Genomic DNA, 57,671 nt, shown 5'->3' with positions numbered 1-57,671 from the left:
GTGCAGAGTACTTGGTTTCCACTAATAGATCTTAATCCGCAGACTTTTGTGCCAAATATTTTTAAGGCTGAAGAAGGAGATTTCAAAAAACAAACCCATACTGTTTATGGAGATTCTAAAATTGAGTTCTCTGTGTTTCAAGAGCAATAGTGTATTAATATAAATTAAAACGATTAATATATATATCCGTTCTTATCACGATAGTTATCTCGTCATCCTGTCCCGAAGCGTCGGGATATTTCAGGGTCTCAATTTGTTGTATTGATTTACCTTATTATGAGATTCTGAAACAATTCCGATAGCTATCGGAACAGAATGACGTCCTTTATCGGTTTATGATACTTTACGGACAATCAAAAATGACTATATGAAAAATATATTAAAAGGATTTTTGGCCCTTGTGTTCCTAAGCAGTTTGGTTTCTTGCGAAGAGGACAAGAAAAGTGAAGACCTTTCTTCAGAAGAAATTGAGAGAAGTTCTAAGGAATTAAACGATTATTTTGAAGCTGAATTCGAAAAGGACCTGGCTGATTCCCCCATGATGCAAACCCGATTGGGGAGAAAGACCAATTATGGAAAATGGGACGATTTCTCTTCCCAAAAATATACAGATGATCTTGAAAAATCGAAAAAGCGATTAGCGTATATGGAAAAGGTAGATGAGCTAGCCTTGGATGATCAGACCGAATTAAGTTACCGGTTATTTAAGCAAAATCTCAAAGAGGAAATCGCCGATTATGAGTACCGTTTCTATAATTATCCCATCAATCAGATGCATGGATATCATACAGAATTACCTGCATTTTTGATTAATATGCATCGCATAGATTCTATACCGGATGCCGAAGCATATATTGAAAGATTGAATGGGTTGCCAAAGGCAATGGAGCAAATTGTAGAAGGATTAAAAGTGAGGGAACAAAATGGCATTTTGCCCCCAAAATTCGTTTTCGAAAAAGTGATCGATGATTCAAGGAATGTTCTAAAAGGAAGGCCATTTACAAATTCCAAGGAGGCGAGTGCGCTTTTAGAAGATTTTAAATTGAAAGTAAAAGGATTGAAATTGCCAGAAGCAGACCATTTAAAACTTATTAATAAAGCCGAGAATGCCTTGAATACTTCCGTTAGAACTGCTTATGAGAATTTAATTGCCACATTGGAAGATCAACAGCAGCGTGCCACGACAGATCATGGAGCTTGGAAATTTCCCAAAGGGGAAGCTTTTTACAAAAATAGGCTAAAAAGGATAACTACGACAGATCTCAATGCAAATGAGATTCATGAAATAGGATTAAGCGAGGTTGCCAGAATTCATGGCGAAATGGAGGAGATCATGAAAACGACTGGATTTAAAGGATCTTTACAAGATTTCTTTGAGTTTATGAGAACAGAGAAGCAATTTTATTATCCAAATACTGCAGAAGGAAAAAAACGCTATTTATCTGAAGCTACCAAGCTAATCAATAAAATGAAAGGAAAGCTGGACGATCTTTTTATCACAAAGCCCAAAGCAGATATTGTTGTAAAAGCGGTGGAAGCATTTAGGGAAAAGAGTGCAGGAAAAGCCTTTTATCAAGCTCCGGCGATCGATGGGTCCAGACCGGGAACCTATTATGCAAACTTATACGACATGGAGGCGATGCCAACCTATCAGATGGAAGCTTTGGCCTTTCATGAAGGCATTCCCGGGCACCATATGCAGATTGCGATTGCCCAAGAATTGGATAGCATTCCCATGTTTAGAAAATTCTCTTTTTATACTGCATATGTAGAAGGTTGGGGATTGTACAGTGAATTAGTACCAAAGGAAATAGGCTTTTATAAAGATCCCTATTCAGATTTTGGAAGATTGGCGATGGAACTTTGGAGATCGTGCCGATTAGTTGTAGATACCGGAATCCATTCTAAAAAATGGACCAGGGAAGAAGGGATTGCGTATTATAAGGAGAATACCCCAAATGCAGAAAGTGATTGCGTGAAAATGGTAGAGCGACATATCGTGATGCCGGGACAGGCTACTGCTTATAAGATCGGGATGAATAAGATCGTGGAATTACGGGAAGAGGCCAAGATTCAATTAGGTGAAGATTTCGATATTAGGGAATTTCATGATGTAGTTCTTACCAATGGCGCAGTACCGTTAAATGTATTGGAAGAAATGGTGCAGGAATGGGTACAATCCAAGAAAACAACATAGTCCGCTCTAAGTAGTGGCACTCTTTTAAAATATTGGCCATAAATTCACGAATTACATTATGTAAGCGCTTTTTCTCTCATATAAATTATCTCGTCACCTGAGACCTATGATAAAAAATTATCCAGCGTAGGGAATTGACGTGTTTTTTATATAAGCTGATGGGATGCTGAAACAAGTTCAGCATGACGACAATTCCGCATCGTCACCCTGAACTGGTTTCAGGGTCTTGGATTCGCAAATAAATAAAAATACGTCAATGGTAGGAGGGATCTCTTTATATTTCAATGAATAATGCTTCATTGAGATTCTTCACTATGTTCAGAATGACAATTCGATCTTCATGATTATCGGGACAGAACGACTTCTCGACTGCGCTGGAAGGGACATTGCAACACTAACTTGTCATCCCGACGAAGGAAGGATCCCTTTACATTTCAATGAATAATGCTCCATTGAGATTCTTCATTATGTCCAGAATGACAATTCGATCTTCGTGATTATCGGGACAGAATGAGGTCTTTTAACTGTTCATGATATTTTATGGTCAATCCAGAATTATTTAAAGATGATTCGTGAATTCGTGGCTTTTTAAATAAGTATTCTGTAAAGATTTACATTGTGGTTCTTTTCAGATCATTTATCCAATTCCAATAACCAAAGTGCTGCATCTGGAAACACTTTTGCCCAAAGCGCTTCGTTATGTTCGCCATTGGGAATGGAAGCTATATTTAATTGCGCTTCAGAATTCAACTTACAGCTAAGCAATTCTTTCATTTTAAACATCAGCGGTACCATCGTTTCGCTTTCTTTTTCCCCCGCTCTAAAATAGAGTTCAGTTTTGGAAAAACTATTTGATTTTATACTTTCAGTTAAATCGAAAATGTCTTCAGAATACCAAAAACTAGGCGAGAAGATAATCGCTTTTCCAAAAACATCTGGATGCTTCAAAGTGGCATAATAAGAGAAAAGCCCGCCTAAAGAGCTACCGCCAATAAAAGTATTTTCAGCAATAGTAGAAGTATTGTAAAGGGAATCCACCTTTGGTTTTAGCGTTTTTAGAATAAATTCCAAATAATCATTTGCTTTTCCTCCTTTATGTTCTGGATGAGGAAAAGGGGTTAATTCGTCCACGCGTTTTTCATTTCCATGTTCAATCCCAATTACAATGAGATCCAGCTTGAGACTGTCCAAAGCCTCATCTACTTTCCATTCTCCCGCGTAGGATATATGGGCATTGAATAAATTTTGAGCATCTTGCAAATATAGCACGGGAAATTTCTTGTTTGAAGTGTTGTAAGATTCCGGTAAATAGATCCAGATTTTTTTAATAGTGTCCAACTTGGGAGCATCGATAGTAAAGGTGCTTACATTTTTCGATGCTGTTGTTTGCGCCATCGTTGGAAGTGCAAAAAGGATCGTTGCAACAACAAACAATATTTTCAAAAAATGTTTATTCATTTTTGGCGGCATGATTTAATTGAAAGGTAAAAGTTTTTGCCAAGTTGGTCAGTCTATCTATATCGGTAGGATTTGTAATGGCTTCTTTTGCATCTGCCAGTAGGACTGCAGCTTCCTCTTTTATATTATCATAATAATCTTCATTATAGGTTTTTTGTTGAAGTAAATAATGCAACATCACCAATAATTTCTGGCACAGGGTAACATCATGCTTGCAATAGGTCCTAATGGCTACCATAACTTGATAGAGAAGATCTTTAAAATCTACGGTGTTGATCTTTACATAAGGCACCTCTTCTTTACGGATTACATTGATATCCTTTTTTTGCATTCGCAAGGCTAACAATTCCGTAAGATAATCTATTGCATTTATGGCAGTTCCCGGGTCGTTGATCCCAGGGGACATCGCCTTTAAAATTATTTCGGTAATTTGCTTGAAACCTAGAACATAATTGTCTTCTACCAATTCTTCCCGTGCAAAGCTAATATTTTGCAATACTTGGTCTACCTGCTTTTTGCCAAGCTCTTTCTGGGATTTGAACAAGGGGATTCCGCTTAAAATAAAGCTGCCCTTATATGGGAGTATATGGAGTTTAGTGTCGTTTTCTTTACTAAAACCAATCATACTGGTATAGGAAATATTTTGTAGATAGCCATTTTTCTCTGAGTGGTATTCATGCCAGTCCTCACTATCTGGAAAAGGGGATAAATGTGGGGTTTCTTTTTCTATAACTTCTGTTAATCTAATTTTGGATTGGGTATAGATTTTCTTTAGAATATTGCTTATTTGGATGGACTGGGAGATATTATGAATAAAATAGATAAAGGCATAAATGCATATCACAGTGCCTAAAATACCTATTAATACCGAAAAGCCGGGGATTTGATATTTATCCCCCGTAGGTTGTATGGAAAATAATATAAAAATATTGTAAAGAATAGTAGAAAGATAGATGCCTAGAATGATCTGGTGCTTCCTGTCTGAAATTAACCCTGGTAACAGCCTTGGAGAATAATTGTTCGAGGCCTGACTCAATAAAAGCATCACCATGGAAAAGCTAAATACTATAACAGAAATTAGACCGGAGATCAATGCTGAAAGTATGGTCATGGCTGTGTTGCCATTATCCACCACAAGGATGGGAGCTTTTTCCAATAGATATTTGGAAACCCCCAAACTCTCAAGGTATATTAAAAGAAAAGCAAAGAAGATTCCCAATAAAGCTAAAACTGTAGGATAAAACGCAATTTTACTTTCTATGGTATTAAAAAAGGAAAGGCTACGATAAAATAGTTTTTTCATAAAATGATTTCAGACCTTAAAAATACCATTTTCAGAATGGGTCACTAATATACTTCACATTTATTTGATTTTTGACTAAATCCCAAAAGACAAAAAGTCAGTTAAACCAATGGGTTTCAGGTCATTTTGACTTGAAGAACGGATTGGAATTTTTTTTGCTGAGTATATGTAAAATGATGTTCAACTAAAAATTTGATGTTATGAATTTAATTAAGAGAAATGAAGATGAATGGTTACCATCTGTTTTTGACGATATTTTCAAGAACGATTGGTCCGGTGGTACCTCAAATGTAGGAAACATTGGTACTCGTATTCCTGCGGCGAATATTCAGGAAACCGATGAGAATTTTTTTGTTGCGGTTGCAGCACCTGGAAAATCCAAAAAACAATTCAATATCGAATTGGATAACAATGTACTAACCATCTCTTCTGAAGAAAAATTAGAACATGAATCTACCGATACTAACGGAAGATTTACAAGAAAAGAATTTAATTACACTAATTTTAGGAGAGCCTTTAGTTTGCCTGAATCGGTAGAAAGCGAGAAAATCTCTGCTGCTTATAAGGATGGAGTCCTGGAAATTAAACTTCCTAAGAAGGAAGAAGCCAAACAACGGGCAAAACGAATGATTGAAATTAAGTAATACTACATTGCAAGGTTCTAAGTAAAAAGCGCCTATTGGCGCTTTTTACTTATTCAACAAAATCCAGCGGTTCCCCGCACTCTGGATCGTGAAAATTTGGTTGGCTCCAATGCCAGTAACATTTACCTTGTTGCGTACATCATACAAATTATCTGCATTGGAAAACACAAAATTCTTGTTTCCAATTCCATCCCATCCAATAAGTCTAATAATTCGCCCTTTATTAAGATTTGCTGGAGGAATTATTATTTGGCTCAAATCATTGTTAATACGTAAAGTTCCAACATCTTCTGTTATTACAAAATCTCCGGTTGCACTTCCTGTAGTTACATAATTTTGTGCATTGGGGTACGTCCAGTTCATATTTCCTGAGGAGTCTAAGGTCAATGTCTGGGAATTACTTCCTCTGGTGGCGGGAAAGATATATTCTTCTGTGGGTGTATTACCAATTCCCACCCTTCCTGCGAAATAACCGGCATATACTTTATCGGGATTGCTTCCGTAAGCCACACTATAAACTCCATATATTTTACCGGTACCAGTAATTTGCCCTATTTCGCTATAAACTCCATAATTGCTGCTATTGGTTCCGAAGGTCTTACCAACTCTATTATATATTCCATAAATATCATTGGTTCCAGAATTCTGATAGGTTTCATTAAAAATCCCATAATGGATTCCCGTACCAATACCACCCACATTATTTTTGAAGCCATATTTAGTTCCATTCGTAGCACTACGGTTGTCGCTAATAATCCCATAAGTTGTGAGATTATCTACAGCAGGGTTATTATTATCAACTTCCAAACCTTTCTTGATCGCTGCTTCCGAAGTAGAGTTTAAAGCTATTTGTAATTTTGAAGTAATATCTTGGGTACCAATTCCAATATTTCCATTTCTATATATGGCATCAGTGATATTATTTGGACTTACGGTGGTGGTTGGTTTATAGAAATTTTCTGAAGCATTTCCAGACAGAGCTTCCCATTTTTGCGAATCGTTGTTCCAAAAGTAAAATCCACTTTTTTGAGTTGTCACGTTGGAATTTAAAAAGACCAGCATACCATGCTGGTCTTTAGCGGGAGGTTCCATTGGAAATTTTTGGATTCTTGGAATCAAGAGTCCGTCAATCATCAACGGATTGTCGGGGGAAATTGCTACAATATCTAATTGGGCCTTGGGAGAAGACGTATTTATACCAACTTGGCAAACAGCCAAAAATGGTATAGAAAGAAAAGCAATTAAATAACATTTCATTTACAACACAATTAACCACCACAATAAGTAGGGTTAATGTGAAAATAATACTGAAAGGTATTAAATTAGATAGTTGATTTTTAGTTAATTACAAAAATTATTAACACAATAAGATTAAATATTAACCCAAAAACTTATTTTAACTTAATGCCTTGGTTTTATCTTGAAGCATTTTAATTTCATCTCGCAGTCTTGCCGCACTCATAAAATCAAGTTCTTTTGCCGCCGTTTCCATTTCCTTCCGTTTGGTGCGAATTCGTTTTGCCAATTGGGGTTTGCTAAAATATTCTGTTTCTTTTTCGGCTGCTTTTAAAGTTGGTGCAGTTTCTATCACATAAGGATCCAGTTTTTTACCTACCAAAGAACTTTCAATAGCTTTTATTAATGCCTTGGGCTCTATATTGTACTTTGTATTGTATGCGATCTGTTTTTCGCGCCTGTAGTTGGTTTGATCGATGGTTGTTTGCATGCTGTTCGTAATTTTATCTGCATACATGATGGCCTTGCCTTCTAAATGCCTGGCAGCACGACCAATAGTTTGTGTTAACGATCTGTTGCTTCTTAAAAAACCTTCCTTATCTGCATCCAAAATAGCCACTAATGATACTTCTGGAAGATCTAAGCCTTCCCGCAATAAATTCACTCCAATAAGCACATCAAAAATCCCTTTTCGTAGATCCTGCATAATTTCCACACGTTCCAACGTATCCACATCAGAATGGATATATCTACATCTCACATTTATGCGGGTAAGATATTTGGTCAATTCCTCGGCCATTCTTTTGGTAAGTGTGGTAACCAATACCCGCTGATCTTTTTCTGTCCTAAGATGAATTTCCTCGATTAAATCGTCTATCTGATTCAAACTTGGACGAACATCTATAATAGGATCCAACAATCCTGTAGGCCTAATTACTTGTTCTATATAAATTCCTTCGGTCTTTTGTAGTTCATAATCTGCAGGCGTGGCACTTACATAAATCACCTGATTTTGAAGGGCTTCAAATTCCTCGAATTTCAAAGGTCGGTTATCCATGGCAGCAGGTAATCTAAATCCGTAGTCCACTAAATTTTCTTTTCTGGAGCGGTCACCGCCATACATAGCATGTACTTGTGGAATGGTAACGTGGCTTTCATCCACCACCATCAAATAATCGTCTGGAAAATAATCCAATAAGCAGAATGGCCTAGTGCCGGATAGCCTTCCATCCAGATAGCGGGAATAATTCTCGATCCCTGAACAATACCCCAGTTCCCGAATCATTTCCAGGTCAAAATTGGTGCGTTCATCCAAACGTTTTGCCTCTAAATGTTTTCCAATATCTTGGAAATAATCAACCTGCTTCACAAGATCATCCTGGATCTCCCTGATGGCGCCTTGAAGCACATCTGGAGAGGTGACGAACATATTTGCAGGATAGATATTTAATTTATCGTATTTCTCTAAGACTTCATTGGTTTTAGGATCAAACTCTTCTATTTCTTCAATATCATCTCCAAAAAAGTGAATCCTGAAGGCATTATCGGCATAACTGGGAAAGACATCTACAGTATCTCCTTTTATCCTGAAATTACCATGGCTAAAATCTGCTTCAGTTCTGGAATATAAACTCTGAACCAACCTGTGCAGCAATTTGGTCCTGGAAATATGCATATCCTTTTCAATAGAAACTACATTCTTTTTAAATTCCACAGGATTTCCAATTCCATACAAACAGGAAACAGATGCCACTACAATAATATCACGCCTTCCGCTTAGCAGGGAAGAGGTAGTGCTTAAACGAAGCTTTTCGAGTTCTTCGTTGATGGAAAGATCTTTTTCTATATAGGTTCCAGAACTTGGAATAAAAGCTTCGGGTTGATAATAATCATAATAACTCACAAAATATTCCACAGCGTTATCTGGGAAGAATAGTTTGAATTCAGAATAAAGCTGCGCAGCAAGTGTCTTGTTATGTGCCAAAACCAGCGTTGGTCGCTGAATTTCCTCAATAACATTGGCAACTGTAAAGGTTTTACCGGAACCGGTGACCCCCAATAAAGTTTGGTATTGTTCGTTTCCATCGATTCCTGAAACCAGCTTTTTTATCGCTTGTGGTTGGTCACCGGTAGGTTTGTAATCGGATTTGATTTTGAATTTCATGAATCTTTTTCTTAGCCTGACGAAAATAAGCAAATATCCTGCCTATTCAAATAGGTGTCATGCTCTTATCTAATAAGACTAAAATGGCCCTTAAATTCTTGTCCATTTCTAAGCGAAGCCTGGAACCAATAATCGTCGGACGGCAAAGCCTTTCCATTAAAAGTACCATCCCAGCCATTATCCGAACTTTTTAACTGCTTCAATAATTTTCCATATCGGTCAAAAATGGAGATATAATCATTGCCTTCCAATAGCTTATCAAGCCCTTTAATTTTCCAAAGGTCGTTGATTCCATCATTGTTGGGAGTAAAATAATTATCGTACCCCAGTACCGCAATACTGGTAGAAATAATGGCACATTGCTGCTCATCGCGAATATAAAGCGTTGCAAACCCCGATTCTACATTCTGAAAAACGTTACTTGTTTGGTAAGGGCCATCAATATTGTTCAAGGCATATTCATAAGCTTCAGAAGCCCCTAGATTTAAGGTTATGGTATTACTGTTTGCATTAACTTCAGCTTGAGCGATATTGAGGTTTTCAATTTGGGGAGGAGTATTCAGAATAAGGCTTACTTCAGAAATATTATAGCATTGCTCATTATTTAGCTCTTCCACACGTGCAAAAATTTGCTCGCCTGTTGTGTTTATATTTTCTGAAAGTGGATTAGTTTTACTTTGCGCATCTGCCAGAGCTCCGTAATAACTCATGACGTATCCATTGGCGGGCAATCCATTTAAAATTTCATTATCTATTGTTGGTAGGAAGACCGCTTCATTTCCGCTGAAATCAATATCGCATAAATTAAGGGTGCACGTAGGATTGATAATGGGGCCGTCATTAATGATAAGATCAAAATCCACTATTTTATAACACCCCGTTACATCATTTTCTACCCGGGCATAGATCGTTTTTCTGGGCGTAATACTGGTATATAAACCCAAGATTGGATTTGAATTATCTATGGCACTTGCAAGGTTTTCAAAATAACTGATACTGGTTTGGTTTTGAGTTGTGATTTCCTGTTGCGTGGTAAAAACATCGAAATCTGTGATCCCGTTGGCATTGCACTTCTCTATATCTGTGGCAGGATTTACATCTGGGCCATCGGGAAATGGGAATGACCCCACAGTAGAACTTCCTGTCCAATTTAAATTGAAGGGACTCGAACCTATTGGTCTGTCTATTACAATAAAATAGGTTTCCCCTGGCAATACATCCAAGGGCTTAACGTAACTATTTCCCAATTCACCCGGTCCTTCACTAATATCCATTTCTCCTTCCCGCATTCCTGTATGATTATCTGAGAGTCCAGCCGCGTTTGGGTTGGTAGTAGAACAACGAATGGCAAAACCGAGATTTCCACAACTGGCATTGGGTCCATAGATGAAGAAATCATAATCCACGTTAATATCAGATCTGGTTGGAATAAGATCGAATCCCAAAGTTCCACTTTTGGTGATTTCAATTTCCAGCCAAATACTGTTGTTTTCTTGGCTGCTGCAAGAATTTGATCCGCTTAATTCTTGAATTCCAACCCCGTTTGCATTGGTAGATAAAGCTCCATCCCCACAAACCTTGATTGCTCCATTGCAATCATTTAAGCCCGATTGTGCCCAAAAATCGGGAGAGGAGGCAAGAATAATGATATAAAATACTACTATTTTTTTCACAGAATTAAATCGAGCTATAAGCTTATTAAAATTTTGTATATCCGTTTTTGCACATAAAATTGAATTCGTTACTAGATCGTCGTTCTGAACTTTTTTCAGTATCTAAGATGAATCAAATTTCTTCACAGCTTAGATCCACAAACCACTTCAAGGTGATGTCCAAACAGTACAGTATGAATATTTACGGCTATTAATTTTTACATTATAGGTCTCTTTTCTTCAAAAGGGCAAAGGATAAATATACAAAGATAAGCGTCCAAACTATTACAATTAATAACTGATACCAATGCACCCCATAATCTTTGTCCAATTCTTCCCCAATTTGTGTGGCTGCTGTTTTAATGAAATTTAACCGGGAAAAGGGTTCAACCACAATATTGCTCATGGCGGTTAAAGGAAAGAACTGCATAATATTCTCAGGAACGTCACTATCCCTAAACAATCTAAAATTTAATACTCCGTATAGAATTCCTTCGAAGATCCACCAAATAAACAGAAAGCCTAAAGCAAAGGCAGAACGCTTTATTAAAATCCCTATGAACATACAGAATGAGAAAAACCCCAAGAGTTTGATAAAATACCCCACTATGTATTCCATATCTGAAAATACAATGGATACTTCGGTGTAATCTGAAAATGAATATCCTAACAGAAGGGTGACAATTACCAAGAAAAGTGTTGATATTACAGCAAATAAAAGCACTGTGATGAATTTTGATAAAACAAATTCCTTTTTGCTTAAACCATCAATAAGGTTTTGTTTCAGCGTTCTATGGCTATATTCGTTCGACATCATAGAAACTATAACTATGGCCAGAAACAGCTTTAAAACAGCGGCTATATAACTGTTGAAATGCCAAATAAAAGGAAAGTTAAAAATTCCTTGATCTGCTAACCTAAAATGTACAGGCCCCAAATCAAATTCTATAGAAGCGATCAAGGCAATAAAAGTAATTAAGATAAAATAGGTGCTAATAAGGATCTTGGCCGATCTGCTATATTTTAATTTGTGTAATTCTATTTGTAATAATCGTAACATCTACTGGGCGGTTTGGTTGGTTAATTGTAAAAATTGCTCTTCCAGGCTTTCTTTTCTTTTTACCAAATAGGAGAGTGTCATTCCTCTTTGATGGAGGAACGAGTTTAAATCATCGGCGTTCATGGGTTCTTCCAAAATAGCAGTTAAAAGCCCTTCGTTTACGGTAATTTTTCCAATAGAGGGATGATCTTCCAACAATTGCTGAAGTTTGACCAGATCATTTGCTTTTAGCTCGAAAAAGCCATGACTAGCATTCATTTCATCCACTCTGCCGCTATACAGTTTAATGCCTTTTCTAATAATCACCACATGGGTGCAAACTTTTTCTACTTCATCCAATAAATGAGAGGCCAAAAGAATAGTGGTGCCCATGGATGCGATTTTTCGAATAATCTCTCTAATTTGATGGATGCCTTGTGGATCCAAGCCGTTGGTGGGCTCATCTAAAATCAGGATTTCCGGATCGTTCAAGAGGGCAGAGGCGATCGCCAAGCGTTGTTTCATCCCTAAAGAGAAGGTCCTAAATTTACTATCTTTTCTATCCAGCAGTCCTACAATCTCAAGTTTCTCTTCAATTTTGTTTTTTGAGATCTCCTTGATCTTACAAACCAATGCAAGGTTTTGGGCCGCGGTCATATAAGGATAGAAATTAGGATGCTCGATAATAGCCCCTACTTTCTTTAAGGCTTCATGGGTAGAATTGGAACCGTCGAACCAATGGAAATCCCCACTGGTTTTATTTACCACATTTAGCACCATTCCCAAGGTGGTGGATTTTCCGCTTCCGTTAGGCCCTAAAATGCCATAAACATTCCCTTTCTTAATTGTAAAGGATAGGTTGTTTACCGCTGTTAAACTTCCATATTTTTTGGTAAGCTGATTTATAGTAAGAATTGTTTCCAAATTACTCTGAATTTTTTAATAGGACGTCGAAGTTAACGTTTTGTTACTTCAGAAGTGAAACAGATACTGTATTTTTGAAAAAACCCTAAGAAATGGAAGAAAATTTAATGTCGAGGAAAAAGCCTTCCTTTCCAGTAAATGAACGTTTGTATAAATATTTGGAGAAATATAACAGGCATACTAAAATCCCTGTTTTTTATGACGATCTGTTGAGGTTTTCTGGTTCTATAGTGGTTTACGATCAACATGAAGAAGATACATTATGGGTGCGTTGCTATTATTCTGATAGCGAGCGAAACGAAATTGATGAGTCTTTAAAATATGTGTATACCATATTGCACTCCGATGGTAGTGATGATTCACTTCCTTACCTGAATATAGATGCTATTGATTATTGCACTTTCGGAAATTCGAAACCTTTTAGAATTCGGGTTAGAAACACCCTAAATGATAGTTTCATCTATTTCTATGTAAAGATAGCCGATGCTTCCAGGGTTTATGGATTGGAATTTGAGCATCTTTTATCTCCGCATAGGATCAATTTTCTTGTTTACAAAGACACCTTAATAGAAGAACATATTGCTGGAATTCCTGGAGATGTATTTATCCAAGATGAACTCCCTCTTTGCGACGAACGTGCAAAAACCCAAATAGCAAAACAGTTTGTAAAATTTAACGAGCGCTGTACCATGAGACTGCTTGGCGATATGCGTTCCTATAATTATGTGGTGATCCCTACCCACGATTTTGATCATGTGGAATATACCATTCGGGCTATAGATTTTGATCAGCAGTGCTATGAAGGTAATTTAAAGGTGTATAGGCCTCAATTTTTCAAGGAGAATTTTAAAATGGTAGAGTTGGTGACCCAAAAATTAGAACATAGTTCCATAGAACAATATAGAAAAGAAGAGCGCTCCTTGCTGGCCAAGAGAATGATCAATGCCCAAGCCCGTTTTAAGGAACTGGTTAGGTGTATGATCAATGATAATATCTCTACTGCAGAAAATGTTAAAATGCTTCGAAAGGATCTTTATGCATTTACTAATGACATGAAATTTAAGAGAGCTAAGACCATGGGCCAAATTTTAAGGACCGCATTGGAATTTGTAAAAAGAAATTATGAAAACGTAAACTTGAAGAAGAAAAGATTTTAACTCTTTTCTTCTTTATTGAAGTATACCAGGTAGTAATACATCTGTTTTTCCTCATCCCATCCTTTTTCAACAAATTTCTGGGCAGATTCCGGATTGATAAAATCCATTTTAATTTGAATGTTGGTATCCAAATTAATGGTGTTTTTAATAGACTTTCTTGCGGAAGTGACGGCCGCGTTTGCAATATTAAATTCAGTTAGATCTTCAATTTTATATTTTGGCGCTTTTTCTTGTTTGTAATTTCTAAACTCAGGAATTAAATCTGGATTGTCGATTACGGAATTCAAGAAATTGGTTTCCTCAAAAGCGTCGTTTTTCGCGAAATAATCCACACTTCTGTTCATGAACATCACTTCTTCTTTTTTGTCTTCGGCAGGGAGCACCACATCTTTTGCAAAGTTCTGGCAAAATTTTAAATATTTCTTGGTATAGAAATTTTCATCTGCCAATACATCTACGCCAAGAAAATTTTCCAACCAGTATTTGGTGTCATATCTATTGGAATCTACGGAAAGGATCTTGTAGCCTTCAGTCCTATTTTTATTGAAGATCAAGGCTCCTTTATCCATTTTTTGGAGGTTGATCCCTTGTTGAATTACCATTTCCAGCAATGAACCATTTTCTTGAAACTGAAGAAAATCATGTTTTAATTCAGATTTAAAGATCCCGATCGCTGAAACCTTTTCATTATCCAACAGCATGTTTTCAAAATAAACAACATACACCTCCCCACTTTTAATATGCGGATGGGAGGATTGCTCAAATAATAAAGTGGTTATTTTTTTTGAAACCTCATGGACCGTCTCGGGAGCATCAAAAATTTGATTTGCCAAGTTATATAACTCATTGAATTCCAAATCGGTTTCATGGGCAAACTGATAATAATTCTCTTCTTTTTCCCTGAAAGATTTCAAGAAATATTCTTTGATCAAAGGAGCGATTTCATCATTCAATTCGAAGGGAGCACCAGAAAGGAAAATATTTTCGTTTCTGCTCTTATTTCCAACCCTATGAATAGAAAGGGACTCGATTTGTGCGTTATATAGGTTGATCATTTTAGACTTGAGATATTAGGTTTTAGATAATAGTATTGAGTATTGAGTATTGAGAAGTAATTTTAAACCTTGAACCTTGAACCTTGAACCTTGAACAGAAAGTCATGATTAGTTATTAACTACCATACCTGAGTGTAAATGAGGGCCTAGTTCCAAATATCGTCGTAAGAAAGGTCATCAAAGTTGTCGAGGTCCAAACCTGAATCATCGTCGTCATCATACTCATTTTTATCGGCTATAAATTCTTTATCTGGCGCATCGGCAGGGATTTGGCCATGCACATACATCAGGTTAGGGTAATCCCGACCATCTTCAATTTCAGCGATATCGGCCAATTCAATCAGGAATGTCCACATGCTTAGAAAATCGTACACATAGATCAGTTTCCTCTGCTTCTTAGAAACTACGCTATCCAGCGTGGTTTCGTTCATTAACCTAACAGAGCCAAGGTCTTCCCCAAGATCGAACTGGGATATTTCTTCGCCTTGGTTCCATTCCTCATCGCTAATGTAAAAAGCTGCCATTTCATTTCCATCAAAACCAAAAGCATTCACGATAGCGTTATGAAAATCTTCCAATGTGCTCTCTTCCAATATTTCAATATCCCTAAAAACGTCATCTTGCGTATCCAAAATAACTCTAAATCTATAAACCATAACTACTGTAAAATTTGGTCTGCAAATATACTGTTTTAGATTAGAAACCCAGCCTATTTAGTAAATCTGTGCAAGGTAAAAGTCATTGCCGCCAGTAGAAAAAATGCTCCTATCTGGTGTGAGACCCCAAGCCAGGTAGGCACGGCGTACACTAGGGTGAGCACACCAAGTAAAAATTGAAGGAATACCAAGAACAATAATGCAGATATCCCATTCTTTTGGGGAAGCGTTAAAACCATCTTTTTGGATCTATACCAGATAAAAATTATTACCGCCACAACCAGATATGCGAGATATCTATGAATAAACTGCACCCCGCTTTTTCCTTCCACAAAGTTTTTCCAAAGAGGGGATTTTTCAACATACACGGTTTCGTGAATCAATTTACCTTCATTCATAAGTGGCCAGGTATTATGGATCCAGCCGGCATCCAATCCTGCAACAAACGCGCCCCAGATTATTTGCAACAATAAGAGACCCATTCCCCATCTAATTAGGTTTCTAAATGGGACTTCTATAGGTTTTTTTTCGGGATAAATGAGGTCCAATGCTACCCATAAAGCATATGCAAAGGTTATAAATGCAGTGGTTAAGTGCATCGCCAATCTATAATGGCTTACCCAGGGCATATCCACCAACCCACTTTTTACCATATACCAGCCCAAAAAACCCTGAAAAGCCCCAAGTCCAAGTAAAATAAGGGATTTTTTTATTGTCGGCTTGGAGAGTTGGCGGGTAAAAATAAAATACAGGAAAGGGATTAAAAAAATTATTCCAATCAACCTGCCAATTACCCTATGGAACCATTCCCAAAAGTAAATATCTTTAAAATCTTCAAGACCAAAATGAGTATGCAATTTTTGATACTCGGGGTATTGTTTGTAAAGTTCAAAAGCAGCCATCCATTCCTGTTCATTTAATGGTGGAATCGTCCCACTTATAAGCTTATAGTCTGAAATGGATAGGCCCGAGTGTGTTAAACGGGTGATTCCCCCTACAATTACCATAATAAAAATGAGGAAACAGCCCAAGAAGAGCCAGTAAACTACCTTTTTATTGTCTTTCATGATATTTTTCCTTTGTTTTCTGGGGATTTTTCAGCAGAGGGCTTAAGTCCAAGTTCTTTTCCTTTTTTTAGCATATACGCTTTTGCAGCTTCATGTTCATTTGGAATTTCCCCTTCTAAAATTGCTTCTTTTATGGCCTCTTTAATAACCCCAATTTCCCTGGAAGGCTTTAAGTTGAAAAATGACATGATTTCTTCGCCGGAAACCGGTGGCTGAAAGTTTCGGATATGATCTTTCTCTTCAACTTCTTTTATTTTCTCGCGAACCTTTTTAAAATTGTTATGGTATTTTTTAAATCGTTTCGGGTTTTTAGTGGTGATATCCGCTTCACAAAGGGTCATGAGATCTTCAATATCATCCCCTGCATCAAAAACCAATCTTCTTACTGCAGAATCGGTTACATTTTCATCTGAAATAACAATAGGCCTGGAACTCATTAAAACGAGTTTCTGAACTAATTTCATCTTATCGTTCAATGGCATTTTCATTTGCTTGAAAAGCTTGTACACCATTTTTGAACCAACAAATTCATGCCCGTGAAAGGTCCATCCAATCTTTTTATGGAATTTTTTGGTGGGTGCTTTTCCTATATCATGTAACAATGCCGCCCACCGCAACCAAAGGTCATCGGTATTTTTAGAAATATTGTCCACAACTTCCAGCGTGTGCCAAAAATTGTCTTTATGCTTTTGACCTTCTATTTCTTCAATTCCTTCCAAGGCGGTCAACTGCGGAAAGGTTAGGGGCAAAAGCCCAGTTTTGTGCAATAATGCAAATCCTATAGATGGTTTTTCTGAGAGAAGGATCTTGTGGATCTCGTCTATGATCCGTTCTTTGGAAATGATCTTGATCCGATTTTTATTTTTGGAAATTGAAGCCAAGGATTTTGGTTCAATTTTAAAATGAAGTTGCGTGGCAAAACGTATCGCCCTTAACATCCTAAGAGGATCATCAGAATACGTGATACCTGGATCCAGTGGGGTTCGAAGCAGTTGGTTTTTCAAATCTTCGATACCATTAAAGGGATCAACCATCGCTCCAAAATGCGGTTTTTCTAAATTCAACGCCAGCGAGTTTATCGTAAAATCGCGCCTTTTTTGGTCGTCTTCCAAACTTCCATTTTCTACAACAGGATTTCTACTGTCTTCTGTATAACTTTCCTTTCTGGCACCCACAAATTCGATCTCCAAATCGAAGGCTTTAAGCATTGCGGTACCGTAGGTTTTGAAAATCTGGACTTTTGGATTATTGGGCAACAACTTGGAGACTTCGGTTGCCAATTCAATTCCACTTCCAATGGCAACAATGTCTATATCTTTTGGTTGTCCCCGGTCAAGCAGAAAATCCCTTACAAATCCTCCTATTACGTAACTTTTCAAATTTAAATTACCTGCTGCTTGCGAGATGATCTTAAAAATGGGGTGTTTTAAAGCGGACTTGTAGTTTTTGTTTTTAGGCATATTTTATTGTCGAATCACTTTAACGCTTCCATCTTTACCAATCTTGATAATAGAGGAGGGTTGCTCTGATATTTTTGAATGCTGCAAATTTACTATATAGTCCACACCTTTTAAAATTTCCGGGCTTATTTGCGAAAAAGATTTTGGGCTTGGCGCGCCGCTGATATTTGCAGAGGTGGATACCAAGGCTTTTCTAAATTTATAGATCAAGGGTTCGCAAAATTTATCGGCTACCACACGAATTGCCAAGGTTTCATCTTCTGCAATAAGATTGTTTGCAACTTTTATAGGATCATCGTAAATGATAGTGGTGGGTTTAACCGCATAATCTATGAGATCGTATGCGATATTGGGAATTTTATTTACATACTGTTCCAGCATTTTCACAGAGTTGACCAAACAGATCATCGCTTTTTTTTCTTCCCTCTTTTTTAGCTTATAAACTTTTGCAACAGCTTCAGGATTTGTGGCATCACAGCCAATACCCCATATGGTATCTGTAGGATATAGAATAATTCCTCCTTTTTTTAAAACTGCAAGGGTATTTTCTATTTCTTGCTTAATATTATTTTCCATTGAGAACCAATTTATATTCTTGTAAAGTTTTAGTAGCCATCATCTCTGTGGTGTATTTATCGTGAATTTTTTTAAAGGAAATAGCTGTGAATTTCTCTATTAATTCTGAATTATTTAATAGTTCGATAACCAAATCTGAAAGCATTTCGGAATTACCAGAAGGGGATAAAAATCCATTGATATTATGTTCTATAATTTCTGCAATACCCCCAACATTTGTACTGATCACAGGGGTTCTATGTAAAAAAGATTCATAAATAAACTGTGGGACACCTTCGCTTTTTGAGGTAATTAAAGAAATGTCGAACTGAGGAATTAGCTTTGAAGCATTTGGAATTACATTGGTTAATGTGATATATTTAGAAAGCTTTAATCTTTCAATTTTTTCGATAAGAACCGAAGTTTCGGTAGTGTAGTTGCCAATCTGAATAAAATGAAGGTCTTTAATTCCCCTTTCGTTTACCAAAGTGTTGGCAACTTTTATAAAAGTATCCAGATCTTTCGGCCAATTATGATTGGCAATATTCCCAATGATCCGTTTTGAATGCTCAATGTTGTAGTGCTCTCTTAAACTTAAAGTTTCAGTAGTATCATAATCATTAACTTTTGTGCCATGATAGATAGACACCAATCTTTTAGGATCATTAACATTAACTGCCGTAATCGCTTTGGTAGCTTCAGAAACGCAAAGGATTTTTTTTATTTTTTTATAATTGTATTTATAAAGCGTCTGCTTACGAGACCTTATGGGAAATGTGGTTTTTTTGCTGAAAACAAATGGAGGCAAGTTGTATAGGTGATCTGCCATGATACACAAGGTTAGCGCTGTACTATCATGTATATGAATAAGATCTATTTGTTTTTTTTTACAAATTTCAATCACTTTAAAACAGAACCTTAGATCCATTTTAAAATTAATAGAAACGGTTTCATAAAATATTTCTGAATTGACAAGCTTCCTATGAAAAAGGCCATTTTTCACACATAAAACCGTGTTTTGCACGGAAGGAGCTATTTTGTGAAGCTCCTTACAAAGGTTCTCTATATGGTTCTCGCCACCTCCCCAACTTTTAACTGCAGAAATATGTAGGATTTTCATTAATAAAGACTGGTAAGTTGAAAGATAGTATTCATTTAAATGCAATCTTCAGATAAAAAAGAAGTACTTAAAATACGCTGCTTCAAAATTACATATTTTTATTTCATTTTCGAATTTAGTAGTTACATCTCTTTGTTGCGATAAGCAATTTCATTTTAAATTTAAGTATTTAGATAAGTGCCAAATGGATTGTTGCTACTTATTTTATCTTTGTTATAAATTGAATATAAAATATGAATGTACTTCACATTTCTGGAGCCCATGTTTGGGGAGGTAATGAACAACAATTACTTTCTTTAATTATTGGACTTCAGGATTATAATGTCAAGCAAAGTTTTTTTTGTTTCAATAATTCACCTTTAATTGAAAAACTTGGCCAAACGGATATTACAATATTACCAATTCCAAAATGCAGACATGGTTCTAAAAAGTATATAAAATTTTTAAAAGAAATAGTTATTTCGCAAAAAATAGATTTGATACACCTCCATACAAGTGCCAGTTTAACTGGCTATGTTGTTACAGATATTTTTCACAAATTAGGAGTCAAAGTTATTTTTTCAAAAAAAGCAGTAAGCAGAAAAACAAGTTTTTTAAGCCGGATTAAATATAATTATAAGGGTATCGATAGTATAGTTTGCGTTTCAGCATACGTGATGCAATATTTTAAAACTGTCCTCAATTCAAAAAATTATCATAAACTTTCCGTCATTTATGATGGTGTAACCGAGAAGGTATATAAAAGTCCAGTTGAAATAAATTTAAAAGAGGTATTAAACGTTGATATTTCTACTTTTATAATTGGTAATATTGCCAATCATACAAGAGCAAAGAATCTACCCTTGCTGGTTGAAACACTTAATTACCTAGTTAATAATTTAAATATCAGGGATATTCACCTAGTGCAAATAGGGTATTTCTCTAAAAGGACAGAATCTCTAAGGGAAATGATAAAAAAATATAATTTAGAGCAGTATATTACATTTCTAGGATTTTCGGATAACACTCATTCCCTTCACCCTCAATTCAATGTTTTTTTATTAACATCAGAAAGGGAGGGAGGCCCTACGGTTATTTTAGAATCATTTAAACACAAAATCCCGGTTGTATCTACAAAAGTTGGATTAGTTGATGATTGTGTGAAACATGGTACGCATGCTTATGTAGCTGAGGTTGGAGATTTTAAAAGTTTAGCTGAAAGTATTTCTAAATTGAAAAATGATAAACGAATTGGGAAAAATTTCGCTAATAATGCTAGTGATTTGTTCTTTAATAAGTTTACAGAAAAAAAGTTTGTATTCGATACTTATGCGCATTATAATAAGATCTTACAAGATTAATATATTAAATCTAATTATTGCACTTACAAAAAATTGACTCGGTTATTATGCATATAAAACTATCAGAAGAATATCAGAATAAGAGAGATACAATCTTGGAGTTTGTACTATCATTCGATAACATGGGAACACTTCTAGGTAGTGGTGCACGAAATAAAATAAAACTTTTTGATCTTAATGGTAAGATCCTTAATATAAAGTCATTCAAGGTTCCCAATAAACTCAATCAGGTTATTTATAAATATTTCAGAAAATCTAAAGCGGAAAGATCGTTTGAATACGCCCAAATTTTAATGTCTAAAAACATTGGAACACCTGCTCCTGTTGCTTATGCTTTAAACAAATCATCTTCATTATTTAATGAAAGTTTCTATATAAGTGAACATTTGAAATACGATCTAACATATCGCGAGTTGGTAACTAATCCTAACTTAGAAAATCATGAGGAAATTTTAAGGGCCTTTACACAATTTACCTATAAGCTTCATGAAAATGGGATTGAGTTTTTAGATCATTCTCCAGGCAATACACTCATACAGATTAACAATAAATCTTATGATTTTTTTCTTGTAGATCTTAACAGGATGAATTTTAAAAAAATGAATTTTGAAGAGCGCATGAAAAACTTTTCCCGCTTAACTCCTAAAAAGGAAATGGTGGAATTTATGGCAGACGAATATTCCAATCTCATTGAAGAGGATAGTGGCAAAGTGTTCGAAAAGATGTGGTTTTATACCAGTAAATTTCAGGAGGGTCACCTCAGAAAAAAAAGGTTAAAGGAAAAATTCAAATTATAGAATTAGGCTAGGAGTTTAATTTCAAGAAACTCTTTATAATGTAAGTATCAATCTAAATCGATTTTAATCATAAATTATGTTTCAACATTATATTCTTACCCGTTTTAACTTAAGAGCAGAACATTGGACTACAACAAAGAACAATGAAAAAGTGCTTACAGAAGAATGGTTGGAAGAGCGTTTCGATCTATTTGAAAACTATTGCTTTAGTTCAGTTAAGAATCAAAAAAATCAAAATTTTAAATGGTTGGTCTTTTTTGATATTAATACGCCCGAGGTTTACAAGCAAAAAGTTGAGGTATATAGAAAATCATTCAAAAATTTCTTTCCTTTCTTTATTGATGGGATGTCTAATTTTTTGCCGGAGATCGTTAAGAATATAAAAGAACTAGATTCCGAAAAATATATTATTACCTCCCGACTGGATAATGACGACTGTATTCATGAAAATTATACAGAGGTTATCCAAAGCTATTTTGAAAAACAAGATCACCACGCCCTCGATATTATAGATGGATATACTCTGGAAACCGGCAAAAATACTCGTTTGGGTATTCTAATGAAATTGAACAATCCCTTTATGAGCCTTATAGAAAAGAAGGAAGATTTTAAAACGGTTTGGTTTAGGGAACGCCATGGTTCTTGGAAGTATGAGAAAAACATGACCAAAATCAAAAAGCAGAGACTTTGGTTAAGTATTATTCATTCCAAAAATAAAGTAAATAGATTTTCTGGTTTTGGCGATATAGATCCTAGAAAGCTGTATGAATTTCACATTTCGGAAGCAAGAATAGCAAAAATAATAGGAAGTTTAGTACCCTTTAATTCTTGGAGGTTCTTGAGCTTTAAGAACAGACTGAATCTCACATCTAAGCGGCATTATAAAGATTTTAAAACATTTATTGGGGTGTATAATAAATAGTTGCTTAAGCCGCTAGTAGATTGTAAAGAGTACCAGTGTTTTAAAATTTAAAATAGTTAAGCTGTTTTCTCACTTTGAATTTTCTAATCAAATTAAGAGGTTTCTTTTTAAGGTAGGACCTATCGCTGTTTAAAAACTCAATACAACTATTAATTACGCGTTGGCTGGATTTCCCATCGGAATAGGGGTGGGTAATATCTATATAATGCTGAATAGCCGCCATTACACTTTTGGGTCTTGTTAAAGCTAAGCTTAATGCATCTGCAATTTCGGAAACTTCGGTGATATCTATAAAATGCTTTCCGGGTTTATTATTTTTAAAAGTGACTACTGGTTTTTGTTGAAGAATGAATTCTGTAAGCGCAGAGGTGGTATCAGCAAACATAATATCTGCCTTTTTAAAGAGCGGTATGATATCCGTGGTATCGTGGTAAGTTAGGTTTTCGTTTTGAATCGCCTTGAAGGCTTCGATCTTATCTTTAGCCAGTTTTGGATGTAAAATAACCTTAAACTCCCATTTTCCAAGTTTTGAAAGCCTTTCTATTTCTTTTATTACTAAATCGTTATAGGCAAGGCTTAGTTTATGGGAAAAAGTGGATGATATTAATATTACAGGTCTTGCTTTAAAATTTTTCTCTAAAGGGAATAGGGGGTCTACTTTAGACCAACCAGTCTCTATTACCTCAAAATGCTTATATTTTCTTTGTAATTCTTTAAATGGTTTAGTGGTAGATGGACCTTGAGTGCAGTAAAGGTCAAAAAATCCACGAATTCTGAAATGACCTTTTTTATTGCTTCGTTTATTGGCTAGAAATCCATGAAAAATTTGAACTTTTAATCCGGGTATAAAATCGGCTACTTCATTGGTTATGGTTAAAACAATATGAGGCTCATACTCAATCGAACTTTTCGCATCAGTAATTAGCGTTCCATGTTCAGGGAAAAAAGCTTTTGGTGGCTCAAGTTCAGAAAACCATCTTACTTCAAACCCTTGTCTTAAAATTTCTTTTTGAAGCGGGGCACCAATAGGCAACGCGTAGGTATGACTTATATAAATTAAAAAACGATAATTCATTTACTAATCGTGTTTATGAAACTCAACAGTTTTTCATCAAAATAAGAAAGCTGAAAAAGATCATAAAATTCTTTCGATCTTTTTTTCACTTCTTTTTTGGAATTTTTATCGAACAGCTCAGGCTTATAATCTTTTAAATGTACAGAAACATTCGTCCTTCCATTCTCATAAATGCTCCAATTTCCCTTTGGTACGCCAGGGGAGAATATAGAAAAGGTTGGAATGTCTAAAGCTTTCCCCATATTAATTGCACCGCCTTCATTTCCTATTAATGCATCACAATGAGAAGTTAGTGCCAAGAATTCCCTAAGATCGCTTCCAAACACATCTAAAAAAATTGAATTTTGAGTATGAGTATTGCATAAGTTGTATATTTTAAGGGCATCTTCTTTTTGATTTGGAATATAATTAAAAAGAAGCTGTACCTCTTTTTTCGCTGCTATTAGATCTAAAATCTGCGCTAAATATTTAAAAGGATATGTTTTGGAATCGGTACTTCCCAACACAGAGATCATCACTAATAATTTGTCTTCAACAATTCCTGCAGAGGCTAGTTTTTCTTTAGCATTTGATCTTTCTTTTACAGTAAGATAAATTTTGGGTTTAATCTCTTTGGGGATATGTTTCAGGATAGGGTTTAATAATCTCAACCGCTTTTCTATAGCGGGTCCCGCATTGGTTTGCGCAGTAATATTTCTACTAAAATAATGAGTATGAAAGGGTTTGGTATACCACTTATCGAAAGAAATCCGAATATTGGCTTTGGAATATTTAGATGTAATTGCAGATCCCAACTTTCCATAAACATCTATCACAGCATCATACCGCTCTTTTTTCACCTGTTTCAGAAAAGCGGCGAATTGGAAAGCTTTTTTCGTAGTGTCATCAAAATGAAGAATCTGGTCTATAAATGGATTATGTTCGAGAACCGGGGTCGTATGTGCATATACCAAGTAATGTAATTGCGCATTGGGGTATTCTTTTCTTAGTGCCTCAAAGAGAATCGAAGATGTTAAAACGTCTCCTATCATTTTTTGCTGAATCACTAATATTTTCATTTTCCTCCCTAAATCCCTCCAAAGGAGGGACTTTTTTATTAATTTCACAATATTATTTTACTCCCTAACTTGGGCAGAGATTTTTTGTATGTTTTTTTACCCTTCCCCTTCGGGGAAGCCGGAGGGGGATTTTAAACCGCAACATTATATTCTCTCAAAGCATCATTCAAGGAGGTTTTTTTATTGGTGCTTTCTTTTCTTTTACCAATGATTAAAGCACAAGGAACTTGAAAGTCCCCAGCAGGAAATTTCTTGGTATAACTTCCAGGGATCACTACCGATCTGGAAGGGATGTATCCCTTAATTTCTTTCGGTTCTGCACCGGTAACATCAATGATCTTGGTAGAACCGGTAAGAACCACATTTGCTCCTAAAACAGCTTCTTTTTCAACGCGAATTCCTTCTACCACAATACAGCGGGAACCAATAAATGCGTTGTCTTCTATAATTACGGGTGCAGCTTGTAATGGCTCAAGAACCCCACCTATACCAACTCCACCGCTTAAATGAACGTTTTTGCCAATTTGTGCACAACTGCCCACAGTTGCCCATGTGTCTACCATGGTCCCTTCATCTACATAAGCCCCAATATTTACATAACTGGGCATTAGGATTACTCCACTGGAAATATAAGCACCATGTCTGGCAACTGCGTTTGGTACTACACGAATTCCTTTTTCCTTATAACCTCTTTTAAGAGGCATTTTATCGTGATATTCAAAAATTCCAGCTTCCAAGGTTTCCATTTTTTGAATTGGGAAATAAAGCACAACTGCTTTTTTCACCCATTCATTTACCTGCCAACCATCGGCGGTAGGCTCCGCAACTCTTAATTCTCCTTCATCCAAAAGTGTGATCACCTTTCTAATGGCATTTATCGTGGGTTCTTCTTTTAATAGCTCCCGGTTTTCCCAAGCTGCTGTTATTTGAGTCTCTAATGATTGCATATAAATAATTTTTAGCAAATATAACTGCTTCACATCAATTTTTGGATGCATAGGGATATAAACCTTACCTTTGCCTAAAATTTATGATGGCACGGATTTTGGCCTTAGATTATGGTACAAAACGTACGGGAATTGCAGTTTCAGATGAGATGCAGATCATAGCCTCAGGTCTCACTACGGTTGATACTAGAGAGCTAATGAAGTTTTTGGAATCTTATTTTGGTTCTGAAAATGTAGAACTGGTACTCGTGGGGGAACCTAAACAAATGGATAATTCTGCTTCCCAAAGTGAAGTCGCAATTTCAGAATTCATCAGAAAATTCACGTTAAAGTTTCCAGGAATGCAATTAAAAAGAGTGGACGAACGCTTTACATCGAAAATGGCAGTTAAAACCATGATAGATAGCGGACTAAAAAAGAAAAAGCGCCAAAATAAAGCATTGGTAGACGAAATAAGTGCCACTATTATTTTACAGTCTTATTTATATTCTTAGAAAATTCAATATTAAACTTTCAATATTTATTTTAAAATGATTTTACCCATTGTCGCCTACGGAGATCCGGTATTAAGAAAAAAAGGGAAAGAGATCCCAGAAGATTACCCCAAATTGGATGAACTTATTGCAAATATGTGGGAAACCATGTATGAGGCGATGGGCGTAGGTTTGGCTGCACCGCAAGTAGGGAGGGCTATTCGAATGTTTATGATAGATCCATCCCCTTTTGTGGATGAAGAAAACCTAAGTGAAGAAGAAAATGAGCAACTTGCCAACATGAAGATGGTTTTTATAAATCCTAAGATTATTGCTGAAGAGGGAGAAGAGTGGGCATTTAATGAAGGATGCTTGAGTATTCCGGATATTAGGGAAGATGTTTTTAGAAAGCCTACAATTACAATTGAATATTTGGATGAAAAATTTGAATCTCACACCAAGACATTTAACGGAATAGGCGCAAGGGTTATTCAACATGAATATGATCATATTGAAGGAATCCTGTTCACCGATAAATTATCCAGCCTTAAAAAAAGATTAATTAAAGGGAAATTGACAAATATCTCAAAAGGAAAAGTGCATGCCGATTATAGGATGCGTTTCCCATTGATTAAAAAAGGACGTTAATCTTTTTGATATTAAGCAGAGAGAATAGATATTTGCCAGCCAAAATTTATAATACAATATGGGTTTAGAAAAGATTTTATCAATTTCGGGAAAACCGGGATTATATGAGTTGTCAGCACAAACTAGAGGTGGTTTTATCGCTAAATCCATTATAGATCAGAAGAAAATCGCTGTAAATGTGCGCCACAATGTAAGCTTATTGAGTGAGATCGCTATCTATACATATACTGAAGAAGTTCCTTTGGGCACTATTTTTCAGAAAATGTTTGAAAAGGAAGCCGGCAAAGAAGCAATAAGCGCAAAAGCTTCGAAGAAAGAATTGGAAGCTTATTTTTCTGAGGTCTTACCAGATTATGATGCAGAGCGGGTATATCAAAGCGATATCAAAAAAGTGATCCAATGGTATAATTTATTGGTGAAAAATGGATTCACAGAATTTTCTGTGGAAGAAAAAGCTACATCAGAAGAAAAAGCTTCTTCAGAAGAGGAAGAATAAATTTCTGAATTAATCATTGTATATCCGTAAAGTATCGTAAAATGATAAATAACGTCATTCTGAACTTGTTTCAGAATCTTATAACACTAAGAATCAACACAGTAAATAGAGACCCTGAAACCAGTTCAGGGTGACGATGCGGAATTGTCGTCATGCTGAACTTGTTTCAGCATCCCATCAGCTTATATAAAAAACACGTCAATTTCCTACGCTGGATGATTTTTTTATCACGGATCTCAGGGTAACAAAAAATTATAGGACAAGCAACGGATATATAAAAATTAATACTAAAAAGCAGCTTTAAGCAATTTAAGGCTGCTTTCTTTTATGCTATTATCTAAAATTTTTAGCTTCGGAAATAAATCCACAATCGTATTTTTACAAAAAGCATGGTATCATGAATTCAAGACAAGATCAACTAAAGGCGATAGATAGGCTTTTAACCATCATGGATGAGTTAAGGGAAAAATGTCCTTGGGATAAAAAACAAACCATGGAGTCTCTACGGCACCTTACTATAGAGGAGGTCTATGAGCTGGGCGATGCTATTTTAGATAATGATCCCGAAGAGATCAAAAAAGAGCTGGGTGATATTTTGCTCCATATTGTGTTTTACGCAAAGATTGGAAGTGAGAAAAGCCAGTTTGATATTGCCGATCTTACCAATAGTATTTGTGATAAGCTTATAGATCGCCACCCGCATATTTATGGCGACGTAAAAGTGGCAAATGAAGAGGAGGTCAAACAAAATTGGGAAAAGCTGAAATTAAAAGAGGGTAAAAAAAGCGTTTTGGAAGGGGTGCCTGTTTCCTTGCCTTCCTTGGTCAAGGCAAGTAGGATTCAAGAGAAAGTTGCGGGCGTAGGATTCGATTGGGAAGAACCACAACAGGTCTTTGAAAAATTGAAGGAGGAACTGGAAGAGCTTCAGCATGAAGTAAATATAGCTGATACGGATAAAATGGAGGCTGAATTTGGAGATGTTTTGTTCTCGATGATCAATTATGCAAGGTTCCTGAATATAAACCCGGAAACTGCCTTAGAGCGCACCAACAAAAAATTCATTAAACGATTTCAGTACCTGGAAGGGAAGGCCCACGAAAGAAATACGCCCTTACGTGATATGAGCTTGGCAGAAATGGATGTTTTTTGGGAAGAGGCCAAGACACTTTAAAAAAAGTTTCCTTTATACAATATATAAAAAGGCGAAGTTTTAAAACTTTGCCTTTTTATATAAATTCAGAATATTTAATTGTCGTCACCCCGAGACCTGTGATAAAAAAATTTATCCAGCGTGGGAAATTGACGTATGATGGTTCTTAGCAGATCTATCGTTTTTAAGACCTTCTTTTTTGCAGTGTAGTGCTTCCCCAGCGTAAAATTTTCGAAGCCTTGGAGAAAATTTAGCTAGGGGAGTACGGTTCCAATTACGCGGTAGCATAATTGGGAACACCTACAAAAAAGTGTCCTTTTTTTGGTTCCGTTTTTTTGGACAAACAAAAAAATGAACAATCATTAAAATTAATCAAAGCTTTATAGACCAAAGGGAGTGTTTTGCAAATTCTTGGAATAACCGCAATAAGAACAAAAAGCGTATTAAAATTGGCCAAGGAATTAGATGCTATAATTAGATATTAATCAGTAACTTATGTATTGCGTCAATGGTAACTTGTTTCAGGGGTCTCATGTTTATCAAGAAAGATGCTGAATCAAGTGCAGCATGACGAATTTTGCCTTAATGATAATTATGGATATAGCTGTTTAGTACAAAGACTTCACTTTTTCCAATTTCTCTTTCCAGATCTTTAATTGCTCTTTATGGTCTGCGATGTTCTTGTGAACTTCTTGTACCAATGGATTGTCATCTTTAACATTCGAAAAGAATTGAAGGTTGTTTTCTAATTGGCGTATATCTGCCTTGGTTTCTTCAACTTTCTTGCTCAAGAAATAATGCTCATTTCGCAGTTTTTTGTCATCGTCAGCATCATTTATTGCCTGAATCTTATTTTCATATTTCATCATCTCGGCTTTGGTATGGTCCACATCCAATTTGGAGAATAATTGATCCAGTACTTTATTGAATTTTTCCTCTATAAAGCGTTTGTTATAAGGCACTCTTCCAATATTCTTCCATTCTTCCATGGCCTTCTTGATTTTTGGAAGGTCTTTTCTCTTATCTCCCTCAAATTCCATGGCTTTTAAAGAATCCAATAATTCTTTTTTCTGATCGAATGCTTTGGATTCTTCCTCATTTTCTTGGTTGCTCGCTTTATGAAGTCGGTCAAAAAAATGATTACAAGCAGCTTTAAACTGTTTCCAAACCTTATCGCTGTCTTTTCTAGGTACATGACCAACTTTTTTCCAGTCGGTCTGTATTTTTTTCATGATGGGCGTGGTAGCCTTTAAATCTTCATTGTCCTTGTTTTCCTCGGCTATTTTTATGAGTTCTTTTTTCTTGTTAAGGTTCTCATATTGATCCTTTTTCAAGGCTTTGTAATAGGCATTTTTATTACGGTTAAATTGCCGCACTACTTGTTTAAAAGCACTCCAAGTGGCTTCGTTCTTTGCCCTTGGTACTTTTCCTGCTTCAAAAAACGATTGTCTTAAGGCTTCTATTTCTTTTATTTTTTGTTGCCATTGGCTGTGGGATTTGTACTCACCTTCTGCTATAGCTTTTAGCTTTTCAATAATCCCTTCTTTTACCTCAAGGTTTTTCTCATGAATTTTATCCTGATCGTCATAATAAGATTGTCTTAGATCGTGGATTTTACGGGTAGCTTCACTAAACCGGTCCCAAATATCGTCCCTGAATTCTTTTGCTACCGGTCCCAGCTCTTCTTTCCACATTTTGTGGAGCATTTGCAGTTCCCTAAAAGCCCGATTGGAATCTGTTTCCAAGGTTAATTCTTCAGCACGATCTATGATCTTTAATTTTTGCTCCAGATTATGTTTAAAATCCAAATCCCGAAAATCCCTGTTAAGGTGCAAAAAATCATAAAAATTTTCTACATGGTGGTGGTAGGTGTTCCAAACCGTATTGTATTTGTCCCTTGGAATTGGACCTGCCGTACGCCATTTATCCTGTAGTTCCTTAAAATGTTTATAGGTGGTGTTAATGTTTTCCTCTACTCCTAAAAGTCCTTTCAATTCTTCAATTATCTCAAGCCTGCGATTTAAATTTTTATTCAGATCCTGCTTTAATTGCTTGTAATAGTTGTTTCGCTTCTCTTTATAGTCAAAATATATGGAATTGAATTCCTTCTTGATTGGCGTAGAATAATGAAAATCTATAATATTGCCTCCATCGGCCAGGAACTCTTCTTTCTTTTCTTCCAGTTCTTCATCGAACTTGGCATTGAATTCCGCTTTTATTTCTTCTACATGTTCCTTAATAGCTTGAATTTTCTCAACTTTTATAAGCCTTTCCAATTCTTTCACCAAGTCTTCTTTGGTCATGGCATGAAAATCCTTCTTTTCGATTCCATGGCGTTCGGTAGTTGTTTCATCCTCGCTTTCTTCTGCTACCGAATCTTCAAACTCAGACTGGACACTTTTCTTGTCTGTTGAAACTGGAGTTCCCTCTTCCTCATCTTCCAGATCCTGATTTTTACTCAGCTCGTGTTCTTTCTCTTCAGTTTCAGGGGACTTACCGGTAGTTTCATTTTCGTCTACCATGGCATGTTCCTTAGTTGTTTCATCCTCACTATCTTCAGCTACAGAGTCATCAAATTCAGACTGGACACTTTTCTTCTCTGTTGAAACAGGAGCTTTCTCCTCATCTTCGTCCAGATCTTGATTTTTACTCAGTTCGTGTTCTTTCTCTTCAGTTTCAGGGGACTTGCCAGTAGTTTCACTTTCGTCTACCATTGCATGTTCCAATTCGTATTTTTCCTTTTCTGAAACCGTTTTTTTGGATTTTTCAGTATCTGAAAATGAATTTTCTTTGGATTCATCTTCATTGTGCCCCTTGTTTTTTTCCGAAACAGTTTCTTCGCTAACGGAAGTAATTATTTCAGAAGTGTTTTTATCTTCTTTTGGGAGGTCGTCATTCTTCATTTTTTCATTTTCTTGCTGAGACATATCTTTCAATGTTAAGGTTCGTCAAAATATTATTGCTGAAAGATAACAACTCCGTAAAAACCTAACAAGGTTTTACATCATTTTATGGCTTGAAAGAATAAACATGTTAAATTACTGATTCCAGATTTCCCAAGCTTTTTCTGCCTGAAATTCCAACATTCCTAGTCCGTTTGTAACTTTCGCATTTTGATTTAACGCAAGTTTCATCAGTTTTGTTTGAGAGGGGTTATAAATTAGATCGAAAACCAAGTGTTTAGGTGTAAGGTATCTAGTTGGGATTGGGGGGTACTGTTCAATATTGGGAAAGGTTCCCAACGGTGTACAATTAACGATTAAGTTATATTCCTCCATAATTGCTGGAGTTAATTCTGAATAAACAAAATTGTGAATGGATTTAGACCTGGAAACATAAGTTACTGGAATCCCTAATTTTTGAAGTGCATAAGATACTGCTTTGGAAGCCCCTCCGGTTCCCAGGATGAGTGCTTTGGTATGATGGGACTTCAAATATGGTTTTAGCGCTTCAGAAAAGCCATAAAAATCGGTGTTGTAGCCAATTAATTTTCCATCATCCTTAATTTTAATGGTGTTTACAGCGCCAATCTCCCTAGCGGTATCATCTATTTCATCTAGATAAGGGATAATTACCTCCTTATATGGGATCGTGACATTAAAACCCTTAATGTCATTAATCTGTTTAAGGAGCTTAGGGAATTCGGTAATATCTATTAGATCAAAATTCTTATACCTTGCCTCGGTTTTTTCAGAAGAAAATTTCTGATTGAAATACGTTCTGGAAAATGAATAATCTATATTCTTTCCAATTAGGCCAAAGGTTTTCATACCGCTTTATTTCTATTTTCGTACCAACCTAAGCCCAATACTATAAAGGCACCTATTACTATGAAAAAGATCGCCAACCATGTTTCTGAAGTTGCAAATGTTGGAAAATATCTGTCATAATTATCCAATATCCTATTTCCATGCACATCCAGTATAAAGTCGCCCGTGGCATCTAGCTTATAGACCTTTTCTTTCCAAGGCCAAACCACCCCTAAAGAACCAGCAATAAATCCGATGATTACCGAATAGGTTTCTTTTTTATAACGTTTAAGAACGAAGCCTAGTACATGGGAAAGCGAGACAAGTCCCGCTAAAGAGCCGAAAGAAAATACCACGAGCACCTGCAATAGCCGCATTCTTTGGGAATCGTCTACAAAGGAAAAATCCATTAGAAGTAAATCCTTTATAGTATCATATAAGGCATTTACAGAATCTATAAGCAGTAGTACATAATTCCCAAGAAGGATGAGAATGAAGGAGCCTGATAGCCCAGGCAGCGTCATTCCGGAAACACCTATAATGCCGCAAACAAAAACAAACCAAAGGTTATCATTTTCCCTGGCAGGTTCCAAGAAGCTGATCGCGATTCCGGCGACTATACCCATCATCATAAAGGTGATACTGCGATTAGACCAGCTTTTGAAATCTTTGCTGATGTAATAAATAGATCCAATGATCATTCCAAAAAAGGAAGCCCAAACATAGAGTTCATAATGGACGATCAAATAGTCCAGCAATTGGGAAACACTAAAATAACTTATCACCATTCCAAGAATCAAAAGGCCTAGGAATTTCCCGTTTACGTATTGGAAGAGACTTCTAAATCTGCCATTTATTAGCAGTTTAAAAGCCTTAAGATTGATCTTTTGAAGGGAGTATATAAATTCTTCATAAAAGCCGGCAACAAAGGCTACCACACCTCCAGAAACGCCGGGAACTTTATTAGCTGCTCCCATTGCCAAACCTTTAAGTACTAGAAAAATTTTGTCTCTAAAGGTCCTGGTTTGTTGCATTTTGAGCGATTGGTTTTTGGGTGGCTACGCGCTCTAAGATAAGAATTAAAGTAAATCCTGCAAGAATTAATGCAATAGCGGCAAGTACATGTGATTCTCCTGAAAAATTTGTAGGCCATACAGACATTTCTCTTATCACTATGGTTTTATCGCCAATCTGTTCAGATTCCAAAATTTCTTTCCATGGCCATATTTTATTGAGCGAGCCAGCTATAAACCCGGTTAGCACCGCTAAAGTGAGGCTGCTATAATGATCGAAAAGCCATTTTAAAACGCGGGAAAAGGTTAAAAGGCCTGCGATGGCACCTAATGCAACTACACCAAGGGTTTTAAACTCGAAATCATGCGCAGCTTCTGTTATTGTTTTATAAGAACCTAACAGCACCAATATAAAAGCACCGGAAATTCCTGGCAATATCATAGCACAAACAGCAATGGAGCCTGCTAAGAATAAAAACCACAGATTGGTGTTTGCCCCTAATGGTGGAAGCATAACTATATAAAGTGCAATTGCTGCACCAATCAATAATGCCAATACAATTTTAAAATTCCATTTTGGGATTTGTTTAGCAACAAACCAGATACTGGCCAAAATCAAACCGAAGAAAAAAGACCAAATTAAAATGGGATGTTCTTCCAGCAAATAGTTGGTAAGCCTCATTACCGTAAAAATGCTGATTAAAACCCCCGACAGCAGGGCACCAAGAAAAGCACCATTGGCTTCTTTCCACATGGCCCTGAATCCTTGCTCTTTCCAAATTTTGAAAAGGCCTAAATTTATACCGCTTATGGTAGCAATTAATTCCTGATAAATACCGGTGATAAATGCAATTGTCCCCCCGGAAACTCCTGGTACCACATCTGCAGCGCCCATTGCCATTCCTTTAAGGCTAATTGTAAGGTAATCCTTTAAGCTTCTTTGCATTTTTAAATAATCAATAACCTCGGGGCAAGCCCACAAAGTATAATTTGGAAAATACTTTTAAAATTTCGAGGCAAGCCCCCAAGGAATTAGACCCTCAATGAGGGTTAAAAATCCTTTCCAAAAGTAATTAAAAAATTAGGAGGTCTTTATGTAAGAATTAATAATTTCCTTTACGCTTTTTCTGCTGAAAATTTTAGGGAAAAGCTCTTCAATAATGATGTAATATTCAGAATCTATTTTTAGCCCATTGTTTAAATGAAAATAACCTTTGTCGCCTTCGTTTAAGTTGAAATACAAGCCAGCTAAACGATATTCGATCTCCGCAGAATCCGGGTAAAATTCCACTGCTTGCATTAAATTCTGGATAGCGGTTTCATATTCCCCAAGATTAATAAGGATATCGCAACGCCTTATCCAAGTTTCAAGCTCGTAATTTCCAAGATCAATGGTTTTTTGATAGCCACGCTCTGCTTCTTCAAAGAAACTAAGTCGGCTATTGATTTTCGCAAAACGCTTCCAATAAAGAACATTTTCTTCATCAATATTAATTGCCTTATTTATATAATAAAGTGCTTTTTGATAGTTCTTTTTCTTGAAATAAAAGTCTGTAATTGCAATCCAACCTTTATCCAATAAAGGGTCTTCATGAACGGTTTTGGAATAATTTTCCAATGCATATTCATCCAATCCTAATTTTTCAAAACACTTCCCAATTCTTAAATAAGCAAAAGAGGTGGGATCATCTAGATCTAAAGTGATCTTATAATTCTCTATAGCTTCATTATATCGACCTAATTTTTCGAGTACTTTTCCTTTTTCAAGATAAGCTCCAATAAAATAATCGTCGCTAATTATGGCAAAATCAAATGCCATTAAGGCTTTATCTAATTGTTTAAGGTCAAAATATTGCTTTCCAACTTGATGCCATGCAACTTCGCAATATGGATTCTTGTTAAGAAACATATTGAGGAAGTCAATCGACTCATTCTTTTGTTCAAGAAAATCGAAACAATACATGATATTATATAAAGCAGAATAATCTTCTTCATCTGCTTCTAAACATTGCATAAAACTGAGTTTAGCATTTTCGAAATCTTCCAAGAACAAGTATTCCATTCCCAATAGGGAATAGACATCTGCGGTATCGAGGGTAATGTCAAGGGCAAGTTCCAGCATCTGGATCGCCATTTTATGATCGTCCCTTTTGGAAAAAATATTGGCTTTTTGTATAAAGATCTCCTCATTCGAGGATTCCAGATTATGTAGTTCGTTCAATAGACCATCTGCTAGGTCCAATTTATCCTCAAATACGAGGATTTCAACTTTAAATAGTTTCAAGTTTGTAGAAGTGGGGTGTTGGGCCAGTCCTAATTTCACGGCTTTTTTAGCCAATGCAATCTTTCCATTCTCTAAATAATGATGAATGATATCCTCAAATTCTTCTGAATCAAAAAACAACACATCGTTTGTTTTTAGCATGGATTCAAAACGGGTAAGTGAGAAATTGTTTTCTTCGTTATGGCTTAATTGCATACACTGGGGATTACGAGATTTCTACAGTATTAAAGTTATAAAGGATAACAGTTAAACCGTAAGGGTATCTATATTGTTTTTAACAAAGTAATTAACAAGTTAAGATTGATTTTCAATTTCATTTAAAATGTCAATAATAATGCCACATCCTTCTTTAATTTCTTGAGTTGTGATTGTTAGGGGAGGAGTTATTCTAATGGCAGTTTTTTCAAATAAAAGCCAGAACAAAATTAGTCCTTCCTCCTGTGCTTTCAAAATAATTGTAGTCGCCATTTCTTCTGAAGTGGTAATCGCAGCCAACATAAGTCCTATCCCTCTTATTTCTTTAATGAGTGGGTGCACAAGAAGTTCCCGGAATAATTTTTCTTTTTGAAGCGTTTCTGCCATAAGGTCAGATTCCGTGATTTCCTGTAAAGTAGCGAGCGCTGCTGCTGCAATTACAGGATTACCTCCAAAAGTGGTGATATGCCCCAATTTTGGATTGTCCATAAGTGTGTCCATCACAACTTCTGAAGCTGTGAAAGCGCCAATTGGCATTCCGCCGCCCATGCCTTTTCCCATTACCAATATATCCGGAACTATATTGTAATGTTCGAACCCAAATAATTTTCCTGTCCTCCCAAAGCCAGGCTGAATTTCATCTAAGATCAATAAAGCACCTACTTTTTCGCAATGAGCTTTTAATTTTTGTAAGTAGTTATTAGTTGGAACTATAAATCCCGCGCCTCCTTGGATGGTTTCGAGGATTACCGCAGCTGTATTTTTTGTGATGCTTTGAAAATCTTCTTCAGAGTTGAAATCTATAAACCCAATATCTCCAATAAGGGGTCTAAAAGGTGCCACCCGTTCTTCATAGCTCATTAAACTTAAAGAACCCATGGTGTTTCCATGATAGGCCATTCTGGCCGCGATAATTTCAGATCTCCCGGTAGATCGGCGGGCTAACTTTAATGCCCCTTCAATGGCTTCGGTACCGGAATTGGTGAGATATGTTTTGCTTAGAGGTTTCGGTAAATTCTCGGCTAGAAGTTTGGTCAAGGCAACGGCAGGGGAGAGAGCATATTCGCCATATACCATAACATGCAGGTATTTTTCGGCTTGGTCTTTTATCGCTTTTACCACTCTAGGATGGCAGTGTCCTAAACTACAGGCAGAAACTCCAGCTACAAAATCCAAATACTTCTTTCCCTGTATGGAATAAATATAGCAGCCCTTAGCATGTGAAATTTCCATTGCCAATGGGTGCGGGGTTGTTTGCGCCTGATATTTAAAAAAATCTTCTTTCAATTATTCCGATTTTTTTGTAGTTCCTTTTACAGGTTTCTTATTTTTTTTCAATATTTTTTTCTTGTCCAAGAGCAATGTGTCCACATCTTTTATGGGAACCCCTAAACTATCAACCTTGGTATCTTTTAGATCTTCTGGGGTCAACCTGGAATTTTCATTCAATAAAGTTGGTTCTCCATTGGTCTCATCAAAAAAGTCTTCTTGTTCCTCTGGCAAGGGTATTCCTTTAATTTTTGTAAGTTTAGGGGGTTCTTCACCTTTGAAAAGATCAGATTTTTGTAATAATTGCTCCTCTCCACGCCAATTAAAACCTGGGAGTTCTCGTGCATTTGGCGGGAAATCTTCAGGAGGCGTCAATGTGCCATCTACTTGTTTATAGTAATAGATGTCTCGAATTGCCTTATTTTCGAAAAGGATTTTTATGGAGCTCGACAAGGTTTTATTGATGCCAAGCAATTCCTTTTCTTCATTTCGGCTATAATATATAGTCTCTGTATTTTTAATTATATCTACCTGGTAGAGTTCATTATTTACAAATAACCCGGTGAGTTCTTTTCCTTTTACCTGATTATAACCTTCTATAGTATCCTTCTGAATAAGAAATGCATCATAAAAGACCTTTAAAGAATCCAATTTCTCGGTTTCGGGATTATTTAAAATATGAATGGTATCCCCCGTCATCTGATTATTATCTGACCAAATAATAGGTGTTCGTCTTTTAGAAACAGAAGTTGTGGGTGCACCACCAATATTTATGAGTTTTGTAATTCCTTTTTTCTGGTTAACATAGATAGAGTCGCTTTTACCACTCATATCACTTTTAAACAGTTTTACATTATAGAAACCACGTACGATCCTATTTTCGGGCTTACCCGTAATCATTAAGGTGTCGCTATGGATAAAAATAGAATCGTTATCCTGCAAAGTGGCGGCAACAGCACGTTTTGTAATAAAAACAGAATCTTTATCACGATAGACCTCCGCATAATGCCCCGTGATCAAACTATGGTTTAAAGTATCGGTTACCTTGATATTGTTTGTGCCCGACGCAAAACTTTTTTCCCGATTAAAATAAAGGCTATCTCCTTCCAGTATTCTATTTTCATAATCTATCCTGGAATTCTTTACAAAATAACCAACATCCCCGCGAGTGTCATAGAACCCACGCTCACAATAAACGGTACTTGTCTCGCTTACAATAGTGGTTGGGCCATATAGATAGGCATAACCACTATCTGAATAGAAATCCAGTTGCTGTGAATTTATGGTGTATTTAGGGTTGGTCACCTTTACATTGCTGAGGAATGAATACTTATCTTGATCCATATAATACCTACCAATTCTACTGGTAAGCACACTTGCAGTATCTCGAACAGTCCCACCACTTCTATAATAGGCTTGTTGTTTTACTCTGTCAAAGAACAAGGTATCTGTTTCTATGGAAGATTGAGGCCTGCTCATTTTTACATTTCCACTGGCGAAGGCAAATTGCGTAACACCATTATATTCTGCATATTTACTCTGCATGGTGACTGTATCTCCTTGCTGCATCCTAACATTTCCATAAGCTTTGAAAAAATTTGCTTGATCATAATGAATTGCCTGGTCACACCATATCTCTATCCCTTCATGAATAAAGTGAACCTGATTTGTCACTTTGCTCAATATTAGGGCACCAGGATATTTATTTTCATCTTTCAATGTCCTGTCACTGGTGTAATCGATCTTTTTAGATTCTTGTGAGTAGTTTTTGTTAATGCAGAAGAAGCATAAAAGGAGAATGAATAAATGATGATAAATTTTCAAATCTATAAAGTTTGAATCAAAAGTAATGAAAAGACTAATAAGGGGAATAGTTCGTTCTTTAAAAACATGACTAGAAAATAATAATAGAAGAATTATTGTTTTTCTGAATATCCGCTTTTAGTCATATAGTTCTTTCGTCACCCTGAGACCCATGACAAAAAAAATTATCCAGTGTAGGGAATTGACGTCCTTTTCATATAAGCTGATGGGATGCTGAAACAAGTTCAGCATGACGACAATTCCGCATCGTCACCCTGAACTGGTTTCAGGGTCTTGGATTCATAAATAAAAATACGTCAATGGTAATTTATTTCAGGGCCTAAGTTGAGTGTCTGGTACTATTCATGTTAGATGCTGAAACAAGTTCAGCATGACGATTTATTCATAATTTTGATTTTATGAGTAAAAACGGACATACATTAAATATTATTAAAAATAAATTATCTGTGAATGGTCTGTTTTCTATCTGGACCTACAGAGATCACAGATATTGGAGTTTTTAATTCATCTTCCAAGAATTTCACATAATCCATAAATGCAGATGGTAGTTCAGAAGCATCAGTCATTTTAGTAAGATCTTCTTTCCAACCTTTAAATTCTCTATACACTGGAGCAACATTTTCCGGCTCAATATTGTACGGTAAATGTTTGATTTCTTCTCCCTTATATTTATAAGAGGTACAAATTTTAAGGGTTTTAAATCCGCTTAGCACATCCCCTTTCATCATGATTAATTGCGTGATCCCATTAATTTGAACGGCATATCTAAGTGCTACAAGATCTAGCCATCCGCATCTTCTTGGACGCCCTGTTGTTGCACCAAATTCGTTTCCTACTCTCCCCATTCGTTCTCCATCTGCATCGAAAAGTTCGGTAGGGAAGGGGCCACTTCCCACCCTGGTGGTATATGCTTTAAATATTCCAAAAGCATCCCCGATTTTATTTGGTGCCACTCCTAAACCTGTACATGCACCTGCAGCAGTCGTGTTTGAAGAAGTAACAAAAGGGTAGGTTCCAAAATCTATATCGAGTAAGGAACCTTGAGCTCCTTCAGCTAAAATAGATTTTCCTTCCTCTTGTGCTACTTGTAAATATTGCTCACTATCAATAAATTTCAATGATTTTAACAACTCTACAGCTTTAAAGAATTCTGTTTCCAATTCGACAAGATTATATTGCACATCTACATTATAGAAGCTTATCATTGCCTCATGCTTGTCTGCCAATAACCTGTATTTCTCTTTCCAGTTGTCCAATTCCAGATCTCCAACGCGAATCCCATTTCTCCCGGTCTTGTCCATGTATGTTGGTCCAATACCTTTAAGTGTAGAGCCAATCTTGGCTTTTCCTTTAGAAGCTTCCGAAGCTGCATCCAGCAATCTATGAGTAGGAAGTATCAAATGTGCTTTTCTCGAGATATAAAGATTTTTTCTGTAATCTGTTTTGAACGCATCTAAATTCTCCAATTCTTTTTTGAAAATAACGGGATCTATAACAACCCCATTTCCAACAAGATTTATGGTGTTTTTATGAAAAATCCCGGATGGAATCGTGTGAAGAACGTGTTTCTGACCATCAAATTCCAATGTGTGACCTGCATTTGGACCACCTTGAAACCTTGCAATTATGTCGTATTTCTTGGTAAATACATCTACAATTTTACCTTTTCCTTCATCTCCCCATTGTAACCCGAGTAGTAAGTCTACTGCCATAAATATCTAATTAGTTGATTGTTTTTTTGTGCCGTAAAAGTATAAAGAATGTTTAGAAACTTCAATATTAAAAACTTCTTCTATCGTTTGTTTTATACTTTGAATTCGAGGATCGCAAAATTCTATTACCTCCCCAGTATCGGTCAAGATGATATGATCGTGTTGCCTATCGAAATAAGACTTTTCGTATTGTGATTGATTCTGCCCAAATTGATGCCTTCTAACCAAACCGCAATCCAAAAGCAATTCTATGGTATTATATAAAGTGGCACGACTCACCCTATATTTCTTGTTTTTCATGTTGATATAAAGCGACTCAATATCAAAATGCTCTTCATTATTATAGATCTCCTGTAGGATAGCAAAGCGCTCGGGGGTTTTACGGTGCCCTTTCTCTTCCAAAAATTTGGTGAATACGTTTTTTACAACAGCCTGGTCATTTTTATTTCCGCTTTTCTTGCTCATAATTTTCCTTCCTTTGCAAAGGTATTGGTTTATTCCCTTGACACCTTGTCTATCCCTCTTATTTTTTTAAGATGTTCGATGAGTTTATCCAAGATCGAATTGTTCTTAACAATAACAGTTATTTTTCCAATAAAGACTCCATCTGCACTATCAAAATTAATACTGCGCATGTTTACGTTCATGCTTTTTGAAATCTCTTTAGTGATCTCACTTACCAATCCTAAATTATCTATTCCCGTTAAATTGATGACTGCTTTAAAATCTTGTTGTGACGAATCTATCCATTTTGCCTGAATTATTCTATAAGAATAATTACTTTGAAACTGAATGGCATTGGGGCAATCCTTTTTATGAACTTTTATTCCTTCACTAACAGTTATAAATCCGAATACCCGATCTCCAGGAATGGGATTGCAACAATTGGCCAATTTATAATCCAGCACCTCTTCTTCTTTTCCAAATACAATTTGATCGTATTTAGAAGTGATCTCTTCTTTATTTAGATCTTCTGCAACGGCAGGTTTTCTAATTTTATTTTTAAAATAGCTCACAAAGGCATTGCTTCTGGAAGCGGTAAACTCCTTTAAGCTCTTATTGTCTATTTTTCCAATACCAACCCTATAAAAAAGATCGAGACTGGTTTTTAATTTAAAATAGATCACCAGTTCATTGATCATGCTCTCATTAAAACTCAATTTTTGAGCTTTTAATTTCCTCGCTAAAACAGCTTTTCCTTCTTCCGCAAGTTCTTTTTTCTCTTCTCTTAAAGAAGATTTTATTTTGGACCTTGCCCTGGCTGTACTTGCATAGTCCAACCAATTAATATTGGGTTTTGCGTTATCTGAAGTGATGATTTCTATTTGGTCACCACTTTTTAACTCATGGCTTAGTGGCACCAATTTGTTGTTCACCTTTGCGCCACGCGTATGTAATCCAACGGCTGTATGAATGCTAAATGCAAAGTCTAATGGAGTTGCGCCTTTAGGCAAAGATTTTAGATCACCTTGCGGAGTAAAGACAAAAATCTCTTTTGCATATAAATTCAGTTTGAACTGCTCCACGAAATCCACAGCGTTGGCTTCAGAATTTTCCAGGGCTTCCTGCAATCTGTTCAACCATTCTTCCATGGTTTTTTCTTCCTGCTCTGCGCCTTGCTTATATTTATAGTGAGCTGCATAACCTTTTTCGGCTATTTCATTCATTCGCTCACTTCGTATTTGTACTTCTACCCATCTTCCTTTAGGACCCATTACGGTTATGTGCAAGGCTTCGTAACCTGTAGATTTAGGAGAAGAGATCCAATCTCGTAATCGTATAGGATTTGGTCTAAAATGGTCTGTAACTATGGAATAAATTTTCCATGCCAAGAATTTTTCGTTTGCAATATCACCTTTGTAAATGATGCGGACGGCGAACTTATCGAAGACCTCATCGAAAGTGATATTTTGGGTCTTTATTTTTCTCCAGATGGAATAAATGGATTTAGGCCTTCCCTTAATGGTATAGTCCAGCTGCTCTTGATCCAGCGAATCTTTTATGACCTTTGTAAAATCTTCTATATATGCGTCCTGCTCTTGTTTGCTTTCTCGTATTTTTTGCAGGATATCATTGTAAACATCTGGTTCGGTATATTTTAAACTGAGGTCTTCCAGTTCAGTTTTAATACTGTACAAGCCAATTCTATGTGCAAGCGGCGCATAAATATAAAGGGTTTCTGAAGCTATTTTAACCTGTTTATCCGGTTTCATGGCATCCATGGTTTGCATATTGTGCAACCTATCGGCAATTTTTATAATGATTACCCGTACATCATCATTAAGGGTAAGCAACATTTTTCTGAAATTTTCGGCTTGCAGGGAAACATCCTTATCTTGGTGCAAGTGGGAAATCTTGGTAAGACCATCTACAATTAAAGCAACGGTTTTTCCAAACATCTTCTCAATTTCCAAGATAGAATAGGTAGTGTCTTCAACAACATCATGCAATAGAGCAGCTGCAATAGAAGTTGCGTCCAAGCCAATTTCTGAAGCTACAATTTTTGCAACTGCAATTGGATGAAAAATATATGCTTCCCCAGATTTTCTGCGCTGATCCTTATGTGCTTCTACAGAAGTATCGAACGCCAATCTAATTAGTTTTTTATCCTCTTTAGATAGGGTTCTATAACTAATGCGTAACAATTCTTTATACTGGCGCGCAATTTCCTTATTTTCTTTTACTACTGCAGCTTCTGTCATAACTTAAAATTACGATTAACATTGTAAAGAAACAACTACAAACTAAGTGCTTAAGTTTTTAATTCGCTGTAACAAGGTTGGGTGCGAATAATGCATAAAAACATAGACTTTATGTGGGGTCAAGTTGCTTAAACTGGATTTGGATAATTTTTTTAAACTTGAAATTAATGATGCTGAATTATGTGTATTTTTTGCGAAATCATCTGCCTGATATTCGAATTTTCTGGATAAATAATTCATTATCAATCCTGTTATTTCTGAAATAGGGCTGTATAGAATTCCGAAAGCGATCAATCCAATATGAAAACTTGGATTTTCTACACCTAATGCTTGGGAAAGTAAAGCATTCCCAACAAATAGGGATAATACCCATAAAGTTAATCCTGTGGTTAATATTGAAGCTAGAAGATTTACAATGATATGTTTTTTCTTGTAATGCCCAACTTCATGCGCTAGTACACTTACGATCTCTTCTTCATTTAAATCGTTAACCAGGGTATCATATAAAGTGATCCTTTTTTCTTTCCCGAATCCAGAGAAATAGGCATTTGCCTTCGTACTGCGCTTAGAACCATCTATTATAAAAATATTATCTAACTGAAAACCCACGTTCTTGGCATAGGCTTCAATTTTAGATCGCAGCGATCCATCTTCTAATGGGGATTGCTTATTGAAAAGTGGCACAATGAGTTTTGCGTAAAACATATTGGTAAATACTATGAAAACCGTAACCAGGAGCCAGGAATACCACCAAAAGTCTGTAGAAGTTAACTGGTAAAACCAAACGATCAAGGCTAAAATTCCTCCTCCAACAATGATCATTAATGCCCAGGATTTTAATTTGTCCAACACAAACAATTTTTTTGTTGTTTTATTAAATCCATATTTTTCTTCGATCACAAAAGTGCTGTAATACGAAAAAGGAAGCGTAAGGATATCACTAGCAAACATAATGATCCCGAAGAAAATCAAGGATTTATATATTGGATTTGCGGTGATTCCACTAGCAATTCCATCTACATAGGCAAAGCCATCCAAAAAGAGGAAACCCAATAAAAGTAGCAGGGAAAATACTGAAGAAGCCACTCCAAATCTGTACACTTCTTTCTTATAATTCTGGGATTTTCGGTATTCGGCATCATCGTAGACATCTTCCAATTCCTTTGGGATTGGATCGTTAAACCGACTTGCATTTAGAGAATCTACAATCTTATCGATTATAAAATCGATTAAAATTATAGCGACAATAATATAAAATAAGGTTTCGGCACTCACGTAGGATTGGGTTTTGAAAGTTTGGGATTAATATAGGTTTTATCTACTGAATAAAATTCAAAATTTGTTCCAAATGCTTTATTTGGCAGTTAAAAAGCATCATTTAAAGCCCCGCTGACGTTTGGCTTCGAAAATTAGAATTCCAGCCGCTACAGATACATTCATACTATCTATCTCCCCGTTCATTGGGATTATGATATTTTGGGTGGAATTATCTAGCCATTCCTTGCTTAAACCTGTGGCTTCGGTTCCCACAACTATTGCAGAAGAACTAGTGAAATCTATTTCAGAATAAATTTTTGAAGCCTGCAGTGCAGCAGCATAAATTGAAATATTCTTCTGCTTTAAAAGTCGTATTATTTCTGAAGTAGTACCAACGCCAATATTATTTATAAAAATACAACCCACACTAGACCTAATGATATTGGGGTTAAAAAGATCTGTTTTAGGATTGGCCATGATCACGGCATCTACCTTCGCAGCATCTGCAGTTCTTAAAAGCGCTCCAATATTTCCAGGTTTTTCAGGAGCTTCGGCAACCAAAATCAATGGATTTTTGGAGTCTAATTTTAATGAAGCCAGTGATAATTCTTTAGATCTAAAAAGAGCCATTACCCCTTCTGTGCTGCCTCGATACGCTATTTTTTGATACACTTCTTTAGAAAACTCTGTGATCAAAGGATGGTTTTCAGGATTCGTGTTTAGATCCTTCAAACCTTCGGCAGCAAATAAAGAATCACAAAAAAAGAGTTCCTCGCAAATATAATTTCCTTTAAAAGCAAGCTGAATTTCCCGAACACCTTCAACTATAAAAACCCCTTCTTTTTTTCGGTTTCTGGATTTTTCCTGAAGCTGAAGCAGCCTTTTAACTACTGGATTTTGCGCGCTGGATATTTGTTTGATCATGTTGTAAAAATAGGTACTTATTGATAGTTACAAATATAAAACCTCTGAAATTATCAGAGGTTATATATTCAATTTGAATTTAAGTAAATCGTCATGCTGAATCGACCCATCGGAATCCCGCTCAAACTTGACATGTAGGGGTTCTTCACTCCACTTCGTTCCTTTCAGAATGACAGTTGCTTTTTTATGGTCACTTCGAGCGGAGTCGAGAAGTCTTTAATGTGACAAAATGATTTCATTGAGATTCTTCAATCCGCTGTGCTCCTTTCAGAATGACAGGGCTGGGTTCATTGTCATTCCGACGAAGGCGGAATCCCGCTCAAACTTGACATGTAGGGATTCTTCACTCCACTTCGTTCCTTTCAGAATGACAGTTGCTTTTTTATGGTCACTTCGAGCGGAGTCGAGAAGTCTTTAATGTGACAAAATGATTTCATTGAGATTCTTCAATCCGCTGTGCTCCTTTCAGAATGACAGGGCTGGGTTCATTGTCATTCCGACGAAGGCGGAATCCCGCTCAAACTTGACATGTAGGGATTCTTCACTCCACTTCGTTCCTTTCAGAATGACAGTTGCTTTTTTATGGTCACTTCGAGCGGAGTCGAGAAGTCTTTAATGTGACAAAATGATTTCATTGAGATTCTTCAATCCGCTGTGCTCCTTTCAGAATGACAGGGCTGGGTTCATTGTCATTCCGACGAAGGCGGAATCCCGCTCAAACTTGACATGTAGGGGTTCTTCACTCCACTTCGTACCTTTCAGAATGACAGTTGCTTTTTTATGGTCACTTCGAGCGGAGTCGAGAAGTCTTTAATGTGACAAAATGATTTCATTGAGATTCTTCAATCCGCTGTGCTCCTTTCAGAATGACAGGGCTGGGTTCATTGTCATTCCGGCAAAGGAGGAATCCCGCTCAAACTTGACATGTAAATACTTCTAAAAATCAGTCCTTATTCCGGCTTTCATATTTATCTGAATACCTATGGTATAACTCAGTTTGATGACTTTCCAAACTCAATTCTCTTCCTTGTATAAAAGCTTTACTCAACTTGTTTGTTCGCATATCCAAGGCATCCCCTTCACTAATAAAAAGTGTAGCATCTTTTCCTTTTTCCAAGGTTCCCAACCTGTCATCTATTCCTAGGATTTTTGCATTGTTTAAAGTAATCAATTTTAGGGCTTCTTCTTTATCTATTCCACTTGCTGCAACGGTTCCTGCATAAAAAGGCAAGTTTCGGGTACTAGCACGTTCCATTTGTCCGCTGCTTTCCAATCCAACTAAAATTCCTTTATCTGTAAGTAACTTGGCAAGTTTGTAATTATAGTCATAATCTTCATCATCTTGATTCGGTGTTTTATGAGGGCGAGGCGCTAACACCGCTATGTTTTCGGCTTTTAGAAGGTCTGCAACTTTTACAGCATCGTAACCACCAACAATTACCATGTCTTTTAAATTTTGGTCTTTTTTAAACTGAATGGCATCCATAATCTCACGTTCTCCATCTACATGAACAAATACTTTTTTTCCATTATTGAAAACAGTTTCCATAGATTTATAAGGCAAATTTTCTTGCTGTTGATCTCCCGCTACATAGGCTCTGGAATTATTAAAAAACTGTGTTAGTTTTAAAACCTCTTCGGCATATTTTTCATTTGGTTTCAATCCTCTTTCTTCACCTAACCACCATCTTCCACGTTTAAAACTATTTGGCCAGTTAATATGAAGACCTCCATCTTTCTTAATTGCAGCATCTTCCCAGTTCCAAGCATCAAACTGAACAACTGAAGAGGTTCCTGAAATTGTTCCTCCCCTTGGAACTATTTGCCCAATTAAAACGCCATTTGGCCTCATACTTTCTACAATTTGGCTTTCAGCATTATAGGCTGCCAAACTTCTAATATGTGGCAACATTTCACCTATTTCATCCTCATCATCTGTAGGTCTTAGAGAAGCTATTTCTACTAAACCTAATGTAGTGTTAGGAGCAATAAAGCCGGGATACACATGTTTTCCTTCAGCATTTATAACAGTTCCCCGGTATTGCATTTTGGTTGTGGTAGCATCCAAAACCTGTGTTAAGATTCCGTTTTCAAAAATTATAAGACTGTTTTCTATGACCTCTCCATTTCCAATATGAGCAGTCGCACCTACAATAGTCACTGCTTCATTTTGAGTAGGAGCAGGGGTTTGCTGTGCATATATTGAACTAGTCATTATTAAAATTCCTAGTAAGAGTGTTATTTTTAATCTTTTCATCATTTCCATTATTAATAAGTTTCCAAAGTGTCACAATGCATTTTTTGATCTTCTTTCTTTGTAGCAGGTTGTGTTTTTGCTCCACCATTCTTTGCGCTTAGCATTTGCCCGGTCAGCATATTCTTTTGTTGAGCAATTTCATTCCGAAGTTCCTTATCTTTTTCAATATCAAAATAAACCGTTCCTTCTATAAGTGTTTTTTCGGCTTTGCTATAAATAGATAATGGATTTCCGGACCATAAAACTACATCCCCATCTTTGCCAGTTTCGATACTTCCAACTCGATGCTCCAAATGCAACAGTTTAGCAGGATTCAAAGTGACAAATTTCCAAGCTTCTTCTTCCGAAACCCCTCCGTATTTCACACTTTTCGCCGCTTCTTGATTCAATCTTCTGCTCATTTCCCCATCATCACTATTAATAGCAACAGTAAGTCCTGCATTGTGCATGATTGCTGCATTGTATGGGATAGCGTCCTTTACTTCATATTTGTAAGCCCACCAATCTGAAAACGTAGATGCTCCCGCACCATGTTCTTTCATTTTATCGGCAACTTTGTAGCCTTCTAAAATATGGGTGAAGGTATTGATCCTGAAATCAAAGGCTTCTGCAACTTTCATAAGCATATTTATTTCACTTTGTACGTATGAATGACTACTTACAAACCGATTCCCATTCAAAATTTCAACAAGAGTTTCCATTTCTATATCCTTCCTGTAATTGCCGGTTTTCTTAGCTGCTTCGTAATCTCTAGCCTGACTAAAATAATCTGTAAAGACTTGTTCCACGCCCATTCTGGTTTGTGGAAACCTGCTTTTACTGTCCCAATTGGATTGTTTTACATTCTCACCAAGTGCAAACTTTATAAATTTGGGTGAGTCCGGGAAGATCATATCCTTCGCATTAGATCCCCATTTTAATTTCATGATCGCAGAACGCCCTCCAATAGGATTTGCTGAACCATGTAATAATTGAATTGTGGTTACGCCCCCTGCAAGGTTTCTATAAATATTGATATCTGTAGGATCTATAACATCTTCCATGGTAACTTCGGCAGTAGAGTTTTGCCCTGCTTCATTAATGGCGGAGGCTCCAATATGTGAATGCTCATCTATAATCCCAGTAGTTAAATGTTTCCCTGAAGCATCGATAACTTTCGCTTTTCCCGCATTTAAATTGGTGCCCACCCCGGCAATTTTTCCATTCTTAATTAATACGTCTGCTTTCTCCAAAATTCCTTTGTCGGTATTCGTCCAAACGGTTGCATTTTTAAATAAAATATCTTCTTGCTTAGGAAGTTCCTTAAATCCGTATGCCATATTTGGGAAGCTTAATGGTACAATTGGATAAATGGTTTCTTTTTTATCTTCTTCTTTTTTCTTAGCTACTTTTGTTGAATCAGAAGCTTTTGTTGCAGTGAAAGAAGTCTCCTGCCCATTGCTTAAAATAGCTCGGCCATTTATTTTATTAGTATCATCGGTCACTTTTGCAACCAATCTGGTGTATTCTGTTTTGGTGGAATCTGGCGACGATAATAGTAATTGCATCCAGGTATCTGTATAAGATAGTTTAGATTTTATCTTAGCATCGCCTAGTTTTACTTCGGCTTTGGGAGCATTTGGTTTTCCCGTAATTTCCAGGTCATACTTCTTTCCGTCTACCGCCAACGTGTATTTCCCTTCAAGGTTTGCAGTATTCATATTGTCAAGAACCACTTTTTGGCCTTGTATCCAATTTTCAAATAGGATCGTTTCTTTATCAAAAACATCTCCTGAAGTGATTAAAAAATTCGCCCAAGCCCCTTGTTTGATCACTCCCAATTTATTTTCCTCTCCCAAGAATTTTGCCGGGGTCGTGGTTAGCGCGGCAAGTGCAATGTTTTTATCCAAGCCGTAAGAAATGGCTTTTAGAAGGTTCTCTTTGAATTTTTTTTCATCTTTTAAATTATGGGTTGTTAAAATAAAAGGAATGTTATTTTTAGCGAGCTGCATTAGGTTAGATGGAGCCTGATTCCATCGCTTCATGTCTTGCAAACTCACATTATTTGCCATAAATGGATTTTCCACATCGTATGCATCCGGAAAATCCAATGGAATAATAAACGTGGCATCGGTATTCTTGATTTCAGCAATTCGTTCAAATTCATTTCCGCTACCAAAAATCAAGTATTGGATCCCATTTTCGTCCCCAACCTTATCGGCCCTTAATTCGTCCAATAAATTATCTGTCTTGAAGATCTGGACTAAATTTTTATTTCTATTTAAGGCCTCTAGAGCGAGATCTTTATTAGTGATATTTCCTTTTTCGTACCAAGCGGCATCGATATAGGTTTGCCTTAACAATGCCATTGCGCCCATGATTGATGTAGGGTAGGATTGTCTGGATTGGACACTTTTATCGAAGGAAAGAAAATTAGCCGATCTGTCCTTTAAAATTCGATCTCCCTCAGACCCTTCAGCATTCAAGCTTACCAACATTCCGGTTCCGCGCATAATTCCATCTGCAAGATGCGTGTTCACAACTCCAAATCCGTTTTTCTGAAATTTCTCTGCTTCGGTCTTATTAAAAGTGAAAGATTCCAATGCGTTTGTTTCGGGACGAATATGATCGTTCCAATAATAGCCTTCCCGACTTGCATTATATTGCGGTTGCCCATTACCGCTATTAGCTTTTGTTGGTTTCTTCATTCCAAAATCACTATAGATTTCAATAAAGGATGGATAGACGTCTTTACCTTTCAGATCTATTACAATACTGTTTTTAGAAACAGGAATGCTTTTGCCCACAGCAGTTATTTTACCTTCTTTCACCGCGATCATCCCATTTTCTATAATCGTTGTTGGATCTACGTGAATTTTAGCATTTTTGAAAACCGTATAATTGGTGTTTTCAGATTTTACACCATCATTGTTTGGAAAGTAATCTTGAGCATACAAGTTGAGCCCTGAAAAAATCGCAAGGCAACAGAGTAGAAGTTTTAATCTCATAAAATCGGTAGTTTTAAAAGTGATAGTTTTTCAAAATTAAGAAAGTTGAATTTAAGAATATTTTATGGATTTGGGAATTACTTAAAAAGCATTTTCCACATCATCAAAATAATTGACCAATAATGCCACCACATAACTGTAGCTTTTCATTCCTTCAGCTTGATTGTTGGCTTTTAAAAAGCCATTATAGGTAACCTGAAAAATAGGCTCTAAAGGATTTTGATGCGTTTCCCAAAAATCCCTCACTTCTTTGTAATTGGCCAAGATCCCGGGATGAATCTTCTTTAAAAGTTCATCTGCTTTAGCCTGATCCCGCAAATACAGTTCGTTTAAACAATATCTTAAAGCAAAGGTGAATCCCGAGTATTGAAAATATGGATCTGGATGGTTTATGGTAGCTAAACAAGCTATAAAATTTGCTTCGTTTTCCTTTGCAAAGCCCAATTGATGCCCAATTTCATGACTGGCAGTGGTTGGGATTTTATATTTTACGATCTGCGTATTTACCTGGGCTTCATTAGTAAGTGGGTTTAGATATCCATTAAACCCCATATAAGTTAGTGGAATACTATAAAGCGACCTTTTTAAGCTCTTGCCTTCATAAGTAAGTTTAGGATATTTAGTGCTTAAGCTCTCATAACCTTCAATGGTTTTTCTGAAGAGTGACGTTTTTTTAAATTTATAATCAACTTTAAGAGAATCGTTATCCACTAAACCCGTATGTACCTGATTGGACTTTTTAATAAGCGTTTCGGTTAATAGCACCAATTCTTCAGTAGTATAAGTATTTTTTATTTTTAAAGTTCGGTGGAGTGGAAGCCTGTAGTAATTGAAGCCCCAAAATATATGAAAACACGCATAGATAATAGAAAAGGCAGCAAGAAGGTGCAAAGACCATTTTCTAAAACCTCTGAACTGTGTTTTAAATCGAATGTATACCCATCTGATTATTGAAATGATAAAAAAAGTATATAAAAGATCTCCTATGGAAAATGGGAATATCCCCAATGAGAACCGCATTATTTTTGCGATATATGGATAAATCCCTGTGCTATACCATGTTTCTATAAAATTTGGGAAAGCCGAAATAATCTTAATGACAACAATTTGTATTGGCAATAAAATGGCTAAAACAAGAGTGGTTCTATTTCTCACTTTTCAAATTAATTCTAATAAACTACAACAAAATTTCATGGTTTGTGAATTACCAATATCTTTGTGAATATAGCAAATATTAATACTATGAATGAAGAAATAAGAGCACAAGAACCCAAAGTTTTATGGAACAAATTCGCCGATCTTAATGAAATTCCCCGACCATCCAAGAAAGAGGAACGGGTAATCGAGTTTATGAAAAGCTTTGGGAACAAACTCAATTTGGAAACGCTTGTGGATAAAGTGGGGAATGTAATTATCAAGAAACCGGCAACGGCTGGAATGGAAGATCGAAAAGCGGTGGTTTTACAGTCCCACCTGGATATGGTGCATCAAAAAAACAATGAGACACAATTCGATTTTGATACCCAGGGAATCGAAATGTATGTGGATGGCGATTGGGTAAGGGCAAAAGGAACCACTTTGGGGGCCGATAATGGGTTAGGAGTTGCCACCATAATGGCGATCCTGGAAAGTGATACCATAGAACATCCCGCTCTTGAAGCCTTGTTCACTATAGATGAGGAAACGGGAATGACTGGTGCCAAGGGTTTAGAACCGGGATTATTAAAAGGAGAGATCCTTTTGAATCTGGATACCGAAGAGGATGATGAAATTGGAATTGGCTGTGCAGGAGGAATAGATGTAACCGCAACCAGAAAATATACCCAAGAAGAGGCTCCCGAAGACATGAGTGCCTTTAAAATCACACTGAATGGATTGCAAGGTGGACATTCTGGCATGGACATTATTAAAGGATTGGGAAATGCCAATAAATTAATGAATCGGCTATTGTATGCAGCATCAGAAAATTTCGGGATTCGTATTGCTGAAATAAATGGAGGCGGACTTAGAAATGCCATACCTAGAGAAAGTGTTGCATTGGTAATGGTAGATGATTTTCAGATCAAAGCTTTTGAATCTGAATTGGTGCAAGATTTTGAGGCCATTAAAACCGAATATGCGAAGTTGGAGCCAAAAATGAAGCTAGAAATAGTAAAAGTAGATACTCCTACAAAGGTGATGGATTCAGATATTCAGGAAACCATTTTAAAAGCGATCTATGCCTTGCACAATGGGGTGTTTAGAATGAGCCCCGAGATCGAAGGTTTGGTGGAAACATCAAATAACTTGGCAAAAGTTGAAATTAAGGATGGAAATATCAATTTAAAATGTCTTACAAGATCTTCTGTAGAATCTTCTAAAGACGATCTTACAAATTCTTTAAAAGCCAGTTTTGAGCTTGCAGGTTTTGAAGTTACTTTATCTGGAGACTATCCTGGTTGGGCACCAAATAGAAATTCAGATATTTTAACCGTATTGGATAACCTATATTCTAAACTATTTGATGAAAAAGCAGATGTGGCTGCATGCCACGCCGGATTGGAATGTGGGATTATTGGAAGTCATTATCCAGAGATGGATATGATCTCTTTTGGTCCAACAATTCGGGGAGCACATTCGCCCGATGAGCGAGCAAGTATAAAATCTTCTCAGAAATATTGGAAATTCGTTTTAGAGGTTCTTAAAAATATTCCGAAGAAGTGATTTTTTGAACAGAATGTCACATCGAGTGGAATCGAGATGTTTTTGTTGCCCCTTCGATGTTATTTCTGTTGGGACGTTCAGGAGAACAAAATCTCAAGATGAGTTCATTTTTAAGTCTTAGGAATAAAAATTGATTCAATAAAAAATCCCGTTTCCTATAAGGAGCGGGATTTTTAATATTATCCAATTTAGATTTATTTCTGGATCTCTACTATTTCTATTTCAAAAATAAGATCGGTATTTGGAGGAATTATTCCCCCAGCTCCTCTTTCACCATATGCTAAATGGGAAGGGATAAAAACCACAGCTCGATCCCCAACATTCATGGCAGCCAATCCATCCCTAAATCCTGGGATCATAGGAGCATCTGGTCCATATTTAGTAGGCATTGGTTGGTACCCATTTTGGTTCCTTTTAGCAAGATTGAGTGCATTATTTTGCTCTGCTACTTCTTGCCAACTTGTGTCAAACAAAGTTCCATCCTCAAAATAACCTGCATAATTCACCATAATCATAGATCCCGAAGGGATTTTAGTTTCTTCACCTCTTTTTAAATAATGAATTTTAACTCCACTTTCCAATTCCTCAGTTTCAGATTTTAAGGAGTCGAATCTACCCGCATTTTCTTTCTTGATTGCTGCAGTAGCTGCTACCTTTTTTTCTTCTTCAATTTTAGCTTCTGCTAATTTAGTTTCGAAGGTCTTCACTGCTTTAAAATCTTTGGCATCTTTTCCTTTACGAATGATTTTTACATTCTCTAAAACAACATCTTGTTCCGGCTTGTCCCTGGCAAGGGTCTTCACCATACCAATACTATCAACAACGGTTTGCCCCTCTATTACTTTTCCGAAAACGGTGTGTTTTCCATCCAACCAAGGCGTTGGCGCCAATGTGATAAAAAACTGACTTCCATTGGTTCCCGGGCCTGCATTTGCCATGGATAATGTTCCCTTGGTAGCATGACTTAAAGTATCTACTATTTCATCGGGGAATTTATATCCGGGGTCTCCACTTCCTGTTCCTGTAGGATCTCCTCCTTGGATCATGAAATCTTTGATCACGCGGTGAAAAATAAGTCCGTCGTAATATTTTTTTCCTTTTGAGGTACTATCTACCATTTTATGGCTATCCCCTTCAGCAAGGGAAACAAAGTTAGCTACCGTTGTTGGTGTTTCTTTGTAATACAATTCGGCTATAAAAGAACCTTTATTGGTGTTGAATTCGGCATAAAGACCGTCTTTAAGGTCTGGATAATCTTCTTTACAACTTACTAGGCCAAGTAGAATGGCACAAACCAAAAGCATGCTTAATCTTTTCATATTATTTAATTATCAGATTTATTAGTGTTTATTTCTTGGGTAATCGAGTGTAATGTAACTTCGGTAATTATAGGAATGTTCGTTCCAATTCTATCTTTATCCCCATAATATCCAAATGCTTTATGGGACGGAAAGATAAATGTAGCCTTTTCTCCTGCTTTCATAAGTTTTAAGCCTTCCCGTAAACCTCCAAAAAGGTTTTCCCGGTCCATAGCATATCTCTTGGTTGGGATTTCACCAACATCGTAGATATAATTGCCATTCAAATCTTTTATATTATAATCGAACCTCACAACATCGCCATATTCCGGCATTTCAGTATTTAAAGAATCGGTGGATTGCTCGTTGTAGTAATACCAAAAACCATTACTGGAAGCGATATAATCCCGGGTAGAATCTTTTTCGATCATTTTCAGAATAATTGCCTCTTCCTTGGCAACCAGTTTTTTATTCCTTTTGATGGATTCATTGATAAAAGAACCCGAATTTTGTGTGACAGGCCTTCTTGCTTCTGGGGATTTACATCCCATTGCCCCTATTATCAATACTGTTATATATATAAGTTTTAGCTTCATAAACCTAATTTTTCCTTGTATTCTGGAAGCACGGTATTAAATTTAACAATAGTGTTTTTTAGCGAAATGTCGCTTTTTCCGCCCGCTGCATTTAAGTGGCCTCCACCATGAAAATGAGCTCTGGCAAATTCATTCACATTGAAACTTCCTTTAGATCGAAAGCTTATTTTGATGATTCCATCTGTTTTATGTTCTATAAATATAGCTGCAAAAATAATTCCTTCCAGGGATAATCCATAATTTACAAAACCTTCGGTATCTCCTTTTTTGAAATTGTTCTTATCCAATTCTTCTTGAGTAAGGGTAATATAGGCAGTTCTTAATTCTTTATTTACTCTAAGATTTTGAAGCGCTACTCCCAATAATTTTAACCTGCTTTCTGAAGAAGTGTCATAAACTTCTTGATGGATTTTTGCGTTATCTGCTCCTTTTTCAATTAGATCTGCGATGACTTTGTGGGTTTCACTAGAAGTAGATCTAAATCTAAAGGAACCTGTATCTGTCATTATTCCAGTGTATAAACACGTAGCAATTTCAGGAGTAATACTTTTAACCGCTCTTAATTTTTTGATGAATTGATACACCATTTGGCAAGTAGAACTCATAGTGGCATCACTATAGGTGTGATGTGCATAGGTAGAAGGTTCTGGATGGTGATCTATCATTATAAAAGTAGCTTCAGCCTCTGTTAATGGATCCTGCATATCCCCGGTTCTGGAAAGATCGTTGAAATCTAAAGTGAAGATAATATCTGCATTAGTGATCAATGGCTTACATACTATATAATCTTTTTCATAGATTAGGATGTCTTCCTGTCCCGGTAGCCACTTTAAAAAGTTAGGATAGTCATTAGGAGCGATCACATTTACATGGTGTCCTTTTCCTTTTAGAAAGTGATACAATCCAAGAGACGACCCTATGGCATCGCCATCTGGTCCTTTATGTGGAACTATAACTATATTGTTGGCCCTAGAAAGGTCCGAGGTGATTTCTAAAATGCTTTGTTCAATCATATTTATTGCCAATTAAAGCGAGCTTACAGCAAACTTGAAACTTTTTAAGGGTGGCTGTTAATTTAAACTTTAAATTCGAGCGTGAAATTACAAAATATATATTTTATAAAATGAAGGAAATAAGGCTGTTTAATATTGTGGTCCAATAAGATTGCTGACAACTCCTATTCCATTTACTTAAAATAAGAACCAGTAAAATATCATCTACAAAACTGTTTTTCCTTTTAAAGAACGTAAAACGCGAAGACTTTTAGTAAAGAAACTCCTATAATGATCATAAAAAAAAAGGATAATCTTGCATAAACTGTTCAAATACGTATTTTTGCAAAAAATTAAAAACCATAACATGGCTAAGAATAGAACTTTTACAATGCTTAAACCCGATGCAGTAGAAAACGGGAACATCGGTGCGATCCTTGAACTTATCAATACTTCCGGATTTAGAATCGTTGCAATGAAATTAACCCAGATGACTCGTAAAGATGCTGAAACTTTTTATGCAGTACATAACGAACGTCCGTTCTTCGGGGAATTAGTAGAATACATGACAAGAGGACCTATTGTTGCTGCTGTATTGGAAAAAGATAATGCAGTTGAAGACTTTAGAACTTTAATTGGAGCTACAAATCCAGCTGAAGCTGCAGAGGGAACTATCCGTAAGAAATATGCTGCTTCTATTGGGGAAAATGCAGTTCACGGAAGTGATAGCGATGAGAACGCTGCTATTGAAGCTGCTTTTCACTTTGCAGGAAGAGAATTATTCTAGATATAATTTTAGATAGAATTAAAAAGCCGTTTTAGAAATGAAACGGTTTTTTTGTTTGTAGAATGAATATTACTACCTCTAAGTCATCCTGTCCGGGTTGGGATCACAATAATACAGAGTTGTCATTCTGAAGGGAACGTAGTGGACTGAAGAATCCCAATAAAACAGACTCAATTTCACTAGAGATCCCTCCTAGCGTCGGGATGACATAATTACCTAAGCACCAGCTTGGTTATCAATTCCTTTTTAAGAGCTTCATTAAGGATCTTTACTATTCTATCTTTTCCGTAACTCAACTCTTCCCGTAATACAGAAGAACTAAGTTGAATAAATAAGGTGCTTCCTTCCAATTTTATCGCAGTGGTATATTTTACAATGCCAGGTCCCATTTGTTCGTTCCAAACATCTTTCACGTTTACCTTGTCCAGCCCTTTCTGAAGCTTATTTGTAGAGACAAAATTTTCCAATGCCTCACTCAACTTCATGTTCTCATTCATTCTCTTTTTCATCCAGATCTAATTTTAAAGGT

General features: G+C 36.3%; 49 protein-coding genes (2 of these 49 cut by a window edge). 13 read left to right on the top strand and 36 right to left on the bottom strand.

The features are described from left to right. Positions 1–150, top strand: partial view of a CocE/NonD family hydrolase gene (locus JM83_RS00560; protein ID WP_144958378.1) — the 3' end only. The gene continues 1,707 nt to the left of window position 1, outside the view; 150 of the gene's 1,857 nt are visible here — the last part of the coding sequence; the start codon falls outside the window, past its left edge; the stop codon is at positions 148–150. Between the two features lie 217 nt (positions 151–367). Next, on the top strand, positions 368–2,197 hold the full coding sequence (locus tag JM83_RS00555; RefSeq protein ID WP_144958377.1) for a DUF885 domain-containing protein: 1,830 nt from the start codon (positions 368–370) through the stop codon (positions 2,195–2,197). Between the two features lie 633 nt (positions 2,198–2,830). On the opposite strand, the gene JM83_RS00550 is transcribed toward JM83_RS00555, so the two are convergent. Together JM83_RS00550 and JM83_RS00545 are read right to left on the bottom strand one after the other, a co-directional pair. Further along, positions 2,831–3,655: an alpha/beta hydrolase gene (locus JM83_RS00550; RefSeq protein ID WP_261376290.1), complete on the bottom strand. Its 825-nt coding sequence runs from the start codon at positions 3,653–3,655 to the stop codon at positions 2,831–2,833. Then, positions 3,648–4,958, bottom strand: a complete 1,311-nt coding sequence (locus JM83_RS00545; RefSeq protein WP_144958376.1) for a DUF2254 domain-containing protein — start codon at positions 4,956–4,958, stop codon at positions 3,648–3,650. Before JM83_RS00545 ends, JM83_RS00550 begins: the two co-directional genes overlap by 8 nt. A 200-nt stretch (positions 4,959–5,158) precedes the next feature. Between JM83_RS00545 and JM83_RS00540 the strand changes: the two genes are divergently transcribed. Continuing rightward, a complete protein-coding gene (locus JM83_RS00540; protein WP_144958375.1) occupies positions 5,159–5,602 on the top strand; it encodes an Hsp20/alpha crystallin family protein in 444 nt (147 codons plus the stop codon). 45 nt (positions 5,603–5,647) lie between these two features. Here the strand turns inward: JM83_RS00540 and JM83_RS00535 are convergent, their stop codons facing one another. The 5 genes from JM83_RS00535 to JM83_RS00515 all read right to left on the bottom strand — a co-directional run bounded on the left by JM83_RS00535 (position 5,648) and on the right by JM83_RS00515 (position 12,617). Next, on the bottom strand, positions 5,648–6,859 hold the full coding sequence (locus JM83_RS00535) for a hypothetical protein (protein WP_144958374.1): 1,212 nt from the start codon (positions 6,857–6,859) through the stop codon (positions 5,648–5,650). Between the two features lie 139 nt (positions 6,860–6,998). Then, positions 6,999–9,002 carry an excinuclease ABC subunit UvrB gene (gene uvrB / locus JM83_RS00530; RefSeq protein WP_144958373.1) on the bottom strand — a complete coding sequence of 668 codons (2,004 nt, stop codon included), beginning with the start codon at positions 9,000–9,002 and terminating at the stop codon, positions 6,999–7,001. 65 nt (positions 9,003–9,067) lie between these two features. Continuing rightward, positions 9,068–10,675 (bottom strand): T9SS type B sorting domain-containing protein, encoded by a 1,608-nt coding sequence (locus JM83_RS00525; RefSeq protein ID WP_144958372.1) that lies wholly within the window; start codon positions 10,673–10,675, stop codon positions 9,068–9,070. Positions 10,676–10,877: 202 nt separating this feature from the next. Then, the gene (locus JM83_RS00520) at positions 10,878–11,714 is read right to left on the bottom strand and encodes an ABC transporter permease (protein ID WP_144958371.1); all 837 of its coding nucleotides are present in this window, start codon (positions 11,712–11,714) and stop codon (positions 10,878–10,880) included. Further along, positions 11,715–12,617: an ABC transporter ATP-binding protein gene (locus JM83_RS00515; RefSeq protein ID WP_144958370.1), complete on the bottom strand. Its 903-nt coding sequence runs from the start codon at positions 12,615–12,617 to the stop codon at positions 11,715–11,717. A 92-nt stretch (positions 12,618–12,709) separates the two neighbouring features. Between JM83_RS00515 and JM83_RS00510 the strand changes: the two genes are divergently transcribed. Further along, positions 12,710–13,774 carry a hypothetical protein gene (locus tag JM83_RS00510; protein ID WP_144958369.1) on the top strand — a complete coding sequence of 355 codons (1,065 nt, stop codon included), beginning with the start codon at positions 12,710–12,712 and terminating at the stop codon, positions 13,772–13,774. Here JM83_RS00510 and JM83_RS00505 read toward each other — a convergent pair. The 6 genes from JM83_RS00505 to JM83_RS00480 all read right to left on the bottom strand — a co-directional run bounded on the left by JM83_RS00505 (position 13,771) and on the right by JM83_RS00480 (position 19,687). Continuing rightward, positions 13,771–14,829, bottom strand: coding sequence for a nucleoid-associated protein (locus tag JM83_RS00505; RefSeq protein ID WP_144958368.1), 1,059 nt, complete (start codon positions 14,827–14,829; stop codon positions 13,771–13,773). The two genes, JM83_RS00510 and JM83_RS00505, sit on opposite strands and share 4 nt — an antisense overlap. A gap of 146 nt (positions 14,830–14,975) precedes the next feature. Further along, positions 14,976–15,485, bottom strand: a complete 510-nt coding sequence (locus JM83_RS00500) for an IS1096 element passenger TnpR family protein (protein WP_144958367.1) — start codon at positions 15,483–15,485, stop codon at positions 14,976–14,978. Between the two features lie 53 nt (positions 15,486–15,538). After that, the gene (locus tag JM83_RS00495; protein WP_144958366.1) at positions 15,539–16,552 is read right to left on the bottom strand and encodes a COX15/CtaA family protein; all 1,014 of its coding nucleotides are present in this window, start codon (positions 16,550–16,552) and stop codon (positions 15,539–15,541) included. Further along, complete coding sequence (locus tag JM83_RS00490) at positions 16,549–18,012, bottom strand: CCA tRNA nucleotidyltransferase (RefSeq protein ID WP_144958365.1); 1,464 nt, start codon at positions 18,010–18,012, stop codon at positions 16,549–16,551. Before JM83_RS00490 ends, JM83_RS00495 begins: the two co-directional genes overlap by 4 nt. 3 nt (positions 18,013–18,015) lie before the next feature. Beyond that, entirely contained in the window at positions 18,016–18,588 is a 573-nt protein-coding gene (locus JM83_RS00485) for an L-threonylcarbamoyladenylate synthase (protein ID WP_144958364.1), read from the bottom strand. Beyond that, complete coding sequence (locus JM83_RS00480; protein ID WP_144958363.1) at positions 18,578–19,687, bottom strand: glycosyltransferase family 4 protein; 1,110 nt, start codon at positions 19,685–19,687, stop codon at positions 18,578–18,580. The genes JM83_RS00485 and JM83_RS00480 overlap by 11 nt, the downstream gene beginning before the upstream one ends. Positions 19,688–19,920: 233 nt before the next feature. Between JM83_RS00480 and JM83_RS00475 the strand changes: the two genes are divergently transcribed. The 3 genes from JM83_RS00475 (at position 19,921) to JM83_RS00465 (ending at position 22,746) form a co-directional block, all read left to right on the top strand. After that, entirely contained in the window at positions 19,921–21,027 is a 1,107-nt protein-coding gene (locus JM83_RS00475) for a glycosyltransferase family 4 protein (protein ID WP_144958362.1), read from the top strand. Between the two features lie 47 nt (positions 21,028–21,074). Then, positions 21,075–21,824 (top strand): lipopolysaccharide kinase InaA family protein, encoded by a 750-nt coding sequence (locus JM83_RS00470; RefSeq protein WP_144958361.1) that lies wholly within the window; start codon positions 21,075–21,077, stop codon positions 21,822–21,824. 76 nt (positions 21,825–21,900) lie between these two features. Continuing rightward, positions 21,901–22,746, top strand: coding sequence for a glycosyltransferase (locus JM83_RS00465; protein ID WP_144958360.1), 846 nt, complete (start codon positions 21,901–21,903; stop codon positions 22,744–22,746). Positions 22,747–22,786: 40 nt separating this feature from the next. Here JM83_RS00465 and JM83_RS00460 read toward each other — a convergent pair whose 3' ends face one another. The 3 genes from JM83_RS00460 to JM83_RS00450 all read right to left on the bottom strand — a co-directional run bounded on the left by JM83_RS00460 (position 22,787) and on the right by JM83_RS00450 (position 25,826). Next, positions 22,787–23,821 carry a CDP-glycerol glycerophosphotransferase gene (locus tag JM83_RS00460; protein WP_144958359.1) on the bottom strand — a complete coding sequence of 345 codons (1,035 nt, stop codon included), beginning with the start codon at positions 23,819–23,821 and terminating at the stop codon, positions 22,787–22,789. Continuing rightward, positions 23,818–24,852: a glycosyltransferase family 9 protein gene (locus JM83_RS00455; RefSeq protein WP_261376289.1), complete on the bottom strand. Its 1,035-nt coding sequence runs from the start codon at positions 24,850–24,852 to the stop codon at positions 23,818–23,820. Before JM83_RS00455 ends, JM83_RS00460 begins: the two co-directional genes overlap by 4 nt. 158 nt (positions 24,853–25,010) lie before the next feature. Further along, positions 25,011–25,826: a 2,3,4,5-tetrahydropyridine-2,6-dicarboxylate N-succinyltransferase gene (locus JM83_RS00450; protein WP_144958358.1), complete on the bottom strand. Its 816-nt coding sequence runs from the start codon at positions 25,824–25,826 to the stop codon at positions 25,011–25,013. Positions 25,827–25,912: 86 nt separating this feature from the next. Between JM83_RS00450 and ruvX the strand changes: the two genes are divergently transcribed. From ruvX to mazG, 4 genes are all read left to right on the top strand, one after another. After that, complete coding sequence (ruvX, locus tag JM83_RS00445; protein ID WP_144963649.1) at positions 25,913–26,320, top strand: Holliday junction resolvase RuvX; 408 nt, start codon at positions 25,913–25,915, stop codon at positions 26,318–26,320. A gap of 36 nt (positions 26,321–26,356) precedes the next feature. After that, complete coding sequence (gene def, locus JM83_RS00440) at positions 26,357–26,947, top strand: peptide deformylase (RefSeq protein WP_144958357.1); 591 nt, start codon at positions 26,357–26,359, stop codon at positions 26,945–26,947. A 58-nt stretch (positions 26,948–27,005) separates the two neighbouring features. Next, entirely contained in the window at positions 27,006–27,443 is a 438-nt protein-coding gene (locus tag JM83_RS00435; RefSeq protein ID WP_144958356.1) for a DUF5606 domain-containing protein, read from the top strand. Between the two features lie 397 nt (positions 27,444–27,840). Continuing rightward, positions 27,841–28,614: a nucleoside triphosphate pyrophosphohydrolase gene (gene mazG, locus JM83_RS00430; RefSeq protein ID WP_144958355.1), complete on the top strand. Its 774-nt coding sequence runs from the start codon at positions 27,841–27,843 to the stop codon at positions 28,612–28,614. A 587-nt stretch (positions 28,615–29,201) separates the two neighbouring features. Here the strand turns inward: mazG and JM83_RS00425 are convergent. The 15 genes from JM83_RS00425 to JM83_RS00355 form a co-directional block, all read right to left on the bottom strand. Further along, complete coding sequence (locus tag JM83_RS00425) at positions 29,202–31,520, bottom strand: DUF349 domain-containing protein (RefSeq protein ID WP_144958354.1); 2,319 nt, start codon at positions 31,518–31,520, stop codon at positions 29,202–29,204. Positions 31,521–31,631: 111 nt separating this feature from the next. Beyond that, a complete protein-coding gene (locus JM83_RS00420) occupies positions 31,632–32,363 on the bottom strand; it encodes a shikimate dehydrogenase family protein (RefSeq protein WP_144958353.1) in 732 nt (243 codons plus the stop codon). After that, positions 32,360–33,376 (bottom strand): DUF368 domain-containing protein, encoded by a 1,017-nt coding sequence (locus JM83_RS00415; protein WP_144958352.1) that lies wholly within the window; start codon positions 33,374–33,376, stop codon positions 32,360–32,362. The genes JM83_RS00420 and JM83_RS00415 overlap by 4 nt, the downstream gene beginning before the upstream one ends. After that, on the bottom strand, positions 33,354–34,301 hold the full coding sequence (locus JM83_RS00410; protein ID WP_144958351.1) for a DUF368 domain-containing protein: 948 nt from the start codon (positions 34,299–34,301) through the stop codon (positions 33,354–33,356). Before JM83_RS00410 ends, JM83_RS00415 begins: the two co-directional genes overlap by 23 nt. Positions 34,302–34,436: 135 nt before the next feature. Next, positions 34,437–35,834, bottom strand: a complete 1,398-nt coding sequence (locus JM83_RS00405; RefSeq protein ID WP_144958350.1) for a tetratricopeptide repeat protein — start codon at positions 35,832–35,834, stop codon at positions 34,437–34,439. 99 nt (positions 35,835–35,933) lie between these two features. Beyond that, on the bottom strand, positions 35,934–37,121 hold the full coding sequence (locus tag JM83_RS00400; protein ID WP_144958349.1) for an aspartate aminotransferase family protein: 1,188 nt from the start codon (positions 37,119–37,121) through the stop codon (positions 35,934–35,936). Continuing rightward, positions 37,122–38,927 (bottom strand): OstA-like protein, encoded by a 1,806-nt coding sequence (locus JM83_RS00395; protein WP_409994690.1) that lies wholly within the window; start codon positions 38,925–38,927, stop codon positions 37,122–37,124. Positions 38,928–39,367: 440 nt separating this feature from the next. Further along, positions 39,368–40,639 carry an adenylosuccinate synthase gene (locus JM83_RS00390; RefSeq protein ID WP_144958348.1) on the bottom strand — a complete coding sequence of 424 codons (1,272 nt, stop codon included), beginning with the start codon at positions 40,637–40,639 and terminating at the stop codon, positions 39,368–39,370. 6 nt (positions 40,640–40,645) lie between these two features. Further along, on the bottom strand, positions 40,646–41,104 hold the full coding sequence (locus JM83_RS00385) for a Fur family transcriptional regulator (RefSeq protein ID WP_144958347.1): 459 nt from the start codon (positions 41,102–41,104) through the stop codon (positions 40,646–40,648). Between the two features lie 29 nt (positions 41,105–41,133). Beyond that, a complete protein-coding gene (locus JM83_RS00380; protein ID WP_144958346.1) occupies positions 41,134–43,341 on the bottom strand; it encodes a RelA/SpoT family protein in 2,208 nt (735 codons plus the stop codon). A gap of 42 nt (positions 43,342–43,383) precedes the next feature. Next, positions 43,384–44,616, bottom strand: a complete 1,233-nt coding sequence (locus tag JM83_RS00375; RefSeq protein WP_144958345.1) for a M48 family metallopeptidase — start codon at positions 44,614–44,616, stop codon at positions 43,384–43,386. A 99-nt stretch (positions 44,617–44,715) separates the two neighbouring features. After that, positions 44,716–45,522: a TrmH family RNA methyltransferase gene (locus JM83_RS00370; RefSeq protein ID WP_144958344.1), complete on the bottom strand. Its 807-nt coding sequence runs from the start codon at positions 45,520–45,522 to the stop codon at positions 44,716–44,718. A gap of 943 nt (positions 45,523–46,465) precedes the next feature. Beyond that, complete coding sequence (locus JM83_RS00365; RefSeq protein WP_144963647.1) at positions 46,466–47,779, bottom strand: amidohydrolase family protein; 1,314 nt, start codon at positions 47,777–47,779, stop codon at positions 46,466–46,468. An 11-nt stretch (positions 47,780–47,790) separates the two neighbouring features. Next, the gene (locus JM83_RS00360; RefSeq protein WP_144958343.1) at positions 47,791–50,766 is read right to left on the bottom strand and encodes an amidohydrolase family protein; all 2,976 of its coding nucleotides are present in this window, start codon (positions 50,764–50,766) and stop codon (positions 47,791–47,793) included. A gap of 81 nt (positions 50,767–50,847) precedes the next feature. Then, on the bottom strand, positions 50,848–51,921 hold the full coding sequence (locus tag JM83_RS00355) for a DUF3810 domain-containing protein (protein ID WP_144958342.1): 1,074 nt from the start codon (positions 51,919–51,921) through the stop codon (positions 50,848–50,850). Between the two features lie 87 nt (positions 51,922–52,008). On the opposite strand from JM83_RS00355, the gene JM83_RS00350 reads away from it, so the two are divergent. Next, positions 52,009–53,469 (top strand): aminoacyl-histidine dipeptidase, encoded by a 1,461-nt coding sequence (locus JM83_RS00350; protein WP_144958341.1) that lies wholly within the window; start codon positions 52,009–52,011, stop codon positions 53,467–53,469. 194 nt (positions 53,470–53,663) lie between these two features. On the opposite strand, the gene JM83_RS00345 is transcribed toward JM83_RS00350, so the two are convergent. Genes JM83_RS00345 through JM83_RS00335 form a run of 3 tightly spaced genes read right to left on the bottom strand, consistent with a single transcriptional unit; the run spans position 53,664 to position 56,376 of the window. After that, positions 53,664–54,788, bottom strand: coding sequence for a peptidylprolyl isomerase (locus JM83_RS00345; RefSeq protein WP_144958340.1), 1,125 nt, complete (start codon positions 54,786–54,788; stop codon positions 53,664–53,666). A 5-nt stretch (positions 54,789–54,793) separates the two neighbouring features. Further along, positions 54,794–55,363, bottom strand: a complete 570-nt coding sequence (gene gldI / locus JM83_RS00340) for a gliding motility-associated peptidyl-prolyl isomerase GldI (protein WP_144958339.1) — start codon at positions 55,361–55,363, stop codon at positions 54,794–54,796. Next, positions 55,360–56,376, bottom strand: a complete 1,017-nt coding sequence (locus JM83_RS00335) for a DHH family phosphoesterase (RefSeq protein ID WP_144958338.1) — start codon at positions 56,374–56,376, stop codon at positions 55,360–55,362. Before JM83_RS00335 ends, gldI begins: the two co-directional genes overlap by 4 nt. 346 nt (positions 56,377–56,722) lie before the next feature. On the opposite strand from JM83_RS00335, the gene JM83_RS00330 reads away from it, so the two are divergent. Further along, positions 56,723–57,142: a nucleoside-diphosphate kinase gene (locus JM83_RS00330; RefSeq protein ID WP_144958337.1), complete on the top strand. Its 420-nt coding sequence runs from the start codon at positions 56,723–56,725 to the stop codon at positions 57,140–57,142. A 212-nt stretch (positions 57,143–57,354) separates the two neighbouring features. On the opposite strand, the gene JM83_RS00325 is transcribed toward JM83_RS00330, so the two are convergent. Together JM83_RS00325 and JM83_RS00320 are read right to left on the bottom strand one after the other, a co-directional pair. Beyond that, positions 57,355–57,651 carry a DUF721 domain-containing protein gene (locus JM83_RS00325; RefSeq protein ID WP_144958336.1) on the bottom strand — a complete coding sequence of 99 codons (297 nt, stop codon included), beginning with the start codon at positions 57,649–57,651 and terminating at the stop codon, positions 57,355–57,357. Next, positions 57,632–57,671, bottom strand: the 3' portion of a protein-coding gene (locus JM83_RS00320) for a hypothetical protein (RefSeq protein WP_144958335.1). It continues 398 nt past the right edge of the window; the window shows 40 of its 438 coding nt (coding positions 399–438); its start codon lies beyond the right edge, outside the window; it ends in the stop codon at positions 57,632–57,634. Before JM83_RS00320 ends, JM83_RS00325 begins: the two co-directional genes overlap by 20 nt.

This window comes from Gillisia sp. Hel_I_86, from assembly GCF_007827275.1.
In the GTDB taxonomy this organism is placed as follows: Bacteria; Bacteroidota; Bacteroidia; order Flavobacteriales; family Flavobacteriaceae; genus Gillisia.
The sequence above is the reverse complement of the archived record's forward strand: the minus strand, read 5'-3'. Positions and strand labels throughout refer to the sequence as shown.

What these genes read in the sequence shown, in the direction of transcription:
- JM83_RS00555 (WP_144958377.1), top strand. Translation starts at nt 368, where the DNA reads ATGAAAAATATATTAAAAGGATTTTTGGCCCTTGTGTTCCTAAGCAGT.
- JM83_RS00550 (WP_261376290.1), bottom strand. Translation starts at nt 3,655, where the DNA reads ATGAATAAACATTTTTTGAAAATATTGTTTGTTGTTGCAACGATCCTT.
- JM83_RS00545 (WP_144958376.1), bottom strand. Translation starts at nt 4,958, where the DNA reads ATGAAAAAACTATTTTATCGTAGCCTTTCCTTTTTTAATACCATAGAA.
- JM83_RS00540 (WP_144958375.1), top strand. Translation starts at nt 5,159, where the DNA reads ATGAATTTAATTAAGAGAAATGAAGATGAATGGTTACCATCTGTTTTT.
- JM83_RS00535 (WP_144958374.1), bottom strand. Translation starts at nt 6,859, where the DNA reads ATGAAATGTTATTTAATTGCTTTTCTTTCTATACCATTTTTGGCTGTT.
- uvrB (WP_144958373.1), bottom strand. Translation starts at nt 9,002, where the DNA reads ATGAAATTCAAAATCAAATCCGATTACAAACCTACCGGTGACCAACCA.
- JM83_RS00520 (WP_144958371.1), bottom strand. Translation starts at nt 11,714, where the DNA reads ATGTTACGATTATTACAAATAGAATTACACAAATTAAAATATAGCAGA.
- JM83_RS00510 (WP_144958369.1), top strand. Translation starts at nt 12,710, where the DNA reads ATGGAAGAAAATTTAATGTCGAGGAAAAAGCCTTCCTTTCCAGTAAAT.
- JM83_RS00505 (WP_144958368.1), bottom strand. Translation starts at nt 14,829, where the DNA reads ATGATCAACCTATATAACGCACAAATCGAGTCCCTTTCTATTCATAGG.
- JM83_RS00500 (WP_144958367.1), bottom strand. Translation starts at nt 15,485, where the DNA reads ATGGTTTATAGATTTAGAGTTATTTTGGATACGCAAGATGACGTTTTT.
- JM83_RS00495 (WP_144958366.1), bottom strand. Translation starts at nt 16,552, where the DNA reads ATGAAAGACAATAAAAAGGTAGTTTACTGGCTCTTCTTGGGCTGTTTC.
- JM83_RS00490 (WP_144958365.1), bottom strand. Translation starts at nt 18,012, where the DNA reads ATGCCTAAAAACAAAAACTACAAGTCCGCTTTAAAACACCCCATTTTT.
- JM83_RS00485 (WP_144958364.1), bottom strand. Translation starts at nt 18,588, where the DNA reads ATGGAAAATAATATTAAGCAAGAAATAGAAAATACCCTTGCAGTTTTA.
- JM83_RS00480 (WP_144958363.1), bottom strand. Translation starts at nt 19,687, where the DNA reads ATGAAAATCCTACATATTTCTGCAGTTAAAAGTTGGGGAGGTGGCGAG.
- JM83_RS00475 (WP_144958362.1), top strand. Translation starts at nt 19,921, where the DNA reads ATGAATGTACTTCACATTTCTGGAGCCCATGTTTGGGGAGGTAATGAA.
- JM83_RS00470 (WP_144958361.1), top strand. Translation starts at nt 21,075, where the DNA reads ATGCATATAAAACTATCAGAAGAATATCAGAATAAGAGAGATACAATC.
- JM83_RS00465 (WP_144958360.1), top strand. Translation starts at nt 21,901, where the DNA reads ATGTTTCAACATTATATTCTTACCCGTTTTAACTTAAGAGCAGAACAT.
- JM83_RS00460 (WP_144958359.1), bottom strand. Translation starts at nt 23,821, where the DNA reads ATGAATTATCGTTTTTTAATTTATATAAGTCATACCTACGCGTTGCCT.
- JM83_RS00455 (WP_261376289.1), bottom strand. Translation starts at nt 24,852, where the DNA reads ATGATAGGAGACGTTTTAACATCTTCGATTCTCTTTGAGGCACTAAGA.
- JM83_RS00450 (WP_144958358.1), bottom strand. Translation starts at nt 25,826, where the DNA reads ATGCAATCATTAGAGACTCAAATAACAGCAGCTTGGGAAAACCGGGAG.
- ruvX (WP_144963649.1), top strand. Translation starts at nt 25,913, where the DNA reads ATGGCACGGATTTTGGCCTTAGATTATGGTACAAAACGTACGGGAATT.
- def (WP_144958357.1), top strand. Translation starts at nt 26,357, where the DNA reads ATGATTTTACCCATTGTCGCCTACGGAGATCCGGTATTAAGAAAAAAA.
- JM83_RS00435 (WP_144958356.1), top strand. Translation starts at nt 27,006, where the DNA reads ATGGGTTTAGAAAAGATTTTATCAATTTCGGGAAAACCGGGATTATAT.
- mazG (WP_144958355.1), top strand. Translation starts at nt 27,841, where the DNA reads ATGAATTCAAGACAAGATCAACTAAAGGCGATAGATAGGCTTTTAACC.
- JM83_RS00425 (WP_144958354.1), bottom strand. Translation starts at nt 31,520, where the DNA reads ATGTCTCAGCAAGAAAATGAAAAAATGAAGAATGACGACCTCCCAAAA.
- JM83_RS00420 (WP_144958353.1), bottom strand. Translation starts at nt 32,363, where the DNA reads ATGAAAACCTTTGGCCTAATTGGAAAGAATATAGATTATTCATTTTCC.
- JM83_RS00415 (WP_144958352.1), bottom strand. Translation starts at nt 33,376, where the DNA reads ATGCAACAAACCAGGACCTTTAGAGACAAAATTTTTCTAGTACTTAAA.
- JM83_RS00410 (WP_144958351.1), bottom strand. Translation starts at nt 34,301, where the DNA reads ATGCAAAGAAGCTTAAAGGATTACCTTACAATTAGCCTTAAAGGAATG.
- JM83_RS00405 (WP_144958350.1), bottom strand. Translation starts at nt 35,834, where the DNA reads ATGCAATTAAGCCATAACGAAGAAAACAATTTCTCACTTACCCGTTTT.
- JM83_RS00390 (WP_144958348.1), bottom strand. Translation starts at nt 40,639, where the DNA reads ATGGCAGTAGACTTACTACTCGGGTTACAATGGGGAGATGAAGGAAAA.
- JM83_RS00385 (WP_144958347.1), bottom strand. Translation starts at nt 41,104, where the DNA reads ATGAGCAAGAAAAGCGGAAATAAAAATGACCAGGCTGTTGTAAAAAAC.
- JM83_RS00380 (WP_144958346.1), bottom strand. Translation starts at nt 43,341, where the DNA reads ATGACAGAAGCTGCAGTAGTAAAAGAAAATAAGGAAATTGCGCGCCAG.
- JM83_RS00370 (WP_144958344.1), bottom strand. Translation starts at nt 45,522, where the DNA reads ATGATCAAACAAATATCCAGCGCGCAAAATCCAGTAGTTAAAAGGCTG.
- JM83_RS00365 (WP_144963647.1), bottom strand. Translation starts at nt 47,779, where the DNA reads ATGAAAAGATTAAAAATAACACTCTTACTAGGAATTTTAATAATGACT.
- JM83_RS00360 (WP_144958343.1), bottom strand. Translation starts at nt 50,766, where the DNA reads ATGAGATTAAAACTTCTACTCTGTTGCCTTGCGATTTTTTCAGGGCTC.
- JM83_RS00350 (WP_144958341.1), top strand. Translation starts at nt 52,009, where the DNA reads ATGAATGAAGAAATAAGAGCACAAGAACCCAAAGTTTTATGGAACAAA.
- JM83_RS00345 (WP_144958340.1), bottom strand. Translation starts at nt 54,788, where the DNA reads ATGAAAAGATTAAGCATGCTTTTGGTTTGTGCCATTCTACTTGGCCTA.
- gldI (WP_144958339.1), bottom strand. Translation starts at nt 55,363, where the DNA reads ATGAAGCTAAAACTTATATATATAACAGTATTGATAATAGGGGCAATG.
- JM83_RS00335 (WP_144958338.1), bottom strand. Translation starts at nt 56,376, where the DNA reads ATGATTGAACAAAGCATTTTAGAAATCACCTCGGACCTTTCTAGGGCC.
- JM83_RS00330 (WP_144958337.1), top strand. Translation starts at nt 56,723, where the DNA reads ATGGCTAAGAATAGAACTTTTACAATGCTTAAACCCGATGCAGTAGAA.
- JM83_RS00325 (WP_144958336.1), bottom strand. Translation starts at nt 57,651, where the DNA reads ATGAAAAAGAGAATGAATGAGAACATGAAGTTGAGTGAGGCATTGGAA.